At 62.0% G+C, this 57220-nt stretch carries 55 protein-coding genes and 1 pseudogene (1 of these 56 cut by a window edge); 32 read left to right on the top strand and 24 right to left on the bottom strand.

Features of this window, described 5'->3' with window-relative positions; translation table 11 throughout:
- Together E8A46_RS02425 and E8A46_RS02420 are read left to right on the top strand one after the other, a co-directional pair.
- Nucleotides 1-882: the 3' portion of an amidohydrolase family protein gene (locus E8A46_RS02425; protein ID WP_291556930.1), read on the top strand. 231 nt of this gene lie to the left of the window's left edge; the window shows 882 of its 1113 coding nt (coding positions 232-1113); its start codon lies beyond the left edge, outside the window; its stop codon occupies nt 880-882.
- Between the two features lie 9 nt (nt 883-891).
- Complete coding sequence (locus E8A46_RS02420) at nt 892-1305, top strand: Rieske (2Fe-2S) protein (RefSeq protein ID WP_291556927.1); 414 nt, start codon at nt 892-894, stop codon at nt 1303-1305.
- A 9-nt stretch (nt 1306-1314) separates the two neighbouring features.
- On the opposite strand, the gene E8A46_RS02415 is transcribed toward E8A46_RS02420, so the two are convergent.
- Nucleotides 1315-2718 (bottom strand): TAXI family TRAP transporter solute-binding subunit, encoded by a 1404-nt coding sequence (locus E8A46_RS02415; RefSeq protein ID WP_291556924.1) that lies wholly within the window; start codon nt 2716-2718, stop codon nt 1315-1317.
- A gap of 234 nt (nt 2719-2952) precedes the next feature.
- On the opposite strand from E8A46_RS02415, the gene E8A46_RS02410 reads away from it, so the two are divergent.
- The gene (locus E8A46_RS02410; RefSeq protein WP_291556921.1) at nt 2953-3159 is read left to right on the top strand and encodes a hypothetical protein; all 207 of its coding nucleotides are present in this window, start codon (nt 2953-2955) and stop codon (nt 3157-3159) included.
- Nucleotides 3160-3177: 18 nt separating this feature from the next.
- Here E8A46_RS02410 and E8A46_RS02405 read toward each other — a convergent pair whose 3' ends face one another.
- On the bottom strand, nt 3178-3744 hold the full coding sequence (locus E8A46_RS02405) for a DUF2478 domain-containing protein (protein ID WP_291556918.1): 567 nt from the start codon (nt 3742-3744) through the stop codon (nt 3178-3180).
- Nucleotides 3745-3950: 206 nt separating this feature from the next.
- Between E8A46_RS02405 and E8A46_RS02400 the strand changes: the two genes are divergently transcribed.
- On the top strand, nt 3951-4331 hold the full coding sequence (locus E8A46_RS02400) for a hypothetical protein (RefSeq protein WP_291556915.1): 381 nt from the start codon (nt 3951-3953) through the stop codon (nt 4329-4331).
- Nucleotides 4332-4623: 292 nt separating this feature from the next.
- On the opposite strand, the gene E8A46_RS02395 is transcribed toward E8A46_RS02400, so the two are convergent.
- From E8A46_RS02395 to E8A46_RS02385, 3 genes are all read right to left on the bottom strand, one after another.
- Complete coding sequence (locus E8A46_RS02395) at nt 4624-5808, bottom strand: cobalamin-independent methionine synthase II family protein (RefSeq protein WP_291556912.1); 1185 nt, start codon at nt 5806-5808, stop codon at nt 4624-4626.
- Nucleotides 5809-5852: 44 nt separating this feature from the next.
- Nucleotides 5853-7280, bottom strand: coding sequence for a sodium:solute symporter family protein (locus E8A46_RS02390; protein WP_291556909.1), 1428 nt, complete (start codon nt 7278-7280; stop codon nt 5853-5855).
- Between the two features lie 452 nt (nt 7281-7732).
- Complete coding sequence (locus tag E8A46_RS02385; RefSeq protein ID WP_291556906.1) at nt 7733-8584, bottom strand: SDR family NAD(P)-dependent oxidoreductase; 852 nt, start codon at nt 8582-8584, stop codon at nt 7733-7735.
- Between the two features lie 200 nt (nt 8585-8784).
- On the opposite strand from E8A46_RS02385, the gene E8A46_RS02380 reads away from it, so the two are divergent.
- The 4 genes from E8A46_RS02380 (at nt 8785) to E8A46_RS02365 (ending at nt 14289) form a co-directional block, all read left to right on the top strand.
- A complete protein-coding gene (locus E8A46_RS02380) occupies nt 8785-10281 on the top strand; it encodes an aldehyde dehydrogenase family protein (protein WP_291556904.1) in 1497 nt (498 codons plus the stop codon).
- Nucleotides 10282-10577: 296 nt separating this feature from the next.
- Nucleotides 10578-11708, top strand: coding sequence for an alkene reductase (locus E8A46_RS02375; RefSeq protein WP_291556901.1), 1131 nt, complete (start codon nt 10578-10580; stop codon nt 11706-11708).
- 174 nt (nt 11709-11882) lie between these two features.
- Nucleotides 11883-12365: a GFA family protein gene (locus tag E8A46_RS02370; protein WP_291556899.1), complete on the top strand. Its 483-nt coding sequence runs from the start codon at nt 11883-11885 to the stop codon at nt 12363-12365.
- A gap of 262 nt (nt 12366-12627) precedes the next feature.
- Nucleotides 12628-14289, top strand: a complete 1662-nt coding sequence (locus E8A46_RS02365; RefSeq protein WP_291556898.1) for a thiamine pyrophosphate-dependent enzyme — start codon at nt 12628-12630, stop codon at nt 14287-14289.
- Nucleotides 14290-14419: 130 nt separating this feature from the next.
- Here the strand turns inward: E8A46_RS02365 and E8A46_RS02360 are convergent, their stop codons facing one another.
- Together E8A46_RS02360 and E8A46_RS02355 are read right to left on the bottom strand one after the other, a co-directional pair.
- The gene (locus E8A46_RS02360; protein ID WP_291556896.1) at nt 14420-15799 is read right to left on the bottom strand and encodes an LLM class flavin-dependent oxidoreductase; all 1380 of its coding nucleotides are present in this window, start codon (nt 15797-15799) and stop codon (nt 14420-14422) included.
- Between the two features lie 66 nt (nt 15800-15865).
- Nucleotides 15866-16018, bottom strand: coding sequence for a hypothetical protein (locus tag E8A46_RS02355; RefSeq protein WP_291556893.1), 153 nt, complete (start codon nt 16016-16018; stop codon nt 15866-15868).
- Between the two features lie 181 nt (nt 16019-16199).
- Between E8A46_RS02355 and E8A46_RS02350 the strand changes: the two genes are divergently transcribed.
- The 5 genes from E8A46_RS02350 to E8A46_RS02330 all read left to right on the top strand — a co-directional run bounded on the left by E8A46_RS02350 (nt 16200) and on the right by E8A46_RS02330 (nt 21211).
- Complete coding sequence (locus tag E8A46_RS02350) at nt 16200-16712, top strand: GDSL-type esterase/lipase family protein (protein WP_291556890.1); 513 nt, start codon at nt 16200-16202, stop codon at nt 16710-16712.
- 109 nt (nt 16713-16821) lie between these two features.
- Nucleotides 16822-19965, top strand: coding sequence for a CHAT domain-containing protein (locus tag E8A46_RS02345; protein ID WP_291556887.1), 3144 nt, complete (start codon nt 16822-16824; stop codon nt 19963-19965).
- A gap of 34 nt (nt 19966-19999) precedes the next feature.
- Nucleotides 20000-20452, top strand: a complete 453-nt coding sequence (locus tag E8A46_RS02340) for a hypothetical protein (protein WP_291556884.1) — start codon at nt 20000-20002, stop codon at nt 20450-20452.
- A 10-nt stretch (nt 20453-20462) separates the two neighbouring features.
- Nucleotides 20463-20666 (top strand): hypothetical protein, encoded by a 204-nt coding sequence (locus tag E8A46_RS02335; RefSeq protein ID WP_291556881.1) that lies wholly within the window; start codon nt 20463-20465, stop codon nt 20664-20666.
- On the top strand, nt 20666-21211 hold the full coding sequence (locus E8A46_RS02330) for a hypothetical protein (RefSeq protein WP_291556878.1): 546 nt from the start codon (nt 20666-20668) through the stop codon (nt 21209-21211). Before E8A46_RS02335 ends, E8A46_RS02330 begins: the two co-directional genes overlap by 1 nt.
- Nucleotides 21212-21474: 263 nt before the next feature.
- Here E8A46_RS02330 and E8A46_RS02325 read toward each other — a convergent pair whose 3' ends face one another.
- Nucleotides 21475-22101 (bottom strand): carboxymuconolactone decarboxylase family protein, encoded by a 627-nt coding sequence (locus E8A46_RS02325; protein WP_291556875.1) that lies wholly within the window; start codon nt 22099-22101, stop codon nt 21475-21477.
- A 160-nt stretch (nt 22102-22261) separates the two neighbouring features.
- Between E8A46_RS02325 and E8A46_RS02320 the strand changes: the two genes are divergently transcribed.
- From E8A46_RS02320 to E8A46_RS02275, 10 genes are all read left to right on the top strand, one after another.
- Complete coding sequence (locus E8A46_RS02320) at nt 22262-23644, top strand: M20 family metallopeptidase (RefSeq protein WP_291556872.1); 1383 nt, start codon at nt 22262-22264, stop codon at nt 23642-23644.
- Between the two features lie 139 nt (nt 23645-23783).
- Entirely contained in the window at nt 23784-24200 is a 417-nt protein-coding gene (locus E8A46_RS02315; protein WP_291556984.1) for a hypothetical protein, read from the top strand.
- Nucleotides 24197-25075, top strand: a complete 879-nt coding sequence (locus tag E8A46_RS02310) for an alpha/beta hydrolase (protein WP_291556869.1) — start codon at nt 24197-24199, stop codon at nt 25073-25075. The genes E8A46_RS02315 and E8A46_RS02310 overlap by 4 nt, the downstream gene beginning before the upstream one ends.
- Nucleotides 25072-25989: an amino acid ABC transporter substrate-binding protein gene (locus tag E8A46_RS02305; protein WP_291556866.1), complete on the top strand. Its 918-nt coding sequence runs from the start codon at nt 25072-25074 to the stop codon at nt 25987-25989. Before E8A46_RS02310 ends, E8A46_RS02305 begins: the two co-directional genes overlap by 4 nt.
- Before the next feature lie 134 nt (nt 25990-26123).
- Nucleotides 26124-27044 (top strand): amino acid ABC transporter substrate-binding protein, encoded by a 921-nt coding sequence (locus tag E8A46_RS02300; protein ID WP_291556863.1) that lies wholly within the window; start codon nt 26124-26126, stop codon nt 27042-27044.
- A 150-nt stretch (nt 27045-27194) separates the two neighbouring features.
- Nucleotides 27195-28112, top strand: coding sequence for an amino acid ABC transporter substrate-binding protein (locus E8A46_RS02295; RefSeq protein ID WP_291556860.1), 918 nt, complete (start codon nt 27195-27197; stop codon nt 28110-28112).
- Nucleotides 28113-28200: 88 nt separating this feature from the next.
- Nucleotides 28201-28932, top strand: coding sequence for an amino acid ABC transporter permease (locus tag E8A46_RS02290; RefSeq protein ID WP_291556857.1), 732 nt, complete (start codon nt 28201-28203; stop codon nt 28930-28932).
- 9 nt (nt 28933-28941) lie between these two features.
- On the top strand, nt 28942-29634 hold the full coding sequence (locus E8A46_RS02285; RefSeq protein WP_291556854.1) for an ABC transporter permease subunit: 693 nt from the start codon (nt 28942-28944) through the stop codon (nt 29632-29634).
- A gap of 11 nt (nt 29635-29645) precedes the next feature.
- Complete coding sequence (locus E8A46_RS02280; protein WP_291556851.1) at nt 29646-30377, top strand: amino acid ABC transporter ATP-binding protein; 732 nt, start codon at nt 29646-29648, stop codon at nt 30375-30377.
- A 189-nt stretch (nt 30378-30566) separates the two neighbouring features.
- The gene (locus E8A46_RS02275) at nt 30567-31424 is read left to right on the top strand and encodes a D-amino-acid transaminase (RefSeq protein ID WP_291556849.1); all 858 of its coding nucleotides are present in this window, start codon (nt 30567-30569) and stop codon (nt 31422-31424) included.
- Between the two features lie 8 nt (nt 31425-31432).
- On the opposite strand, the gene E8A46_RS02270 is transcribed toward E8A46_RS02275, so the two are convergent.
- Complete coding sequence (locus E8A46_RS02270; protein ID WP_291556846.1) at nt 31433-31843, bottom strand: cupin domain-containing protein; 411 nt, start codon at nt 31841-31843, stop codon at nt 31433-31435.
- A gap of 82 nt (nt 31844-31925) precedes the next feature.
- On the bottom strand, nt 31926-32996 hold the full coding sequence (locus E8A46_RS02265; RefSeq protein WP_291556843.1) for a peptidyl-alpha-hydroxyglycine alpha-amidating lyase family protein: 1071 nt from the start codon (nt 32994-32996) through the stop codon (nt 31926-31928).
- Between the two features lie 295 nt (nt 32997-33291).
- Between E8A46_RS02265 and E8A46_RS02260 the strand changes: the two genes are divergently transcribed.
- The 5 genes and pseudogenes from E8A46_RS02260 to mctP all read left to right on the top strand — a co-directional run bounded on the left by E8A46_RS02260 (nt 33292) and on the right by mctP (nt 37499).
- Nucleotides 33292-34170 carry a tripartite tricarboxylate transporter substrate binding protein gene (locus E8A46_RS02260; protein ID WP_291556840.1) on the top strand — a complete coding sequence of 293 codons (879 nt, stop codon included), beginning with the start codon at nt 33292-33294 and terminating at the stop codon, nt 34168-34170.
- Between the two features lie 181 nt (nt 34171-34351).
- Nucleotides 34352-34966, top strand: a complete 615-nt coding sequence (locus E8A46_RS02255) for a hypothetical protein (RefSeq protein WP_291556837.1) — start codon at nt 34352-34354, stop codon at nt 34964-34966.
- Nucleotides 34967-35024: 58 nt separating this feature from the next.
- Nucleotides 35025-35576 carry a heme-binding protein gene (locus E8A46_RS02250; protein ID WP_291556834.1) on the top strand — a complete coding sequence of 184 codons (552 nt, stop codon included), beginning with the start codon at nt 35025-35027 and terminating at the stop codon, nt 35574-35576.
- A gap of 218 nt (nt 35577-35794) precedes the next feature.
- Nucleotides 35795-35974, top strand: a complete 180-nt coding sequence (locus E8A46_RS02245; protein ID WP_291556831.1) for a DUF3311 domain-containing protein — start codon at nt 35795-35797, stop codon at nt 35972-35974.
- Between the two features lie 35 nt (nt 35975-36009).
- Nucleotides 36010-37499, top strand: a pseudogene (gene mctP, locus E8A46_RS02240) (monocarboxylate uptake permease MctP).
- 9 nt (nt 37500-37508) lie between these two features.
- Here the strand turns inward: mctP and E8A46_RS02235 are convergent.
- The 7 genes from E8A46_RS02235 to E8A46_RS02205 all read right to left on the bottom strand — a co-directional run bounded on the left by E8A46_RS02235 (nt 37509) and on the right by E8A46_RS02205 (nt 45516).
- Nucleotides 37509-38309, bottom strand: coding sequence for a fumarylacetoacetate hydrolase family protein (locus tag E8A46_RS02235; protein ID WP_291556828.1), 801 nt, complete (start codon nt 38307-38309; stop codon nt 37509-37511).
- A gap of 61 nt (nt 38310-38370) precedes the next feature.
- Nucleotides 38371-38664, bottom strand: a complete 294-nt coding sequence (locus tag E8A46_RS02230; protein ID WP_291556826.1) for a hypothetical protein — start codon at nt 38662-38664, stop codon at nt 38371-38373.
- A 101-nt stretch (nt 38665-38765) separates the two neighbouring features.
- Nucleotides 38766-39233, bottom strand: coding sequence for a cupin domain-containing protein (locus E8A46_RS02225; protein ID WP_291556823.1), 468 nt, complete (start codon nt 39231-39233; stop codon nt 38766-38768).
- Nucleotides 39234-39444: 211 nt separating this feature from the next.
- Nucleotides 39445-40269, bottom strand: coding sequence for a WecB/TagA/CpsF family glycosyltransferase (locus E8A46_RS02220; protein WP_291556821.1), 825 nt, complete (start codon nt 40267-40269; stop codon nt 39445-39447).
- Complete coding sequence (locus tag E8A46_RS02215; protein WP_291556818.1) at nt 40262-42532, bottom strand: exopolysaccharide transport family protein; 2271 nt, start codon at nt 42530-42532, stop codon at nt 40262-40264. Before E8A46_RS02215 ends, E8A46_RS02220 begins: the two co-directional genes overlap by 8 nt.
- Nucleotides 42533-42937: 405 nt before the next feature.
- A complete protein-coding gene (locus E8A46_RS02210; protein ID WP_291556815.1) occupies nt 42938-44389 on the bottom strand; it encodes a polysaccharide biosynthesis C-terminal domain-containing protein in 1452 nt (483 codons plus the stop codon).
- Nucleotides 44383-45516 carry a DUF6492 family protein gene (locus tag E8A46_RS02205; RefSeq protein ID WP_291556813.1) on the bottom strand — a complete coding sequence of 378 codons (1134 nt, stop codon included), beginning with the start codon at nt 45514-45516 and terminating at the stop codon, nt 44383-44385. The genes E8A46_RS02210 and E8A46_RS02205 overlap by 7 nt, the downstream gene beginning before the upstream one ends.
- A gap of 28 nt (nt 45517-45544) precedes the next feature.
- Here E8A46_RS02205 and E8A46_RS02200 point away from each other — a divergent pair, with 28 nt between their 5' ends.
- The gene (locus E8A46_RS02200; protein ID WP_291556810.1) at nt 45545-46672 is read left to right on the top strand and encodes an endo-1,4-beta-xylanase; all 1128 of its coding nucleotides are present in this window, start codon (nt 45545-45547) and stop codon (nt 46670-46672) included.
- Between the two features lie 104 nt (nt 46673-46776).
- Nucleotides 46777-47760: a glycosyltransferase gene (locus tag E8A46_RS02195; RefSeq protein ID WP_291556807.1), complete on the top strand. Its 984-nt coding sequence runs from the start codon at nt 46777-46779 to the stop codon at nt 47758-47760.
- A 72-nt stretch (nt 47761-47832) separates the two neighbouring features.
- Here the strand turns inward: E8A46_RS02195 and E8A46_RS02190 are convergent, their stop codons facing one another.
- Nucleotides 47833-48930, bottom strand: coding sequence for a glycosyltransferase (locus E8A46_RS02190; protein ID WP_291556804.1), 1098 nt, complete (start codon nt 48928-48930; stop codon nt 47833-47835).
- Between the two features lie 375 nt (nt 48931-49305).
- Here E8A46_RS02190 and E8A46_RS02185 point away from each other — a divergent pair, with 375 nt between their 5' ends.
- Together E8A46_RS02185 and E8A46_RS02180 are read left to right on the top strand one after the other, a co-directional pair.
- Nucleotides 49306-50469: a GNAT family N-acetyltransferase gene (locus tag E8A46_RS02185; RefSeq protein ID WP_291556802.1), complete on the top strand. Its 1164-nt coding sequence runs from the start codon at nt 49306-49308 to the stop codon at nt 50467-50469.
- Nucleotides 50470-50670: 201 nt separating this feature from the next.
- On the top strand, nt 50671-52026 hold the full coding sequence (locus E8A46_RS02180; protein WP_291556799.1) for an O-antigen ligase: 1356 nt from the start codon (nt 50671-50673) through the stop codon (nt 52024-52026).
- On the opposite strand, the gene E8A46_RS02175 is transcribed toward E8A46_RS02180, so the two are convergent.
- The 6 genes from E8A46_RS02175 to E8A46_RS02150 all read right to left on the bottom strand — a co-directional run.
- A complete protein-coding gene (locus tag E8A46_RS02175; RefSeq protein WP_291556796.1) occupies nt 52023-53345 on the bottom strand; it encodes an SGNH/GDSL hydrolase family protein in 1323 nt (440 codons plus the stop codon). The genes E8A46_RS02180 and E8A46_RS02175 overlap by 4 nt on opposite strands.
- A complete protein-coding gene (locus E8A46_RS02170; RefSeq protein WP_291556793.1) occupies nt 53257-54342 on the bottom strand; it encodes an acyltransferase in 1086 nt (361 codons plus the stop codon). Before E8A46_RS02170 ends, E8A46_RS02175 begins: the two co-directional genes overlap by 89 nt.
- 219 nt (nt 54343-54561) lie before the next feature.
- Nucleotides 54562-55509 carry a DUF5996 family protein gene (locus E8A46_RS02165; protein ID WP_291556790.1) on the bottom strand — a complete coding sequence of 316 codons (948 nt, stop codon included), beginning with the start codon at nt 55507-55509 and terminating at the stop codon, nt 54562-54564.
- 111 nt (nt 55510-55620) lie between these two features.
- A complete protein-coding gene (locus E8A46_RS02160) occupies nt 55621-55878 on the bottom strand; it encodes a hypothetical protein (protein ID WP_291556787.1) in 258 nt (85 codons plus the stop codon).
- Between the two features lie 5 nt (nt 55879-55883).
- A complete protein-coding gene (gene wrbA / locus E8A46_RS02155; protein ID WP_291556784.1) occupies nt 55884-56483 on the bottom strand; it encodes an NAD(P)H:quinone oxidoreductase in 600 nt (199 codons plus the stop codon).
- Nucleotides 56484-56644: 161 nt separating this feature from the next.
- The coding region (locus E8A46_RS02150) for a pirin family protein (protein WP_291556782.1) at nt 56645-57220 on the bottom strand (576 nt) is incomplete at its 5' end.

The following is a 57220-nucleotide window of genomic DNA, read 5'->3' as shown; positions in this document are numbered from 1 at the left end:
GCATGGCCGCCGACCGGCGGCCCGCCGGGATCCGATCTCGCCTTCATGCGCCAGCAGCACCTCGATCCGCTCGACATCGAGTTCGGTATCCTGCAGGTGCTCGACCTGTTCATTTTCTCGCAGCAGAATCTCGATTTCGGCGCCGCGATCCAGCGCGCCGTCAACGAATGGCAGCTCGCGAACTGGACCAGCCGCGAGCCGCGGCTGAAAGCCTCCATTCTGGTCGGGCAGGACGACACCGAGGCGGCGCTTGCCGAGATCGAGCGCTGCGCCAGGATCGGTCAATATGTGCAGATCAACGTGTCGCCGCGCGCCAACGAGCCGCTCGGCCGCCACCGCTACTGGCCGATCTATGCCCTGGCCGAGGAACTGGACCTGCCGCTCGGCATTCATGTCGGCGGCTATGGCGGTCACGCGCCGGCCGGCGGCGGCTGGCCGTCTTATTATGCCGAGGAACACCAGTCGAATGCGCACACGATGGCCGCAACGCTGACAAGCCTGGTGGTCGAGGGCGTGCTGGAGCGTTTCCCGCGCCTGAAGATCGTGTTCATCGAGGGCGGGTTTGGCTGGATTTCATGGACCATGTGGCGAATGGACCAGCATTTCGAACGCTTCCGCAGTGAGGTTCCGCATCTCAAGCGGCGTCCGTCCGAATATGTGCGCGAGCATTTCTGGTTCACGACCCAGCCGATCGACGAGCCCGACGAGGCCAAACACCTGCGGTCCCTGATCGAATGGGTCGGGGTCGATCGGCTGCTGTTCTCGTCGGATTATCCGCATTGGGATTTCGACGATCCGCGGTTTGCGTTCCGCACACCGCTCTCCGACGCCGAACGCCAGAAGATTTTCAACGGCAATGCGCGTGCGCTTTACAGGCTCTGATCGCCGCTCATGACCCGTCACATTGTCGCCCGCACCACCGACATTCCGCCCGGCGGCAACAAGGTGGTCGCCCTGGACGGCCGCGACATCGTCGTGTTCCATGTCAACGGCGAGTTCTTCGCGCTGCTCAACCGCTGCCCGCACGCCGGTGCGCCGCTCGACAAGGCGGCCTGCGTCGCGCGCCTGACCTCGCCGGAGCCCGGAATCTATCAGCGCTCGCGGGTCGGCGAGTTGCTTCGCTGTGCCTGGCACGGCTGGGAATTCGACATGCGGACCGGGCAATCCTGGTTCGACCCCACGCGCTTCAAGGTGCGGACCTATCCTGTCGTCATCAAGGATGGCGAGACCCTGGCCAAGGGGCCTTACGTGGCGGAAACCTTCCCGGTTCACATCGAGGACAGCTACGTCATCATCGAGACGTGACCAACCAGCCTAACGCGCGCGCAAGCGGGTCTGTTCGGGCGTGCTCTCGCTCATCGCCGCGCGCCTGTCGGCGACGGCATGATCAAACAATTCGAGCACGAGGCCGAAGGCCGCCAGGTCTTCTTCGTCGATGGCGCCGTCGTCGTGGCACTCGAGCGTTTCACGGATCATGGCATCCACCTCGCGCTGCATGGCCAGCAATTCCTCGACGGATTGCGCCGTACGCACCTTGGAAATCATCGCCATGATTTGGTTGCGGAACCCGGTGGTTTCCTCCCTTTCGTCGCGCTTGACATACTGACTCAACCAGGCGCCGGCCGAACCAAGCCCCGAAAGGAGCAGCAATGCGAACCAGAAATAATCGCCGTATCGATCAAGGAACGTACGCTCGTTGCCGTCGATGTAGGCCCCCGCACCCCGATGCACCAGCAGTTCGGCGTCCTTGTCGGTGTCCGGTTTCTTGAGGTGTGCCGCACCGGGCACCTGCTTGGCCAGCGACTGACGAACGGCAAACAGTTGCCGGGCCAATGATGCGACCGTCGTTTCCGACAAGACTTTTCGGGCGACGATCAGGTGATTGACGCTGATGGTATCGACCTTGTCGTCGGGCCAGGCCGGCGACGAATTGAAAACACTGCCGGGAATTTCCTCGGATTCAAAGAGCGGGTGCTTCAGGGCGATCGCGTCCGATACGTCGATCGGGAGAAACTTTGGCTCGCCTCTGGTGCGCGCGGTCGCGGCGAGCGCCTCGGCGGTGATCTTGCTGTCCAGCGGCCCCACCGCCATGAACGCATCTAGGTTGGCGTCGTGGGAAAGTTCCTCGATCTGGTTGGTGCCGAACTGCGTGACCGCAACCTTGTCGGGCGCGACACCCGATTCAGTCAGGATCACCCTGAGCAGTGCGGCATTGGCCGGCGTTCGGCCGATAACGCCAACCCTGTGCCCTGCGAGATCGCCGATCTCCTTGATTTTCGGCGCCGGCTGTTTCTTGGCGCCCTTGGCCGGAAGGCCGGAAGGTGACCATAGCACGACGAAGTTCTTGCGCACGATGGCGACGGTTTCGGCGTCGGCCGGCATGTCGAGGTCGCCGCGAGCGACCGCCAGGTCGGCTTTGGCAGCGCCAAGAAGCGCGAGGCTTTGCACCGCGCCGTCGGTTGTGATCGGAGACAGCCTGACATGGCTACGGTCGTGTGCGAAGGTTTCGGCCATCGCCTGGATCAGCTTGTGATCGTCACTTCCCGGCGGCCCGACGGCGATCCGGAGCGTTACCGGCTGTAGCACGTAGTATAGTGCGGCTGCCGCCACACCAAAACCAAGCAACCCGGCAGCCAGCAACAGGAGTAAGGAGTTCCTCCTTTTCCGGTGCCGGCGGGGCACGTCTCTGGTTGCGCTGAAATCGTCGGATGAGGACATTGCGGCTGCCAGGTTGAAGCAAATCCGGAAGGCTTTTCGGTCTTGGGAATACCACGTTTCCCGGCCCGGGTCAGATCGGCATTGGCCCGGCCGACGTCGAGCGGGTGACAGGGTTAATCCCGAATCCGGCGCCGAGGCGGTTTCCAGAGCAATTTTTCGCGTGTGGTCTCAACAAGCGCGATGCTGGTGCTATAAGGCTGCTTCGGTGGCGATTTCCATAACGGGTGCGAGCGGATGTCGAAGCAGTCGATGCGCGAGGAGGCCGAGCGCCTGATCCGCGAAACCATGGAACGCAAGAACCTTGTCGTGAAGCAGGGCAATACCCGCATCGAGGCGGTTTGCGGAAAATGCGGCGCGCCAAACCGCATCTCGGCGGAAAAGGGCGCGACACGGGTCAAATTCGCCTGCAAGCAATGCGGCCACAAGCAAGAGACGCTGTGAAATCGTTCTGTCGGCGGCTTACTTGATAACTTCGCGGACGGTGCGGTGATCCGGTCGGGCAAGGCCTGCATTTCGCGCGATTACCGAATTCCACCACGCGTCCAATATCTTGCGGTCGCAGCGCAGCCTCACGCTCATGCCATCGGCGAACCTGATCCAGTCCGCAAAACGGTGGCTGGGCACCGCGATGACGACTGGAATATCCGCGCTCAAGGCGCGCTCGACCAGAAACGAGAGGCCTTTGCCCTCGCGCTCCTGCCGTCCGAACCGGTTGATGATCACGAGGTCGGCGCCCTGATCGATGGCGCTTGCGACCCGGGCGCCGGCATCGAGCAACTGGCCGACGTCCAGCCTGCAGCCGGTCGCGCAGGCGCCGAGATCCTGAAACAGTTGTAGCTCCTCGCCGGTATCGACCAGCATCGCGGACAGTCTTGGCGCATCGACGCAATGGTGCCCGATTTGCACCAGGCCTGCCACGCGATAGCCGCCGGCCTTGAGGTCGGACGCAAAGCCGCGCAGCATTTCGTCGGGGTCCTGATCCCCTTCGTAGACCAGGGCCGCAAGGTCGCATTGTGAGTCAAACATCGGACGCTTCCGTTGACCGTTAGCCTCGCCGCCTGGAAGTCGGAGGTGACCACGGCGGCGCCATCGACACTATATCCAATCGTATATCACGCTTTCGGATGCGAGGCCACAGCGGCAGCAGGGCAGACCGGCCAAAAACCGGGCTGGACGATTCGTTCGCCATTGCGATATATTCAATTGAATATAACGACTACCGGAGCCTGACGATGGAGATCGACACCCAGTCGCTGACCACCTGCGAAGTCGCCGCCGATGGCGGCGCTATTTCGCTTGGTTTTGTCGATGCCACCGGCAATCCCGCGACCATCCGGTTATCCCTGAACGCGGTTGGCGCGCTCGCCATGACGCTGCCGGGACTGATCGACAAGGCCCTGCAGACGCGCTTCGGCGATCGCAGCCTGCGCTATGCCTACCCGCTGGAGTCATGGGTGGTCGAGCAGTCATCCGATCCCGCCCAGGGAATGGTGACGCTGAAAACGGTCGACGGGTTCAGCGTCTGCTTCTCCATCCCGCGCCAGCAGCAGAGCGAACTCGGCGAGGCGCTGGTGGCGCAGCCTGCGACGACGGTGACGTTGAGGGCGCACTAAAGCGGGATGAATTTAGGTTGAGGTGCAGCGACGATCAGTCGCTGCTCCCTCTCCCCGCTTGCGGGGTCGAGACGAGCGAAGCTCGCTCTTAGAGGGTTGGGGTGAGGGGGACTCACGTCAAAGCCGGACTCGCGGATAGTCCCCCTCACCCGATCACTTCGTGATCGACCTCTCCCAGCAGGCGGGGAGAGGTGACCGAACTCGCACATGCGCCGATTCAACTAAAGCCATCATGATCTAGCCATCATCGGGCGCGTATTGGTGCGGACCGCTGGCGCCGATCCGAAAGGCTTCATCCCGCCTGGAACAGCCGGCGTGAGGCAATCCGGGCGCCTTCGCTCAGGGCCGCCAGTTTGGCCCACACCACGTCTTCCGCGACGCGGCCGGCGCCGGCGGAGGTATCAAACCCGCAGTCGGTGCCGGCGATGACGCGGCTGGGATCGCCAAGTGTCCTGGCGACGCGTTCGATCCGCTCGGCCACCACTTCCGGATGCTCGACGAAATTCGTCAGTGAATCGATCACGCCGGCGACGACGATCTGGTCGTCGGCGATCGCGCGCCCCTCGAGACATTGCACTTCATGGGCGTGGCGGGGATTGGCGAACGGCAGCACCAGGGCGCCAACGTTCATGCGTGCGATCAGCGGCAGGATCGTCGCCAGCGGCACGTCGCGATCGTGCGGCCCCTCATAATTGCCCCAGCACACATGCATGCGGACCCTGTCGCGCGGAATGTTGCGCAGCGCCTCGTTGATGGTCGCCACCACGCGCTCGACGAAATCGAGAAAATCGGACTCCGGGCGATCCTGAAACGAAATGTGGTGCTCGAGCGCGAGATCGGGGCAGTCAAGCTGAAGCAGAAAGCCCTGCGCCGATATCGCTTCGTATTCGACCTGCAGGGCACGGCCGACGGCGGCGAGATAGGCGTCCTCGGTGTCGTAGTACTCGTTGCGGATCGCGGCCACGACGATGCCGGGCGACGGCGCGGTGAGAAACGCCTCCATGAAACCGCTCCGGCCGGCCGCCGCGCGGGCACGCAAGACATCACGGAAGTCGGCGCACTCACGTGTCGCTTCCGCGGCGCCGGTGTAGCGGATTTCGCCGATAACCTTCGGCGGCGCGAAGCTGCTGACCATTTCCCTGGCCGCATTCTGCTGCTCCATCGCCTGCTTGAAAACCGGGTAGCGCTCGACATCGGCGCGCGGCCACCGCTTCCAGGTCCCGCCAAAGCCGGTCATTCGGTGCCTGACATGGAGGAAGAATCCCTCGCGCTGCTGCTCCCCGTTATTGCCGATATCGATTCCGGCCTCGATCTGTTTCGGCACGATCCCTTGCAGGGCGGCATGGCCGGCCTGTTCGATCTCGGCCGTGTCGACGACTTCGCCACGCGCGCGCCTGGCATAAAGCTTCGTCAACCCGGGCGGACGCGGGAGGCTTCCCGTATGCGTTGTAAGAATACGGTCGTTACTGCGTTGCATGGTCGTTCTGGCTCCCATTAAACGTTGGCGGCGCCCGGCACTGCCTAGTCCGGCGCCGATCGATCGGCTTCGACGGGGACGCCCGAGATTCCGCCGGTCCGGATTCGCTCAATCATCGAGCTCAGGCCCATGACGACGAGCGGGACCACCAGGGCCACATAGGCATTGTCGATGCCGAATGGATTGCCCATCACGAACCAGGCGATGGTCGCTACCAGCGAACCCACGATGCTGAACAATGCTCCGGTTCTGGTGCCGAACCACGGCGCGTAGAACACCAGCAGCACCAGCACCGAAAGCGATGCCCTGATCGCCTTGGCCAGGAACGTCATCTGCAGAATGTTCGGCGTATAGATCGCCAGGACGATCGGAAGCAGGCCGACGATGATCGTGGTGACGCGAATGAATTTCAGCGACCGCTGCTCATCGGTATCCCTGGTCACGAACCGGGCATAGAAATCCTTGTAGAGAAGCGTCGCGGTTGAAACGCTGATCGCGGCGATGGTGCCGAACAGCGACGCCGCCAGTCCTGCCGCGACCACGCCCGCCATCACCCCATTCATATCGGCGATCAAGGCGGAGAACGCGTTGATGGATTTGATGTTCGGGAACAGCGCCAGCGAACACATTCCGATCAGCGCGGTGGCGATGCCGAACGGCACCAGCAGCAGCGCGGTGTACAGGCTCGCGGCTTTGGCCTTTTGCCGGGTTTCAACCGTGTTGATGGCCTGAATGACGTATTGGGTGGAGAACGTGGCGCCAATGCCGGCGATGAACCAGGCAAAGATCTGGCTCCAGCCGACATTGGTCCAGGAAAACATCTCGCCGGGAAGACGGGCCTGCAATTCCCCGAAGCCGCCGACCCTTGTCAGTCCGAAGTACAATGCGACCCCGATGCCGATATATTTCATCAGCGAATGGATCACGTTGGTGTAGACCACGGACTTCATTCCGCCCATGAAGACGTAGAGAACCGCGACGACGCCGCAGATCACGGTGGCGAGCGTGCGATCCACCGCGAGCAGCGCGCTCAATATCGCGCCGCCGCCCGCATACAGCGCGACGGCGACGATCTGCAGCGCAAAGATCATCACCAGCGAGGTGGCGATCTTGGTCTGCGGCCCGTAAACCTCGGCAAACACCGCGGAGATCGTGTTGTGCCCCGACTCCTTGTATTTCCCGGCGAGGAAATAGGCATAGAACAGAAAGCCGGCGCCGAGCGCGATGATGTTCCACGACGCGGAGATGCCGAACCTGTAGGCTTCCTGGGCGGTGCCGACGCTCGCCGACGTTCCGATGAATTCGGACATCAGCATCAGGCCGACCAGAACGGCGGGGATGCCCGAATGGCCGCTGGTGCCCTGCGTAAAGGTCGTCGTCGTGGTGACGGACCGCTGGACCAGGGTCGTGAGCAGGCCAAGACCGGCCATGTATCCAACGACGATCGCCAAGGCCAGATAGTTGGTCTGCATTCCCGGTCCTTCCAGGCCGGTACCCTGATCGGGCATCCGGCGAGCGAACAGCCTCGCACATCCGCATGTCCCTGAACAAGTTGATGGGACGGCCCGCGGTGATTTGCCCGACGGGCTGTTTTGCGATTCGGCTGTCTAGTGCCGCGAGATCGCGAAGCAGCGTCCCGCCGTCATTGCCTGCGACAAACGCGAAGCGTTTACGCAAGGGAGCGCAAGCGACGAAGCAATCCACGCTTGCTTTCTTGTCGCACGATGGATTGCTTCGCTTGCGCTCGCAATGACGAATAGCGTTGAGCTCGGGCTATCGCCCGGCTTGACCGGGCAACCCAGTATTCCAGAGGCGGTACCGATCAATCGCAAGGCCGCGGCGTACTGGATACCCCGCTTGCGCGGGGTACGACGACTTCTTTTGCAGCCGACATTGTGCGTGCGCGCCCCAGCCATGACCGCCGCTAAGCACCCTTCACAAACGCGGCGAACGCTTCGGCGTAGTCCGGGTGCCAGCGCGACAGCGCGGGGCGGTTTTCGACGATGTCGCCGGCGGCCCAGAGAATGCGGCGCTCGTCCAGCTGTCGCGGCACATCGTTGTCCGGACAGAGAATGTAAAAGTCGCCGCGCGTTACCCGCTCGATCATGAAGTCGACGGTCTGTTCCGGCGTCCACGCCGCGGCCGGTTTTTCGGAGCGGCCCTTTGCGGTGAGACCGGTGAAGACAAATCCGGGGATGAACAGATGCGCGCTGATCTTGCCGCCGGCAGCGTTGCGCAACTCGTGTTGCAGGGCCTCGGTAAAGGCCTTCACGCCTGCCTTGGAAACATTATAGGCGGGATCGCCGGGCGGGGTTGTGATGCCTTGCTTGGAGCCGGTGTTGATGATGAGGCCCGGCCGCCCGCGCTCGATCATGCGAGGCGCAAAAACCTGCGAACCATGGATCACGCCCCAGAGGTTGACGCCGAGAATACGCTGCCAGTTCGGCAGCGGACCGAACATCGCGCTGCCCGGCTGGATGCCGGCGTTGTTCATCAGAATGTCGGTGCCGCCGAACCGTTCTCGCACGGCGCCTTCCAGTTCCGTCACCTCCTCGACGCGGCTGACATCGATTGCGCGCGCCAGGATATTGGCGGCGCCGCCGGGCGCTGCCGATGATAGTGCGGTTTCGGCCGCCTTGAGTCGATCGCCGCCGAGATCGGCGATACAGACTTTCATGCCGAGACGCGCAAATGTTTTCGCGGCGGCAAGGCCGAGGCCAGAGGCGCCGCCGGTGACGACGGCAACGTGGTTGGGAGACATGGCTGGATGGGGCACGGAAGGTTCCTCCCGGATGGGATCAGCTTGGCGCATCACTATGCCAAAGCCGCGCATGAAGCATGCACGAAATGGCATGGGAGCTCCTCATTCGGCGCTCTCTACAAACTGCTCACCGGCTTTACGGTTTCACACCGCCGCTATAGAATTTTACATATAACGATCGCAGAAACATCGGTCGACCCCAGGGGAGTGCAGACATGGCTGTAACGCAGGCAATTCCGATCACGCGCCATCCTTATGCGGATGGTTCCTACAAGAAGATGCTGATCGACGGCCAATGGGTCGACGCTGCATCCGGCAAACGCTTCGAGACCCACAACCCGGCGACCGGCGAATTGCTGGCGACCGTCGCCGAGGGCGACGCCGAGGACATCAATCGCGCGGTGGCCGCCGCGCGCCGTGCCTTCGAGGGGCCGTGGAGCAAGGTGAAGCCGTTCGAGCGGCAGAACCTGTTGTTGAAACTCGCCGATCTCGTGGAGAAGAATTTCGAGGAGCTTTCGCAGCTCGACACGCTCGACATGGGCGCGCCGATCAGCCGTACCCGCGGCAACAAGCTGCGCGTGCTCGGCATGCTGCGTTACTACGCGGGGCAGGCAACCGCGCTGCATGGCGAGACCATCGAGAATTCGCTGCCCGGCGAAATCTTCTCCTACACGCTGAAGGAGCCGGTCGGGGTCGTCGGCGCGATCATCCCATGGAACGGCCCGCTCGGCGCCAGCGTCTGGAAAATCGGCCCTGCGATCGCCACCGGCTGCACGGTGATCCTGAAACCCGCGGAGGAAGCGCCGCTGACCTCGCTGCGGCTCGGCGAACTTTGCATGGAAGCCGGCATCCCGCCCGGCGTCGTCAATGTGGTGGCGGGATTTGGCGAGACCGCGGGCGCGGCGCTGGCCTCGCATCCGGGCGTCGACAAGGTCGCCTTCACCGGCTCGCACGTCACCGGTCAGTCGATCGTCAGGGCGTCGGCCGGTAATCTGAAGCGGGTGTCGCTCGAGCTTGGCGGCAAATCGCCTGACATCGTGTTTGCCGACGCCGATCTCGACGCGGCGGTGCCGGGCGCGGCGATGGCGGTGTTCGCCAATTCCGGGCAGATCTGCAGCGCGGGGACGCGGCTGTTTGTCGAGAACAAGGTGTATGACGAATTCGTCGGCCGCGTCGCCGAATTCGGCAAAAAGCTGCAGGTCGGCAACGGCCTCGACCCCAATACGCAAATCGGCCCGCTGGTGTCGGAACAGCAGCTCGAACGGGTCTCGGGCTATCTCGCCATCGGCCAGAAGGAAGGCGCCAAAGCGCTCGCGGGCGGCGCCCGGCTCACCGAAGGCGCGCTGTCGAAAGGCTATTTCGTGCCGCCGACGGTGTTCGCCAACGTCCAGGACAATATGCGGATCGCGCAGGAGGAGATCTTCGGACCCGTCATTTCCGCGATCTCGTTCAAGGATCCGGACGAACTGATCCAGCGCGCCAATGCCACGACCTTCGGCCTCGGCAGCGGCGTTTGGACTAAGGACGTCGGCAAGGCGCACCGTGTCGCCAAGGCGCTTCGCGCCGGCTCGGTCTGGGTCAACTGCTATCAGGCGATGGACCCGGCGGTGCCGTTCGGCGGCTACAAGATGAGCGGCTATGGCCGCGAGTCCGGCAAGCAGCACCTGGAAGAATATCTCAACGTCAAGGCGGTCTGGATCAAGACCGCGTAGGACGTTGGAATAAGAGAGATGGCGTTGAGTTGGTTCACCTCGCCCCGCTTGCGGGGAGAGGTCGGATTGCGGAGCAATCCGGGTGAGGGGACTTTCCGCGAGTTCGAGTGCGTGGAGGGTCCCCCTCACCCCAACCCTCTAAGAGCGAGCTTCGCTCGTCTCGACCCCGCAGACGGGGAGAGGGGGAGATGGTTCATCGGGTGGCGGCGGCTTCGGCCGCCGCTTTTTCAACGGCTCGTGCTCACATATTGAGTGACTACAGAAACTTCAGTGACTAGAGAAAAAATCGGGGCAAGATGAATTTTCCTTCGTTGTTTTCGCCGCTCCGGGTCGGCCCCTACCGGCTGCAGCATCGGGTGGTGATGGCGCCGCTGACGCGGATGCGGGCGGAGCGAACGAGCTTCGCGCCGCGGGCGCTGAATGCGGAATATTACGGCCAGCGCGCCACGCCGGGCGGTCTGATCATCGCCGAAGCCTCGCCCGTGATGGCCACGGGGCGCGGCAATCCGGCCACCCCCGGCATCTATTCCGATGCGCAGATCACGGGATGGCGCGGCGTCGTCGATGCGGTTCATGCCAAGGGCGGGGTGATCTTTCTCCAGCTCTGGCATGTCGGCCGCGTCTCGCATTCCTCGTTCCAGCCCGGCGGCCTGCTGCCGGTCGCTCCCTCGGCGGTGCCGATTACCGGCAACGGCATGATGGCGATGACCGCCGACGGCAAAATGGTGCCGTATGAGACGCCGCGCGCGCTCGAAACCGCCGACGTGAAAGGAATTGTCGAAGCGTTTCGGCAGGCTGCCATCAACGCGATGAAGGCCGGGTTCGATGGCGTCGAGATTCATGGTGCCAATGGCTATCTGCTCGAGCAATTCCTGCAGTCGCACACCAATCTGCGCACCGATCAATATGGCGGCGCGATCGAGAACCGCGCGCGGCTGTTGCTGGAGATCACCAAAGCCGCGATCGAGGTATGGGGCGCCAACCGCGTGGGCGTGCGATTGTTGCCCTATGGCGTCGCCAATGGCAGCGGCGAAGCCGATCCGATGCCGCTCTACAGCCATGCGATCAAGGCGCTCGATGCGCTTGGGCTCGCTTATCTGCATTTCATCGAGCCGCGGTCGAGCGGCGCCGGCCGCGCCGAGGTCAACCATCAGAACGTGCCGTCGGCGATGGTGCTGTTCCGCCCGATCTGGCGCGGCGTCCTGATCTCGGCCGGTGGGTTCACCGGCGAGACGGCGGAAGCCGCGATCGCCGAAGGTCACGCCGACGCCATCGCGTTCGGCCGCATCTTCATTTCCAACCCCGATCTGCCGCGCCGTCTGCAACACGGTTTCCCGTTGACGCCCTATAACCGCGCGACCTTCTATGGCGGCGAGGAAGCGGGCTATACTGATTACCCCGTGTATGGCGAGTTGGAGCGGGCGTGACGACCCAATCGTCATTGCGAGCCAACGGGTCGCGCGAATGCGCGCCCGATGACAGGCTCCGCGAAGTAATCCATGAGGCCGCCAGGGAAGAATGGATTGCATCGTCGCTTTCGCTCCCTTGCGCAAACGCTTCGCGCTTGTCGCAGGCAATGACGACGGAGCCGAGAGACGCAAATGCCAAAAGCACCAAAGATGATGGGAGTTGCAACCGGCCAATGCCTGTGCGGCAGCGTCTGCTTCGAGATCGATGTTCCGGCGCGCTGGGCCTGGCACGATCATTCCGCGTCAAGCCGGCGCGCGCATGGCGCGGCCTATGCCACCTATGTCGGCAGCTGGCGCAAGCGCTTTCGCATTACAAAAGGCGAGGCGGGGATCGCGCGTTTCGACGACAAGACCGCAAAGGCCACGCGCAGCTTCTGCAAGCGCTGTGGCACGCCGCTGATTTACGAACGCGCGCGCTCGCCGCACATGGTCAACATCCCGCGCGCGCTGTTTTCGGGGCGCACCGGCCGGCAGCCGCTCTATCACGTCGCGATCGAAGAGCTGCAGGAATGGATCTATGCCGGCGAACCGCTGGTGCCGCTGAAGGGCTTTCCGGGCGTGGTCTGGCAGCGCTCGAAAAAGAAGAAACGGCCGGATCATGAAGGGATGTTCTAGCCGCGCCGTGTCACTCGTGCCCGGACGCAGTGCAGATCGAAGTGCTGCACTGCTGAGCCGGGGCCCATCAATTCGGGCGCTCGCGAGCCGCGTGGGTCCCGGCTCAGCGGTGTACCGCCAACTGCGCTGCACCGCGTCCGGGACACGATTGCTGGGATTCCGCCGCGCAGGGCAGCCATGAGCGCGCTTCCTTGATCTCATCGTCCTGGATCAGTCATGATGTCGAAAATCCCGACGGCAATGGGCGCGGGCAGGAGGAGACATGAAGAATCGCATTACCGGGCGCTCGGCGTTCCTCGCATTGCTCAAGGACGAGGGCATCACGCATCTGTTCGGCAATCCCGGCACCACCGAACTGCCGATCATGCATGCGCTGAAGGATCATCCTGACCTGACCTACGTGATGGCGATGCAGGAGAGTCTCGTGGTCGCCATCGCCGATGGCTACAGCCGGGCGTCGGGCCGCCTGGTTGCCTGCAATGTTCATGTCGCGCCGGGGCTCGGCAACGCGATGGGCTCGCTCTACAACGCGCAGTTCACCGGTACGCCGATGATCCTGACCGCCGGCCAGCAGGAGCAGGGCCACGGGTTGATGGAACCGCTGCTGTATGGCCCGCTGGTCCGGATGGCCGAGCCGCTGGTGAAATGGGCGGTCGAGGTGACGCGGCTAGAGGATCTGCCGCGGATCGTGCGCCGCGCCGCCAAGATCGCGACCACGCCGCCGACCGGGCCGGTGTTCATTTCGCTGCCGGGCGACATCCTCAACGCGGAAGCCGGCATCGAACTCGGCCGCTCGACCCGGGTCGATACCCGTGTCAGACCTTCCGACGAGGCGCTCAAGACGCTGGCGGTGCGTATCCTGAAAGCGCAGCGGCCCGCCATCATCGCCGGCGACGAGATCGTCAAGAGCGATGCGCTGCGGGAGGCCGCCGATTTGGCCGCGGCGCTCGGCTGCCCCGCGTTTCAGCAGTCGGTGCCTTATGGAGCGCATTTCCTGTCGGAGAGCCCGTGCTTCATGGGCGCGCTGTCGCGCTCGCAACCGCAGGTGCGCGAGGTGCTATCGCCCTACGACCTCCTGATCGTGCTCGGCGCCGATCCCCTGCGGATGTCGGTGCATAGCGAGGTCGATCCGTTGCCCGAGGGGCTGCCGATGGTGCAGATCGGTCTCGTCGACGGGGATCTCGCCAAAAATTACAGCGCGGAGATCGCGCTGAAGGCCGACGTCAGGGAGACCCTGCGCGCGCTGGTGCCGGCGCTGAAATCGATCGGCGGCGCAGCGCTGGAGGCCCGCGCCAGGCAGGGCGTCGCGGCGCTGGCGGCGAGCAACTGGACGGCGCGGCGCGCAACGCTGGTCGGGCAAATTTCGGGAAAAAAGGATCGCTCGCCAATCGATTGCGATTATCTGACGTTGCAGCTGGTCGAGGCGATGCCCGACAACGCCATTCTCGTCGACGAGGGACTGACCTCCTCGCGGCGGACGCTGGCGCTGCGCCCGCATCGCGATCGCTTCGGTTATCATGCGCTGGCGTCGGGCGGCATCGGCTGGGGATTGCCGGCGTCCGTCGGCGTCAGCCTGGCCAACCCCGATCGGCCGGTGGTTTGTTTCTCCGGCGACGGCAGCGCGATGTATTCGATCCAGGCGCTGTGGACCGCCGCGCATCACAAGCTGCCGCTGACGGTGGTGATCGCCAACAATGGCGGTTACCGCATCATCAAGCAAAGGCTGCTCGCGTTTCATGGCGACGACCATTACGTCGGCATGGATTTCGCCGACCCGCCGGTGGATTTTGCCGGCATGGCCAAATCGCTCGGGCTTGAGTCAACCCGGATCACCAGGCCCGAGGATTTGAAGTCGACGCTGGCGGCGGCGTTCAGGCGGCCCGGCGCCAAGCTGATCGAGGTGATGGTGGACGGCACGGTTTAGCGCTTCCCCCGTCATCCTGAGGTGCGAGCGCAGCGAGCCTCGAAGGATGAGCGGCCCGGGCCGTCGTCCTTCGAGACGGCCGCGTCGCGGCCTCCTCTGGATGACGGGGATAGCCCGAGTTTGCCGCGATTCATTCTGCCGCCGCGCGCGGCCGATACTGCGCGGCCGGATGCGGCGCGGCGAGCCGGGCGCGGCCGGCGCCGAACAGTTTTTCGCGCAAAGTCCCGGGCTGGTAGGCGGCCTTGTAACGTCCGCGCTTGACCAGCTCCGGCACCAGCATGTCGGTGATGTCCCCGAAATCGCCGGGCGAAATCGCAAACGGTACGTTCAGGCCGTCGACGTCGGTCTGGTCGAACCATGCCTCGATCGCGTCGGCGACCTGCGCGGGCGTGCCGATCGCAACCGGCCCGATGCCGCCGATGCCGACATGCTGGGCGACCTCGCGCACGGTCCAGACCCGGTCCGGATCGGCGCGGGTGATGTTGTCCATCGCGCTGCGGCCGGCGTCGTTTTCGACGTGGCGAACCTGCTGGTCGAGATCGTAGGTCGAGAAATCGACGCCGGTCCAGCCGGACATCAGGGTCAGCGCGCCTTCGGCGCTGACGTGGCTGCGATAGTCGGCGTATTTGGCTTTGGCCTCGGCCTCGGTGCGGCCGAGAATGATGGTGAACATGCTGAACATCAGGACTTCCGCCGGATTGCGCCCGGCCTTCGCGGCGAGGTCGCGAATGGCGGCGACGCGCGGCGCGATCACTTTGGCCGATGGTCCCGACATGAAGACGCATTCGGCGTGCTCGGCGGCGAACTGGCGCCCGCGCGGCGAGGTGCCGGCCTGATACAGTACCGGCGTGCGCTGCGGCGAGGGTTCGCAGAGATGAATGGCGTCGAGCCGGTAATTCTTCCCCTGGTGCTGGACGCGATGCACCTTGGAGGGGTCGGCGAAGATGCCGCGTGCGCGATCGCGCAGCGCGGCGTCGTTTTCCCAGCTTCCTTCCCAGAGCTTGTAGACCACCTCCATATATTCGTCGGCGACATCGTAACGGTCGTCATGCGCGGTCTGCTTGTCCTTGCCGGCGCCTTTGGCCGCGCTGTCGAGATAGCCGGTCACCACATTCCAGCCGACCCGTCCCTCGGTGAGATGGTCGAGCGTCGACATCCGCCGCGCGAATGTATAGGGCGGCTCGTAGGACAGATTGGACGTCACCCCGAAGCCGAGATTTTCGGTGACCGAAGCCATCACCGGGATCAGCAGCAACGGATCGTTCGCCGGCGTCTGCGCGGCGTTGCGCAGCGCCGCATCCGGGCTGCCGCCGTAGACGTCGTAGACGCCGAGCACGTCCGCCAGGAACAGGCCATCGAAGCGTCCGCGTTCCAGCGTCCTGGCCAGATCGAGCCAGTAGGGCAGGCGGTTGTAGTCGGCGGTGCGGTCGCGCGGATGGGTCCACAGCCCCGGCGATTGATGCGCGACGCAGTTCATGGCGAAGGCGTTGAGTCGGATTTCTTTTTTCATGACAACGTAACTCTGAATGGATTGTCGCGCGGCATGGCTGTCGCGCGACCATTACAGGGCAGAAAACTAGCGGCCGGCCTGCTTGAACGGCAATTCGGCATCGGCCGGCGGCGCCACGCGCGCGACGTTGAGCGTCATCGAGACGACGTCGTAGTATCCGTTCACCGCGACCAGGTCCATGATGCCCGCTTCACCGAATTTTTCCAGCGCCCTGACCATTCCAGCAGTTTCTATTGCCGTCGTCTCCGAATTTCTTACCGTCGACTAGAGACATCGGTGCAAATTCGTCGTACCGTGCCAACACGGACGAGCGTTTTGCTCTGACGGACGCCGCTCATTATGCACTGATACGTCATTAGTTGTCCAGAAAACGCATTAAGCAAACAAATTTGGAGCCAAAATGAAATTTGGGAACGTCTTGATCCTTGCGTCGACGCTCGCTACCGCAATTCTTCCGCTGACTAACGTTGCTTCGGCGCAAATTGTGGCACTGGGGGCCAGTAACGTAGAGGGCTACGGCGTTAGTTCCTCGGAAGCATGGCCAGCTCAACTGGAAAGCATACTGAGGGCCAAGGGCTCGAGCGCCCATATAACCAACGCCGGCGTTTCTGGTAATACCACCGGCGAAGTTCTTGCTCGCCTGTCGAGCGCGGTCCCGGATGGAACAAGGGTTGTTATCCTGGGCATCGGCGCGTTTAACGACGTCAGAACGGGTGGCAGTGTCGACGGTGCCCGGGCCAATATCGCTACGATCAAAAAGCAACTAACGGGTCGCGGCATCAGGGTAGTTGATGCGCTTGGGACCATGAAGTCGGTTATGCATCAGCCAGGCATGCTGCAAGCCGACCATATTCATCTCACGGCAGAGGGACACCACAGGCTCGCGATGCAATTGGCCGGGTCCGTAAGGTAACGGGGATATACCGTCGCGCGATTGCAATTCGCGCGACGGGCCTGATCTCAACTATTTGCAAATACAATTCAGAAGCTCTTACTGTCAGTCCGCCAGTCAAAGGCATGATGTGACCAGACCAGCGCGAACCAACATCTTCAGGAAAGGTTTTGCGGCCGGATTGATTTGTTGGCTGACGTCGACAAGCTTTGCTGTCGCAGAATCCACGATGTTTGCGCCGCCACCGCGCACAATTGTTGACATTACGGCTATCCTGGATCAGCAGAAGCCGGATGTCGGGCGCGCCAGCCGGACACAAGCCGCGGCTGACGCCACTCGCCCTGAAAAAGCAGATGCTCGTACGCTGGTTGCCTTCTATTTCCGTCGCGGCGACGCCCGGTCGGAGTTAGGTCGGTTGTCCGAAGCGATCGCGGACCTGCGAGAAGGAATTGCCATCGGACACGAAAATGGCGTGGACGTAACGGCGCTTCGACGCCAACTAGGATATCTTTATTCGTGGTCAGGCGACAATAAGTCCGCGCTTCAGTCCTTTCTGACAATCGCCCAGGAGAACGATCATCCTGAAACGGAATTGAGCTTGATTGTTTGCTATCGGTTTACCTCCCAAGTCTACATCTATCTCGGCGATCTGGTTCATGCCGAAGAATACGTGAAAAAAAATGACGCGCTGATCGAGAGAAAGCTTCCCGTTCTGGGAAACGACAAGTTTCGCGACGGTTACGTGCGGGAAGTCCATTTCGGACGGGGGCGACTGTTTGAGGCGCGGGGACAATATCGGGAAGCTGAGGAGGAGTATCGTATCGCGTATGACCTCAGCCAGCAGCTGATTAGCACCCTCGCAGGAGCGGTATCTGCGACGTTCCTGAGCAATCTCGAAACCGCTCGCGATAATCTGATCGCATCCGGCGGGCGTGTGAAGGCGCGCCAAGGGCGGTTTGCCGAAGGGGAGGCCGACGCAAGACAGGCACTGCTGAACCGCCTAAGTTCGGTCGGCAAGTACAATCTGACAACGACCCGGACCATACCTTATCTTTCCACAATTTTGATCGAAGAAGGCCGCTACGCCGAGGCAGAAAAGCTCACCCGCGCGGCGATCGAAATCTATCTTGCCATCGGAGCATCGAAGGACTCGCTGGCGTTCGCCTCCAATCTCAGTGAACTCGGAGCAATTTTGGGCCTGCAGGGGCACTGGGACGAAGCCGCCAAAGTGTACGGCGAACTTGAGCAGCAGATTTCGAACTGGGAAAAGGCACGTCGGGACGATCTCTTGTCTAACCCGTCGCGAATATACGCGCTGTACAGGGCCGGCCATCCCGCTACCGGGCTGACGGAAGCGAAGGCGATGGCGCGGCGATTGAAGGATCGCGTTGGCGAAAGCCATTTCGACTATGCAGTTGCGCGAGGCATGGTGGGAGTGGGTCTCGCCGCAGCGGGCCACGACAGCGAGGCTGTCGAGGAGTTTCGTGCCGCTGTTCCTGCTATCGCGGCCGGCTTGACGGCCAGCGTTGACGAAGACAGCTCCGGTGCCGCAGCGCGGAACAATTATGCCCGAATTGTCATCGAATCCTACCTCTCGGTGCTGGCGCGATCGGCCGCAAAGACCAAACAAGATGCTACAGGCGCTGCCGCAGATGCCCTGCGGCTCGCCGATTTGATCCGGGGGCAGTCCGTTCAAAATGCGATTGCCGGCTCTGCCGCCAGAGCGTCCACGAATAATCCGGAACTGGCGGAGTTGGCTCGACAGGAACAAGACCTTCAGAAGCAAATCGGCGCACAGCTGGATTCGCTTAACAGCGCATTGGCGCTTCCGCCCCAAGAGCGCAATAACGATGACCTGCGATCCATCCGCCACCGGATCGACGGACTCCGCGATCAGCGCGCGGCGGCGCGAGAGAAAATCGAAAGCCGGTTTCCGGCCTATTCGGAATTGATTCATCCCAAACCGCCCTCCGTCAGTGACATTCGAAAAGTTTTGAACGCGGATGAGGCGCTTGTTTCGATTTATCTTGGCCAAGACGAGAGTTTTGTTTGGGCAGTGCCGATGGACGGCGAGGTGGCCTTCGCCGCGATTCCGGCCACGCGCAGAGAAATCGAGAGCAAGGTGCTTAGGCTCCGCGAAGCGCTCGAGCCCAATGCGGCAATGATCTCCGATATCCCGGCCTTCGATGTTGCGCTCGGCTACGAGTTATACAGTTCACTCCTGAAGCCGGTCGAGAGTGGTTGGAAGAAAGCAAAAAACCTGATCGTCGTTACCAACGGTGCGCTCGGTCTGTTGCCGCTGTCGCTGCTGCCGACCGCGCCAGCCAAAATCGACGCGAACGACGATCCGTTGTTTGCGAGCTATCGTGCAGTGCCGTGGCTGGCGCGTAAGTACGCCGTCACGACGGTGCCATCCTCAGCGGCGCTGCGCGCCTTGCGCCAGTTGCCACCGGGCAAGCCGGGACGTAGCGAGTTGATTGCTTTCGGCGATCCATTGTTCAGTGCCGAACAAGCAGCCGAAGCTGCGGATGCGGAAACCGCCATCATGGTTGCGGACGCCGGTTTGGCCGCGACGCGCGGGATGCCGCTCAAGCGCCGGTCAAGTCCGAAGCTTGAGGGAATCGATAGCGCCGAACTTGCCATGCTGCCGCGGCTTCCGGATACCGCCGACGAACTAAAGTCGATTGCCGTGGCCTTGCGGGCGGACCCATCGAAGGTTCTTAAACTGGGAAAGAATGCCAACGAGGATGTCGTTAAGACCATGGACCTGTCGCGGATCAAGGTCGTGGCCTTTGCCACGCATGGTCTCGTGCCCGGCGAACTTAGCGGGCTGATACAGCCGGCACTGGCGCTGTCGGCGCCATCGGTCGCTGGGGTTGAGGGAGACGGACTGCTCACCATGGAGGAAATCCTCGCTTTGAAGCTCGATGCCGATTGGGTGGTGCTGTCGGCCTGCAACACCGGAGCGGGCGCCGGCGCCGGCGCGGAGGCAGCCTCGGGTCTCGGCCTTGCATTTTTTTATGCGGGCACGCGAGCGGTGCTCGTTACCAACTGGTCAGTCCATTCACAATCGGCGCGGGCGCTCGTCACGAATCTGTTCAAGCGCCAGGCCGATGATCCGAAACTGGCGCGCGGCGAGGCCCTACGGCAGGCCATGATGGCGCTGGCGGACGGACCAGGCTACATCGATGGTAACGGCAAGACCGAATTCGCGTATGCTCATCCCTTGTTTTGGGCGCCGTATTCCATCATTGGCGACGGCGGCACGCGTTAACGCTTTTATGTTTCAAGTAATAAGGAGAGTTATCGTGAGGGCTCGCCGTTTGGGATTTTTGTTAATTTGTGTTGCGAGTGTGATACCGGTAGCACTTCCTGCTTACGCCGCCGTGGTCTTGATCACGGAGGAAGAATCAAAATTGCCGCCGCTAAAGGGAGCTGTTGCAGCCGATCGACGAGGGATCACCCGGGGTCCGAAAATCGAGTTTATCGCCGACAGCGAACCGAGTCATTCGCCAATGCATTTTCAACTCAAGTTTGTATCGTATGGGGGTGCAAAAATCGACTCGGACTCCATCAAATTCACTTATCTGAAAACACCGAGCGTTGATTTGACTGACCGCGTCAGGCCTTTTGTGCAGGCGACGGGGATTGATATCCCGGATACCCAGCTGCCGGCGGGCGACCATATGTTGCGAGTCGACATTAAGGATTCGGACGGGCGCGTTGGAAGTACGATTTTTTTCCTGAAGGTTACGCCCTGAGGGAGTACCGATGATTTGTCTGTTTTGTTTGAACGACAATGCCTTGGAGGCGCTGGTTTGCGACTCTTGTGCCCGCGACATTACCGTACCGAAATCGCTAATCACCGAGCGCGACGATTTGACCCGGAAGCGCGATGCTCTGCAGGAGGAATTGCTACGGGCCAAGGGTGAGATCGAAAGGCTCAAGCGCGACAAGAAACGTCGATCATCCTGATGGAATGCCCGTTTTGCGCCGAAACCATCAAGTATGAAGCCATCGTGTGCAAGCACTGCTCGCGCGATTTACGAGTTGTGCGCCCGGTTATCCTTGAAATCCAGGAAATCGTTTCTGAACTTGACGGATTGCAGCGCGAACTTGACCGGGTTGATGCCAGCTTGGCGCGAATCCGCTTCCCGTTCCGTTACTTTACCAAACACACGATTGCATATGTGTTGGCGCCTGTCGTCCTCCTGGTAGCGGCTCACATTGTCGTCACGATCAAACTGGATGTTGCCCCGCTCTATCTGCGGCTGGCCTCGGTCATAATCCCGTTGCCGTTCGGTCTGGCACTCTATGCACGACAGAAAATCGGATTTCGCGGCGCCTTCCTGGTCGGTGTCGTGACGGCCGGAATAGCCGTAACATGCATGCTCACGGTAACCGGATTTAACGACAACGTCCCGATCGTCCCGGGGCCCTGGTCGAATGGCGTGAAGTTATCGAATATATCGCGAGTATCGCCCTTGCGTTCGAGACCGGCAACATTTTTGGTTTATTGATCTTCGATGTATTACCGAAAACAATGACTGAGGGCGGAAAGCCTAACGCGGTCGCTTACAAGATCGCGGGACTGCTTGGTCAGCATGTCGGCGAGGAGCAACTCCGCCGGCGCGCACGCTCCATCCAGCGTCTGCTTACCACCGCCGGACCGTTAGTGGGCGTGGTGGTAACGGCAGGTGGATCGATTTACACCGGCCTCAAAAGCATTTTGGGGTGGTAGCCGCGCGGCATGGCTGTCGCGCGGCCATTACAAGGCGAAAGACTAGCGGCCGGCCTGCTTGAACGGCAATTCGGCGTCGGCCGGCGGCGCCACACGCGCGACGTTGAGCGTCATCGAGACGACATCGTAATATCCGTTCACCGCGACCAGGTCCACAATGCCTTGCTCGCCGAATTTCTTCAGCGCCCGCGCATAGATCGCATCGTCGACGCCGTGATCGCGCCGCAGCTGCGTGGTGAACTCCCAGGCAACAGCCTCGTCATCCTTCATGTTGTCGGGCTTTCGCCCGGAGCCGATGGCGGCGATGGTGGCGGGATCGAGGCCGGCCTCGAGCGCCAGCGGCGCATGCGCGTACCACTCATATTGCGAGCCCCAGGCCTGCGCGGTCATCAGGATCGCCATCTCGTTGACCCGCTTGTCGAGCGAGGTGTTGAACCTGACATACTCGCTCACTTTTTGCAGTCGATCCGCCAGCTCCGGGCTGCGCAGCCAGGCATTGAACGGACCACTCATCCGCTTTCTCGGTCCGGAGATGAGGGCGTCGGCAATGCTGCGCTGGGCCGCCGACATTTTTTCGAGCGGAATTTCCGCCATCCGCTCGCCGGTCAGGGCCAGGGCGGAGCCGGCAAACAGCATGCAGACGGCCGAGACGCGAAGGATGGTTTTCAAGGAGCTCTCCCGCGAGACACCCGGTCGAGCGCCGGGCTATGGCGGAAATTGTTGCATTCCGGCAGGCTTTAGCAAAGCCAAATCCTCGCCCTTCCGGCCGGCGGCGTATCCCGGTAACCTGGCAAAATCCGGACGCCGAGTGGAACAAAAAAGAGAACAGATGACCAGAGCCGACGCCATCGCCAGGGCCCGCGATTTTCTTCACTCCGGCGAATTCCTCAGAGAACTCGACCGCAGGGTCGCTTACCAGACCGAGAGCCAGAACCCCGAAAAGCGCGACGCGCTGCGCGCCTATCTCACCGAGGACCTCGCGCCTGCGTTTTCGCAACTCGGCTTTTCGACGCGGCTGATCGAATCTCCGACCGGGAAGAATCCATACCTTCTCGCGGAATACCGCGAGAGCGGATCGGCTCCGACCGTTCTGATGTACGGACACGGCGATGTCGTCGACGGCATGGTCGGGGAGTGGCGCGATCATCTCGATCCGTGGCATACGACCATATCCGGCAATCGGGTCTACGGCCGGGGCACCGCCGACAACAAGGGCCAGCACAGCATCAATATGTCGGCGCTTCGGGCGGTGCGGGAGGCACGCGGCGGCCGGCTCGGCTTCAATGCCAAATTCATCATTGAGACCGGTGAGGAGATCGGGTCACCGGATTTGCGCCAGGTCTGCGAACAGTTGCGCGACGAGCTGAAAGCCGATCTGTTTCTTGCATCCGATGGGCCAAGGCTTTCCGCCGATCGCCCGACGCTGTTTCTCGGTTGCCGCGGCGGCATACGGATTCATCTCGACGTGAACTTGCGCGAGGGTTCGCATCATTCCGGCAACTGGGGCGGTATCCTTGCCAATCCCGCGACCATCCTTGCCAGTGCGATTGCCACGCTTGTCGACGGCAAGGGGCGTTTGCTGGTGGAGCCATTGAAGCCACCGCGCCTTTCGAACCAGATTCGCTCAGCCCTGGCCGACGTGAAGATCGAGCCGATGCCGGATGAGCCGGCGCTCGCTGAAGACTGGGGTGAGGAAGGTCTGTCGGCCGCCGAGCGGCTTTACGCGTGGAACACGCTCGAAGTGCTGGCGATGTCTTCCGGCAACATCGAGAAGCCGGCCAATGCCATCCCCGGACAGGCCTCGGCCGTCCTGCAACTGCGCTTTGTTGTCGGCACCAGGGTCGACAACATTGCCGACGTGATCCGGGCGCATTTGCACGATCGCGGCTTTCCGATGGTCGGGGTCGAGGCGACGCAGAGGTTCGCCGCGTCGCGAACCGATTTCGACAGCCCCTGGGTCAACTGGACCGCGGAATCGATCCGCAAGACGACGGGAAAGCCGCCCGCGGTGCTGCCGAATTTTGGCGGCTCGCTGCCGAATGACGTGTTTTCCGATATGCTCGGCCTGCCCACGATGTGGGTGCCGCACTCCTATCCCGGCTGCTCGCAGCACGCGCCGGACGAGCACATTCTGCTCTCCGTCACCGAAGAGGCGCTGGGCATCATGGCGGGCCTGTTCTGGGATTTGGGCGAAATGCCGCGCGCTTTATGAGGCGCAGCCGTCGGCTGCCGCCAAAGGCGCCTTGCGACGGCCCGACGTTCGGATCATAAAGACAGCTGGATCCGATCGGAAACCCTGTTTCATTCGGTCGCCAAATCTCGGTATTGCGGGAAATGCCTGCTTGAAGCGTATGACGCCACCTTCGAACCCAAGCGACGCTGCAGTGATGGGGGCGTTCGCGGGCATTCCCGCGCTGCTCGATCAAGCCCCTGCCTTGATCCTTCGCGGCCGTACCCTCGACTGTGAATGTCTGCTTGGACCGATCGATCACCCGTTTCATGCCTCGATCCGCGGCGGCAGGATCATCGACCTGACCCCGGCGCCGGTGTTGATGCGGTACTGGCGCTTTTCGTATCGCGCCTCTGCGGTGGCTTGGGCCGAATACTGGAAACCCGTGCCGCGGCCGGGCTGGCACGATCTGCTCGCCCTGACCAAGCGCGAAGAAGCGGTGCTGGAAGGCGACCTGCATCCGTTCATGGCGCATCTGCAATACTTCAAGGATGTGCTGGCGCTGCCCCGGTCGCACCGTCCCACGGTGCCATCATGACCGGCATGATCGAGCCGATGATCGGCCGCTACGTTCATGTCGAGATCGATGGCGATCCGCATCGCATCTATTTCGAGGAAAACGGCGCCGGCGTCCCGCTGGTCTGCCTGCACACGGCGGGGTCGGATGGACGCCAGTGGCGGCATCTGCTTGCAGACGAAGCGTTGGCTAAGAAATTTCGAATCATTGCCTTCGATATGCCATGGCACGGCAAATCGAATCCACCAGCAAGCTGGACCGGCGAGGAATATTGCCTTACGACCGCGCGTTACACGCAGACTATCCGCGCCTTCTGCCAGGCGCTCGCACTGGAGAAGCCCGTCGTGATGGGTTGTTCGATCGGCGGCCGTATCGTTCTCAACCTTGCGATCGAGCACGCCAGGGAATTTCATGCCTTGATCGGTCTGGAAGCCGCCGATTTTCAGGCGCCGTGGTACGATACCAGCTGGCTGCACCGTCCCGACGTTCACGGCGGCGAGGTCTGCGCGGCGCTGGTATCGGGTTTGATCGCGCCGCAAAGTCCTGACGCTTCGCGCCGCGAAACCCTGTGGTGCTACATGCAAAGCGGGCCGGGTGTGTTCAAGGGCGATCTGTACTTCTACCGGGTCGATGGCGATCTGCGTGGCCGCGTCGAGGGCATCGACACCGGCGCCTGTCCGCTTTACCTGCTTACCGGCGAGTACGATTTTTCCTGCACCCCAGACGACACGCGGCGGACGGCCGCGGCAATCAAGGGCGCCAGCCTCACCATCATGGAGCAACTCGGTCATTTTCCGATGAGCGAGAATCCAGAACAGTTTCGTCGCTACATCGCGCCGGTCCTCAATCAGATCCTCGAACAATCCATATCCGACAAACAAGGAGAACACTTATGAAACGCATGAATATCTTGGGCTACGCGCTCGCCGTTGCGTTCTGTGGGAGCCAGGCGAATGCCGAGGAACTCACGGGAACGCTGAAGAACATCAAGGAGACCGGAGCGATCACCCTGGGTTATCGCGACTCGTCGATTCCGTTTTCCTACCTGGACGACAGCCAGAAGCCGGTCGGCTATGCCATGGACATTTGCTACAAGATTGTGGATGCCGTGAAGAAGGAGCTCAAGCTCGACAAGCTTGAGGTCAAGCTCAATCCGGTCACCTCGGCGACACGTATCCCGCTGATGGCCAATGGCACCGTCGACCTCGAATGCGGTTCGACCACCAATAATGCCGAACGACAGAAACAGGTCTGGTTCACCAATACTCATTTCCTGACCGCAAGCCGCTTCGTTTCGAAGAAATCCAGCAACATCAAATCGATCGACGACCTCAAGGGCAAATCGGTGGTCTCGACCTCGGGCACCACCAACATCAAGCAGCTCAACGAGGCCAACGCCGCCCGCAATCTCGGCATCAACATCATTCCGGCCAAGGATCATGCCGAGTCATTCCTGATGGTCGAGACCGATCGCGCGGTGGCGTTCGTGATGGACGATATCCTGCTGGCAAGCCTCGTGGCCGGATCGAAGGAGCCGGGGGCCTATGTCATCTCAACTGATGCATTTTCGAAGCCCGAGCCCTACGGCATCATGGTGCGCAAGGACGATGTCGCCTTCAAGAAGGTGGTCGATGCCGCCACTGCGGCGCTTTACCAGAGCCCGGAGGGCGCGAAAGTGTACGAAAAGTGGTTCATGCAGAAGATTCCGCCCAAGGGGTTGAATCTCAACGTGCCGATCAGCGCGGAGCTGAAGCATGAATTCGCCAAGCCGTCGGATTCCCCCGACCCCGATTCCTACAAGGCGATGTAGGGTTAATCGGTTGAGGTGACGGCCCGGTCCTTGTGCGCAGTCCTTGCGTCAGGATCGGGTCGGGCGGGCCGCATTGTCCTTCCGGATTGAGCGATGCAAGCGTGGCCGCAGTCATCCAGGCGAGGAGAGGGCGAATGATGCGACGGCGCATGATCGGCCTTGCGGTCGCCGCGGCAGCTATTTGTGCCGCACAGGCCAAGGCCGAAGAGCTGACCGGGACGCTGAAGAAAATCAAGGAAACCGGCACGATCACGATCGGCTATCGCGATTCGTCGATTCCATTTTCCTACCTGGACGATAACCAGAAGCCGATCGGTTTTGCGATGGACATCTGTTACAAAATCGTCGACGCCGTGCAGAAGGAGCTCAAGCTTGACAGGCTCGCGGTCGCACTCAATCCGGTGACGTCGTCGACCCGCATCCCGTTGCTCGCCAATGGCACCATCGACCTCGAATGCGGATCGACCACCAACAACCCTGACCGTCTGAAGCAGGTTGCCTTCGCCAACACCCACTTTCTGACCGCGACCCGCTTCGTCTCGAAGAAATCCAATAAGCTCAACACGGTCGAGGACCTCAGGGGCAAATCGGTAACCGCGACCTCCGGCACCACCAACATCAAGCAGCTCACCGAAACGAATGCCGTCCGCAATCTTGGTATCAACATCCTCCCGGCCAAGGACCACGCCGAGGCGTTCCTGATGGTCGAGACCGACCGGGCGGTGGCATTTGTGATGGACGATATCCTGCTGGCTGCCTTCGTCACCGGATCGAAGGATCCGGATGCCTACATCATTTCCACCGACGCGTTCTCCAGGCCGGAGCCCTGCGGCATTATGCTTCGCAAGGACGATCCGGCGTTCAAGAAGGTGGTCGACGGCGCCACCGCGGCGCTCTACCAGAGCCCGGAAGGCCAAAGGCTGTACGACAAGTGGTTCATGCAGAAAATCCCGCCCAAGGGATTGAATCTTAACGTGCCAATCGGTGCGGAACTGAAGAAGGCGTTTGCCAGGCCTTCCGATTCACCCGATCCCGATTCCTATAAGGCGATGTAGGGCTTATCGGTTCAGGTGACGGCCCGGTCCTTGCATGAGTGGTCCCTGCTTGAGGATCGGGTCGCAGGATCGGGTTGGCCGAAGGCCACATTTTCTTCCGGACCGAACTATGCCAGCATTGCCGCGGTCATCGAAGCGAGGAGAGTACGAATGAAACGCCTGCGTATCATGGGCCTTGTGCTCGCCGCTGCCTTTTGTGCCGCGCAGGCCGGCGCCGAGGAACTGGCCGGGACGCTCAAGAAGGTCAAGGAGACCGGCGTCATCACGATCGGCTACCGCGACTCCTCGATTCCGTTTTCCTACCTCGACGACAACCAGAAGCCGATCGGCTTTGCAATTGATATCTGCCTCAAGATCGTGGACGCCGTGAAGAAGGAGCTCAAGCTCGACAAGCTCGCGGTCGAATTCAATCCGGTGACCTCATCGACCCGCATTCCGTTGCTGGCCAACGGGACCATCGACATGGAATGCGGATCGACCACCAACAACCCCGACCGCCTGAAGCAGGTGGCCTTCACCAACACCCACTTTCTGACCGCGACCCGCTTCGTCTCGAAGAAATCCAGCAAGCTCAACTCGATCGAGGATCTCAGGGGCAAGTCGGTGGCCTCCACCTCCGGCACCACCAATATCAGGCAGCTCACCGAAGCCAATGCCGCCCGCAACCTCGGCATCAACATCATCCCGGCCAAGGAGCATGCCGAATCGTTCCTGATGGTCGAGACCGATCGCGCGGTCGCGGCCGTGCTGGACGATATCCTGCTCGCAAGCTTCGCCGCCGGGTCAAAGGATCCGGATGCCTACGTCATTTCCGCGGATGCGTTTTCCAAGCCGGAGCCCTACGGCATCATGCTGCGCAAGGACGATCCGGCTTTCAAGAAGGTAGCCGACGATGCCACCGCCGCGCTCTACCAGAGCCCGGAAGGCCAAAAGCTGTACGACAAATGGTTCATGCAGAAAATCCCGCCCAAGGGATTGAACCTCAATGTGCCAATCGGTGCCGAGCTGAAGAAGGCGTTTGCCAAGCCGTCTGATTCACCCGATCCTGATTCCTACAAGACAATGTGAGGCCTGTGAGCCTTATGATGATCCGAATATTGCCTAAAGGAGCTGCGGAAGCGCCGGGTCCATCTGGTGCGGTGTGGGGACTGCCGTTGTGAACTATCATTGGAACTGGCACGTCTTCTGGGAGCCGGCCCCGAATGGGACCGGCACCTATCTCGATATGCTGTTGTCCGGGCTGGTGCTGACGATCGAGACCGCGATCTGCGCCTGGATCATTGCGCTGATATTCGGAGCGGTCATTGGTGTGCTGCGCACGCTGCCGTCGAAGGCCGGGTCCTGGGTCGGCTTTGCCTATGTCGAATTCTTCCGCAACATGCCGCTCTTGGTGCAGCTGTTTCTGTGGTTCTTCGTCTTGCCGGAAATCCTGCCGCATTCGTGGGGGCTTTGGATGAAGCAGATGTCCAATGCGCCATTCTACACGGCGGCGATCGGGATCGGCTTGTTCATGTCCGCACGGGTGGCTGAACAGACACGCGCAGGCATCACCTCGCTGCCGCGCGGTCAGAAACTCGCCGCGACCGCGCTTGGATTGACGACGGCGCAAACCTATCGCTACGTGCTGTTGCCGATGACATTCCGCATCATGCTGCCGCCGCTGACCTCCGAATTCCTCTCCACCATCAAGAATACCTCGGTGGCCATCACCATCGGCCTGATCGAACTGACGGCGGAGGCGCGTGCGATGCAGGAATTCTCCTTTCAGGTATTCGAAGCCTTCACCGCCGCGACGATCCTCTACCTCCTGGTCAACATCGTCGTGGTCATCGCCATGCGCTTCGTCGAGCGCGGATTGGCGATCCCCGGCTACATCACCGGGAAATGAGCCGCCGCCATGTTCGCCAATTTCGATTTCGATGTCATCCGCCGCTCGCTCAGCTATCTGTTTCTCGATGGCATGACATTCACGCTGACGCTGACGGGCCTTGCCACTTTCGGGGGCATCGTGTTCGGAACGCTGATTGCGTTGATGCGGTTGTCCGGCTATTGGCTGCTCGGACGCATCGCCGGCCTCTATGTCGACCTGATGCGGTCGCTGCCGCTGGTGCTGGTGATCTTCTGGTTCTATTTCCTGGTGCCCTACATCGGGCAGTGGTTGACCGGGTCGTCGCGGCCAGTGCGCGTCGGCGCGTTCGCCTCCTCGCTCGTCACCTTCACCCTGTTCGAGGCGGCCTATTTTGCCGAAATCATGCGTGCGGGCATCCAGTCGATCTCGAAGGGGCAACCCGCCGCGGCCCAGGCGCTCGGCCTGACCTACAGCCAGACCATGCGGTACGTCGTGCTGCCGCAGGCATTCCGTAACATGCTCCCGGTGCTGCTGACGCAAACCATCGTGCTGTTTCAGGACACCTCGCTGGTCTACGTGCTGTCGATCCCCGATTTCCTCGGCGCCGCCAGCAAGGTCGCGCAACGCGACGGGCGGCTGGTCGAGATGTATCTGTTCGCGGCCGTCGTCTATTTCGCGATCTCCTGTGTCGCTTCATTCGGCGTCAGGCGCCTTCAGGCGCGCATTGCCTTCGTCCACTAGCAGGATATTCGATGATCGAGATCAACCACGTCGACAAATGGTACGGGCCGCACTTCCAGGCCTTAAAGGATTGCACCACCAGCGTCGCCAAGGGCGAGGTGGTGGTGGTATGCGGTCCGTCGGGTTCGGGCAAATCGACGTTGATAAAATGCGTCAACGCGCTGGAGCCGTTCCAGAGCGGCGAAATCATCCTTGACGGCATCAGGGTGAACGATCCCAAGACAAACTTGCCGAAACTGCGTGCCCGGGTCGGCATGGTGTTTCAGCATTTCGAACTCTTCCCGCATTTGAAAATCCTCGAGAATCTCTGCCTGGCGCAGCAAAAGGTGCTGGGACGCTCGCATGACGAGGCGGTCGCAAAGGGCTCAAAACTGCTCGACCGCGTCGGCCTCAAGGATCACGCGACAAAATACCCGGCCGAATTGTCCGGCGGACAGCAGCAGCGCGTCGCGATCGCTCGCGCGCTGGCGATGGACCCGATCGCCATGCTGTTCGACGAGCCTACCTCGGCGCTCGATCCCGAGATGATCAGCGAGGTGCTTGACGTGATGGTCGACCTTGCGCGCGAAGGCATGACCATGATGGTCGTCACCCACGAGATGGGGTTTGCCAGCAAGGTCGCGCATCGGGTCATCTTCATGGACCAGGGCGAAATCGTCGAAGACGCGCCCAAGGATGATTTCTTCGGCAAGCCCCGCAGCGACCGCGCGCAGAAATTTTTGTCGAAGATTTTGTCGCATTAGGCTCTGCTGTCATTCCGGGATGGTCCGAAGGACCAGACCTCAGATGTGCAATTGCACATCGGGGAATCTCGGGGTTCCGGGTTCGCGCTGCGCGCGCCCCCGGAATGACCGGCGCGAGGGTTTATCGGCAGACACAATTTGCGTATATGATGCGGTGAACCCGTTTCGCTGCCCGACAGGAGACTTCGTTTGGACCCGATCGCTTACGTCAATGGCTCTTTCGTGCCGCTCGCTGAGGCCAAGGTCTCGATTCTGGACCGCGGCTTTCTGTTCGCCGACGGTATCTATGAGGTGTCCGCCGTGCTGGATGGCAAGCTGGTCGACAATGCCTCGCATCTGGCCCGGCTGGAGCGCTCGGTCGGGGAAATATCGCTGGCTCTGCCGGAAACGCTGTCACGCATCGTGGAAATCCAGCGCGAGCTGATCGCGCGCAACCAACTCGTGAGCGGCCTGGTCTATATCGAGGTTACCCGCGGCGCCGATGTCGGACGAGACTTTGCGTTCCCAAAGGGCGTCAAGCCGACGCTGGTCATGTTCACTTCGGTCAAGGACATCATCAACGCGCCGTCGGCGAGCACCGGCATCGGCGTGATCACGGTGCCTGATATCCGCTGGGCGCGGCGCGACATCAAGAGCGTGGCGCTGCTGGCGCAGGTTCTGGCCAAACAGGCCGCCGCGGAAGCCGGCGCCGGCGAGGCCTGGATGATCGAGGACGGCAAGGTGACAGAAGGCGGGTCGTCGTCGGCTTTCATTCTGACTCAGGACGACGTGCTGATAACGCGGCAGAACTCATCGGCGATTTTGCCGGGTTGCACGCGCAAGGCGGTGGTCGCGCTCGCCGAGGAGCGTCAGCTGCGGGTCGAGGAGCGGCCGTTTACGGTTGAAGAGGCGCTGGCAGCGAAGGAAGCCTTCATCACCAGCGCTTCCTCATTCGTGCAGGCGGTAGTGGCCATCGACGGCAAGAGCGTCGCCAATGGCAGGCCGGGCCCGATGGCCGCGCGCCTGCGCGAGATCTATATCGAATTCGCCCGCGCCACCGCGCAGTAGTTCGGGCCTTATTTGCCGAAGGTCGTCAGCTTTGCGCCATCATCGGCGACAAACACGGCAAGCAGGCTCGCGGGTTCCGTCGCGCTGGCGTTCTCGCTGACGAGGTGTTCGCTGCCGGGTGGCTCGAAGAAGCTTTCGCCTGCTTTGTAAACCCTGGCCGGGCCAGTGGCGGAATTCTCCGACCGTATTGCACCGGACAGCACATAGGCGAATACGCTTCCGGCGTGGTGATGACTGGGCGACTTCCCACCGGGTGCATAGTTGACGACGACGGCGGTCAGGCTCTTGCCGGGCACGTTGGGGAGTTTCTCGCTCAGAATGGCATTCACCTGATCGCCCTCGGCGCGCGCCGAGGGACAAAACCAGGCCGTGCCGGAAACGGCGAGGGCGACGATTGCCGCCAATGCTTTTCTGGTCATGATCTTCTCCTGTTCGCCGGGCCCCGGCCGCCTCGATTTTCTGTTGAGGGGAGCGGACTGATCTGATCAGGCGCGCTTTGCATCAAGGCTTCAGGATCAGCTTCTGCACCCGCCAGTTCAGCAATTCCGCCGCGTAGATCACGTTCTCCGACGGACACGCCATCGCGTGGATCCAGCCGAACTGTTTCAATTGCTTGCCGGATTGTCCGAGCACGCCGAGCACTTTGCCCTCAAGGCTGAGCTTGTAGATGCGGCCGGGCCATGAGTCCGAACTGTAGAGCACCTGATGGGGCGGCGGCGTGATGCAGATCGACCATGGCGAGCCCGGCGCGAAGGTACCCCGGGCGATCATCGCCTCGTCGGGAATCTTGCCGATCGCCGGCTTTGCGTCCGGCGGTATCGGGACGTCGATGGTGAACTGGCGCAGGAATTTCCCGTCCTTGTCGAACACCTGAATGCGCCGGTTGCCACGATCGGCGACGTAGACATTGTCGTTGGCGTCGGTCGCGATCGAGTGCGGGGTATTGAACTGACCGGGCTCCTTGCCGCGGTCGCCCCATGACTTCACCCAGTTGCCGTCCTTGTCGACCTTGGCGACGCGCGAGTTGATATAGCCATCGCTGATGAAGGTGTCGCCGGCCTTGTCCCATGCCACGTCGGTGACCTGGCGGAACCGGCCGTCCTCGGCGGGCAGCGGCGGGTTGGGATGTTTCAGCGGCGCGGTATCTTCGTCGGACGCCTCCTGCTTGCGGCCGAACACCATGACGACGCGACCCTCGGGATCGAACTTGATCACCATGTCGGAGCCCTTGTCGGTGACCCAGATGTTGTCGGCGGGATCGATCTTGACGGTATGGCCGAACGACCAGGCATAGAGGTTCTTGCCGATCTCGCGGATGAACTGGCCCTTGGCATCGAATTCCAGCAGCTGGGTCGCCGCCGCGGCGTAAGCCGGGCCTGAGGTGTTGCCGCGCGACAGCACGAAAACGTGTCCCTTGGAATTGACCGAGACGCCGGATACCTCGCCGAAATACACGTTGGCGGGCAGCCGCAGCGGGTTGGGCACCGAGTCAAAGGCGATGGAGGGCACCGCCTGCTGCGCGAGGGCCGGTGGCCCGATCAACAACAGCAGTCCGATCAGCCAGTGCCGCATGGTATCCTCCCGAAAGCGTTCGTATTGTTGGTGTGTTTCGAAGTGATGCTAGTCCATGGCAGGTGCCGCCGTCCATGTTGGCGCGCGCCTTCCACGTCATGTCCGCCATCGCCCAGCGCATGGCCGTATCCGGAAACAAAATCTGCTACTGTATTTCGACAACGCCGGTCGCAAGCGGATGCCTATGCTGTTTGAACGAAAAATAAGAATATCGCCATCGCTGTTTGCAGTAGCGGCATGGCTGCTTGTCGGGTTTTCGGCCGGCGATGCCATAGCCTTGTACCCGGAAAGGGCGGTGCGGATCGTCGTCCCCTTTGCGCCGGGTGGCGGGACGGACGTGGTCGCGCGCACACTTGCGCAGGAGATGGCCAGGGATCTGGGGGTCTCGGTCGTCATCGAGAACAAACCCGGGGCGGGGACCATCATCGGCACCCAGGCCGTCGCCGCCAGCACGCCGGACGGCTATACGCTGCTGATGGGGACTTTCTCGCACGCGGTCAATTCCAGCCTCAGCGCCAACTTGCCCTATGATCCGCACAGGGATTTCGCCGCCGTCGCCCTGATCGCTCGCTCCTTCAATATTGTGGTGGTCAATCCGAAATCCCCGTTTCAATCGGTTGCGGACCTGATCGCGGCCGCGAAAGCCAATCCCGACAAACTGACTTATGGGACGTTCGGCGTTGGCACCTCGGCCCATCTCGCGGGTGAGCTGTTCAAGGACATGGCCAGGGTCAATCTGATTGCGGTGCCCTACAAGGGCGCCGCGCCCGCCATCACCGACCTGATCGGCGGCCAGATCCAGGTGATGTTCACCACGGTTGCGAGCGCGGCTTCGCTGGTCGAAAGCGGACAGCTGCGGGCGATTGCGGTGACGTCGGCGGAGCGTTCGCCGGCATTTCCGCAATTGCCGACGGTGGCGGAAGCCGGCGTGCCCGGCTATGCCGCCGAGAGCTGGTATGGCCTGTTCGCGCCGGCCGGGACACCGGCCGGGGTGATCGACCGGCTCAACAAATCGGCGGCCCTCGCGGTCCGATCCGAGGCCTTCAAGAGGCTCGGCGCGAACGAGGGTCTGGTCATGATCACGCGTCCGCCGGAGGAGCTTGACCGATATGTCCGCGGCGAGGAGGAGCGCTGGCGCCGCGTGATCCAGGACGCCGGGATCAAGGTCGAGTAAGATGACATTCCTGTTGCAGTGCGGTGGCGAAGTATGCCGCCATCTTGAGCGGGAATATTCGCGGACCGGTGGGGTTGCAGAGACGACGCCATTCAGGCACTTGGCGAGACGGCTTTCGGCCCAGCAATTAATCCGGTAATTAGTCACGCCAGCCGGCAATCCAGACCCATGGAGGATTACAATGTCCCATACGCTCCAGCGCATGCTCGCGGCTGCGGGTTTCGCCCTGATCTGTACCGCGGTGCCCGCGTCGGCGCAGGAAACCGTCCGCATCCGTGGCACCATCGAAAAGGTCGAGGGCCCTGTTTACGTGGTCAAAAATCGCGACGGCGCCGAGCTGAAGCTGACGATTAGCGATCCCGGCCTGTATGTGGCGATCGTGAAGTCGACGATGGCCGACATCAAGCCTGGCATGTTCGTCGGCGCGACCGGAATGACGCAGCCCGACGGCAGCCAGAAGGCCATTGAGGTCCATATCTTCCCGGAATCGATGCGCGGCACGGGCGAAGGCCATTACGATTGGGATCTCAAGCCCAACACCAAAATGACCAACGCCAATGTCGAGCAGACGGTCGCAGGCGTCGATGGGCCGGTCCTGACGGTCAAATACAAGGATGGCGAGAAGAAGGTTCTGGTCACTCCGGAGACCGCGGTCGTTACCTACGTCATGGGCGACAAGAACGACCTCAAGCCCGGCACCAAGATTTTCGTCGGTGCGGGGAAGAAACAGGCCGACGGCACGGTGCAAACCCCGCGCGTCACCTATGGCAAGGACGGGTTGACGCCGCCGATGTGACGCGGCGTCGACTTTCAACGGCACTACCATGAAAACAAACTTCAACTGGGAGACTACTATGCGTTCAGTAATTTCGATGACACTGGCGGCGTGCGCCGTTGCGGCGATGGGTTCGCTGGCCCTGGCACAAACCCCGGCACCGGCGCCGGCCACGCCACCCGCGCCCCCGGCCGCGGGCGGGACGCCCGACAAGATGCCGTTCGATATTCCCTACGGCATGTCGATCGGGCTAGAGCAGGCCAAGCAGGTGATGGCCGCGGCCGAAGCCGAAGCCAAGAAGCGGAATTGGAAGATGAATATCGCCGTCGTCGATACCAACGGTGAACTCGTGCAGTTCGAGCGGATGGAGGGCGCCCAGATTGCCTCCGGCTCGATCTCCATCGGCAAGGCGCGCACCGCGGCGCGCTTCCGCCGTGAAACTCGTTTGTTCTACAATGCCTATGAAACCGGCCACAGCTATCCGGGCACGCTCGATCCGACGCTGACGGCAAGCCCCGGCGGATTTCCGCTGGTCGAAAACGGCAAGCTGATCGGTGCGGTTGGTTGCAGCGGTGGCACCGGCGATCAGGACGCGGCCATCTGCAAGGTCGGCGCCGACATCGTGAAATAAGCGCGTTCGCAACCCCGGCGCCGCCAGGTGTCGGGGCTCATTGCAACGGAAGCTCGACGGCGCCGCAGCGGGAAACCGCCTGCGGCGTCTTTGCGATCACGTGAACGCGTTTCGATTACCGCGGTGCGGCAGCGCAAATTTGCTGGACGGCACAGCGGTCTAATCGTAATAGCCGGCCCAATAATCATTCCCGAGCCGCCAGGCTGTGGAGTCCCGCCATGTGGGTCCTGTTGCTAGTGCCGTTTGTCGGCCTGTTGTGGGTGCCGTTCTATAATTTCCAGGAACCGGCGCTGTTCGGGTTTCCGTTCTTCTATTGGTACCAGCTGGCATGGGTGCCGATCAGCTCGCTGCTGAACTGGCTGGTGTACCGCTCGCGCACGCCCGACGAAACCCGCTAAATTCCGGCACGGCCGGTTCGCAACGAGGCACGATCATGTCCGACCAGATCGACTGGGTAGCGCTCGCGGTCTTCGTCTTCTTCTTCGCCCTTGTCACGGTGATGGGATTCTTCGCCGCGCGCTGGAAAGCCGGCCCGGTCGGCGCCCATCTCGACGAATGGGGGCTTGGCGGGCGGCAATTCGGGACCTGGATCACCTGGTTCCTGGTCGGCGGCGATTTCTATACCGCCTACACCGTGATCGCGGTGCCGGCGCTGGTCTACGCGGTCGGCGCCTATGGCTTCTTCGCGCTGCCCTATACCGTGATCGTCTATCCCTTCGTATTCGCTGTCATGCCACTGCTGTGGAAGGTGGCGCACGCCAATGGCCACGTCACCGCGGCCGATGTGGTCCACGGCACCTACAATTCACGCGGCCTCGAGCTTGCGGTGGCGATCACCGGCATGATCGCGACCATGCCCTATATCGCCCTGCAACTGATCGGGATGGGCGTGGTGATCAAGGCGATCGGCTTGACCGGCGAGTTGCCGCTCGTCGCCGCCTTCGTCATTCTTGCCGTGTATACCTATAGCTCCGGCCTGCGCGCGCCGGCCTTGATCGCCTTCGTCAAGGACATCATGATCTATATCGTGGTGCTGGTGGCGGTGGTGGTGGTGCCGGAGAAGCTCGGCGGATATGGCGCGGTGTTCGCCGCCGCCAACGATGCCTTCGCGGCAAAAGGCGCCGCGACCGGTCTGATCCTGAAGCCGTCGCAGATGCTGCCCTATGCGACGCTGGCGCTGGGTTCGGCGCTCGCCGCGTTCATGTATCCGCATACCTGACTGGAATCTTCGCCTCCAGGTCGGCGGATACGATTCGCAAGAATGCGATCCTGCTGCCGGCCTATACGCTGCTGCTCGGGCTGATCGCGCTGCTCGGCTACATGGCCTATGCGGCCAACATCAAGGCAACGTCGAACAACGACGTGGTGCCGATGCTGTTCAAGGTGCTGTTCCCGTCCTGGTTCGCCGGTTTTGCGTTTTCGGCGATCGCGATCGGGGCGCTGGTACCGGCCGCGGTGATGAGCATCGGGGCGGCCAACCTGTTCACCCGCAACGTCTGGAAATCCTACATCGACCCTGGCATCAGCCATGCCGGCGAGGCGTCGGTCGCCAAGATCGCCTCCCTCGTGGTCAAGCTAGGCGCGCTGATCTTCACGATCTTCCTGCCGACGCAATATGCGCTCGATCTGCAGTTGCTCGGCGGCTTGTGGATCCTGCAAACCTTCCCGGCGCTGGTATTCGGATTGTTCACGCGCTGGTTCCGCGCCGAGGGCCTCTTGCTCGGCTGGGCCGCGGGAATTCTGTGGGGATCGTGGACGGCGTGGAGCAACGGGCTGAAGCCGCTCGCGACCATCGATCTCGGCGGCACCAGTTATGTGTTTTATGTCGGGCTCGGGGCGCTGATCCTCAACGTTGCCATCGCCGTGATCGCAACGGCGATCGTCGGTCGGGTCTCGCCGCGCAGCGCCACGGCTCCACGGTAGAGTGGCGGCTCATAACCTCGTTCCCGGCGCCGTCTCCGCAACAAATCTGTTGCGCAAGGTGCCGATCCCGGTGATCTCGATCTCGACCACATCACCCGCTTTGATGTCCGGCGAGGCGCCGTCGGTTCCCATCCAGATCACGTCGCCCGGCCACAACGTGAAATATTTCGTCATTTCGACGATGAAGGCCTTGATGCCGAAGATCATGTCATTGGTGCGGAAGCGATTGCTCTCCTTGCCGTTGACCCGCACGATGGTTTCCATCGCGTCGAGATCGACCGCGGTTTCGATCCACGGGCCCATCGGCTTGAAGGTGTCGGTGTTCTTGGCCCGCCACAGCCCGCGGTCGGCCTTCTGCCAGGTGCGCTCGCTGACATCGTTGCCGATGGTGTAGCCAAATACGCAGGACATCGCGTCATGTTCGCTGAGGTGCTTTGCCTTCTTGCCGATGACGACGACCAGTTCACCCTCGTAGTGGATCTTTTCGGTGGCCGTGGCGGGAATGACGACGTCCTCGTCATGCGCGATCAGCGCGTTCTGCGCGCGGTAGCCGATCTCGGGCCGGTCGGGAACGTTGGGCACCTCGCCGCGCTTGTCAGCGGCCTCGTTGAGATGCCTGAGATAATTCAGTCCGACGCAATAGAACGTGCGCGGCACCAGCGGCAGCTCGATCTTCACACCGCCCAACGAGTGCGTACGCGGTGTGCGTTGCCATTCACCGAGGGGATCGCCGCTGACCTCGATCACGCGATCGCCTTCGACGAGGCCCCAGGATGTCCGATCGTTTGCGGTAAACCTAAGCCAGCGCACGCATCACCCTCCTATCCCGCCCGCGGCAGAGTTTCCCATGCGGCCGGCACTATCATATCCACTAAGCGGATTTCGGCTGCTCCAGATGCCCCGGAAAATCGCCGGGCCACGGCAGCGACGTCTGGTCGGCAAGGAATGTAAGAAAAACCTGAGCCCCATCGGCGAACGTCGCCCCATCGGGCAATTCCAGGCTGGCGCACCACGCCTGCGGCATCGGCTGCCGCATGTCGCGTAGCTCAAAAGCCGTGCCCCACCACCACGCCGGGGCCGGCGATCTCGCCTGCTCGGGGACCGCGCGCCAGCGGACGAATTCGCGCACGGCGCGCTCGAATGGCACATCCGCTGCCTGATGCATTGAATCCTCCAGACGACTAAGCCTTCAAACGGCTGATGATCAGGCTTTCGATGGGTCTCGCCGCTTTCTTGATTTGCGGGAATGGATCTGTGGCGTCCGGGCTATTTCTCTTCGGCTGCGGTCGCGGTCGCCGGGCCCTCTCCCATGATCAGCAGAACGGCATCCTCGTCCTTGGCGCCGTCCCAATGGACCTGTTTGCCGAAATGCGTGACAAAACTTCCGGCAGGCATCGGGGTGGTGTTGGCGGGATCGAATTTCGGCCCGGAGCCTACCCACCAGGTACCCTGCAACACGACGATGTAACGGTCGTTGGGATGAAAGTGGGGCCGGCTGAAATGATTGCCCTTGGTCCATTTGGTGTAGACCATATAGAAGCCGGGCTTCGCAGGATCGCCAACAACGACGGCATTTTGTCCCCCGCGGGCATCAACCGGACTCCACGGAATCTGATCCGGCAGTTTGTAGATGACCGCGGCGGGATTGAGTTCGGCGGCCGAGCTTATGCTCAACATGCCGGCCAGCGATATCGGCATCAAGAGATATCGCCAAAACCGTTTGGTGGCCTTCATGGTCTCCTCCATCGGATTCCGCGGGCTGAATGCCGCCGCGTGTTTCATCTTTGCTGTCGATTTCATGCTAGCCGGTTCGGCTCCGGCGGTGCAAGGGGCGAACCCGCATACGCGGCAGGCGAGATTTCACATCAGGAAATGTGGCGCCGGGAATGCGCGCGCCCCGCGCCGAGCGGGTTTTCGCCGGTGCAGGAACCTGAAGCCGGCGCAATTAGTTGCGCGGCGTCCGTTCGGTCCTTGAGGACTGGCTCTTGTTGAACAGCAGATAGAGCGCGCGGGGGTTGGTGGTCAGATAGCGCCAGAACAGCCGGCGCGGCTCGAGCCAGATTCGCCAGGCCCATTCGAGGCCCACCTTCTGCATCCATAGCGGTGCGCGGGGCCGGCTGCCGGACAGGAAGTTGAACAATCCGCCGGCGGTTTTGATGACGCCGACATTGGACAGGCGCGGGTTGAACTCAGCGACAAACGCCTGCTCGTAGGGAACGCCGAGCGCGACCCACAGATAATCCGGCGCCAGCCGGTTGATTTCGTCGACCTTGGCCCGCAGCGCGTCGCCTCGGAGATAGCCGTGGCAATGCCCGACGATCCGCAGACCGGGATACATTCTCCGGACATTGGCGACGGCGGCGGCATTTTCGTCTTCGTCGGCGCCGAACATGTAGAAGGTGAGCCCCGCCGCCTCCGCCTTGCGCGCCACGACGCTGAACAGGTCGGTGGTAGCGACCCGTTCCGGCAGCGGCGTCCGCGAATTCAGCCGCGACACCGTGACCAGCGGCTGGCCGTCAGCGTTGATGAGATCGGCGGCGCGAAACAGCCGGTCGGTCATTGGCTCGGTCGAACAACGCGCCAGCACTTCGCCATTGGCGGAAGTCAGATAAAGCGGACGACCGAGCCGGCGTTTGGGGAACACCATGTCGATCATGAAATTGGCGGTCTGTTCGAGGTCGAGCACGGCGAGCCGCAGCCCGCCCAGCGAGATTCTGGGCACGCTGGCGGTAGCGGTCCTGCCTAGCGGATTTGCGCGGCGCTCAAGCATATTGTTTGTCCCGTTGCGAGACCTTGGCCGCTGGATGAAGTTCGTTGAGGATGACACCGATCAGCTTGCGCTCGGTGCCGCCGAGGGCGGCGATGATGTCTTCCATGCAATCGTTGATGTCGAGACTGGCCGGCAGGATCGCGGCCAGGCCGTCCGCGGCATCGAGCAGCTTGCGATCGTCCGCGCTCCAGGGCATCGCAGGCCCGTCGAAAATCACAAGATCGTAGCCACCCGCTGAGCGGGCCTGCGCAATCGCCTTGCGGATGGCGTTGCTGGTTCCGGCGGGCCCGATCGAGGGCAGGATCGAAATGCCGTTCGCGGTCTTGATGGCGCGCGAAGCCCTGGTGCCCATGCTGAGCCAGCCGAGGCGGCTGGCCTCGCGCTTGCCCGGCCCGGCTACCTTGTTCGAAAGCGTGCGCGTCGCGGGATCGGCGTCGATCAGCAGCACGTTGGCGCCGTCGCGGGCGGCCGCCAGCGCGACGTTCAGCGCGGCGATGGTACGATCCTGGCTGGCACCCGCGCCGATCACGCCCAGCACCGGGGCCACGTTCGCGGCGGAACGCTTGGCCAGCGTCTCCCGCATCTCGCGCAGGGCGTTGAGGAAGGTCGTCAATGGAAAGCCCGCCCGCACCGTCGGCCAGCCCATCCGCGTGACGTCGGGAATACCGCCGATGGCCAGGATTCCACCCAGCGTCCGCATCACGTCGGATTCCAGCAGCCGTGCGATCCGCGGCTTCTCGACCAGCGTGGCCGGGGCAGGCTGTCGCTCCGGCGGCTGCGACGGCGGGGCTTCGGCCTTCGGCTCCGGCAACGCCGGTATCTTCGGGCTGGTTTCGGCAGTGTCGAATGACAGCTGGTCGGCCGCGACAAACCAGGTCGCCGCGGCGAGCGCACCAAGCACGAAACCGACGATCGCGAGCAGGCTCATGGCGGGCGGGAATGCGCGTCGTTGCGGCACGGAGGCTTCGCCGATGATGCGCGCGCTCGAGGTGTTGAGGCTTTCCTGTTCCTCGGTCTCGCGCGAGCGCTTGAGGAACGATTGATAGACGTCGCGGCTGGCTTCGACGTCGCGCTCAAGCTCGCGGAGCCGCACCGAAGCCTGGCTGAGCTGGACGCTCTGGCGCTTTTGCGCCTCAAGCGACTTGTTCAGCGAGGCCTCGTAGTCGCGGGCGCGGGTCAGGTCATTTTTCGCCGACTGGGCAAAGCGCTCGACTTCCTCGTTGACGGTGCGGCGCAGGTCTTCGACCTGCTTTTCCATCTGACGCAGCGAGGGATGCAGCGGCCCCAATTCGCTGGCCAGTTCGGCATAGCGCTTGCGGGCTTCGGCGTATTGCGAACGCAAATTGGCGATGGTGGGAGACTGAAGGGCCTCCGGAATGGCGCCGGCATCGGTCGACGCGCGGCGGCTGGCCTCGATCTGGTCGTATTTCGCCTGCGCGTCGAGCGTCATCGCCCGTGCGGCGGCAAGCCGCTGGTTGCTCGCCGAAAGCTGCTGATCGCTGATCAGCGTATCCTGGGTGCCGACGAAATTGTTCTGTGCCTTGTAGACCGCAAGCGCGTTCTCCGCGGTGCGAAGCCGCTCCTGCAATTCCTTGAGCCGGCCCGACAGATCGGTCGTCGCCCGTCGCGCGGCGGTGGCTTGCGAATTTCTGGATTCCGCCAGATAGGCGTTGGAAATCGCATTGGCGAGCATCGCCGCCTTCGCCGGGTCATACGACCAGACATCGATATCGACGATGAAGGTACGATCGGTCTTCTTCACGCTGATGTGACGGTTCAAGGCTTCCAGCGCCGCCATCTGGCCGACCTTGGCCTCGCCGGCGGAACGCGCGTCGAGCCCGAACAGGCCGAGCAACGCCGCCGTGACGCCGCCGGAATTGCCGCCGAACTCCGGATCCTTGTCGAGATGGGCATCCTGGACCACCTGCAGCAGGACGTTGTTCGAAGTGATCAGGCGAGCCTGGCTTTCCACCACCATCGCCAGGCCGGAAACGTCCTGGGAGCGCGGCGTGAGTTCGCGGTCGACCAGTTGCAGCTCCCGGGGATCGACATAGAGCTGCGCGGTCGCCAGATATTTTGGCGTCAGGCTCTTGCCGATGCCGACGGCAGCACAGGCGCAGATCAGCCCGGCCATCGCGATCGCGGTCTTCCGCTGCCACAGCAACCGGGTTAGCTGCAGCACGCTGAAGCCGGCAGGCGCTGGCGCGGGCTTTTGCCCGGTCTCCGGGTTGGAGCGATTGATGGGTTGGTCATACGACAGCATGGGCCCCAGCTTCCATTCGAATGGCCGAACGCGTCGGCTGAGGGGCTACTCTTCGGGTCACGCTACGCGCGCAGGGCTTGGGCGCAGAACCAACGCAACAGGAAAAATTAACCATACTCACTGAGGGACTATTCACGGAAAAGGCAAAAAAAGCGTTTAAGCGCCCGCGCCCGGCCGTCTCTCTGCCAGGGTTGCCCGGCCCATTGCGAGCCTCGCTGCTTCGGGAAATTAACGATTTGTTATCGGTTGGCGTCTCGTCGAGGCGCGTTGGCTGACCGTTGAGCGCGCGCACCCGGCGGCTATCGACGTTCGCGGCTAAATTGCGCAGCGGGATGCAACCGGTGCGCAGATGCCGCGCCAGCCCGTGGCTGCCTCTCGCTTCGGTTTGGGGCCAGGCTGCGTTCATCAGGTTGCCGATCCGGTGCCGATGTTTGCAAATCTGGTCCGGAAGAACGCCAGGCAGACGTTCAGCCGCCTGCGCGTGTAGGAGATGTCGAACAGCCAGCACGCCGCCAGGTAGCTGACCAGGCCGGCGCCGACCAGGACAATGCACGCGACCAGGTCCGAGACGTGCAGGCTCGTGTCGATCGTGATCACCGTCAGCGCCATGATCAATCCGGCGATCATCGTCAGTGCCAATCGGCCGGGCGGCATCGGAATTGGGAAGGCCCGGCGGCTGAGGATCAGCGCGCAGAAAAATCCCAGAACATCGGCGCCGAGCCGTGCCCATGCCGCACCCATGGTGCCGTATTGGCTGACGAATGCGTACGACAGGATCACATTGGCTGCGATGATCGACGCGGTATTGATCAGATAGAACGAATTTCGTCCCGACAGCAAAAAGCTGGCATGCAGGTACTGCTGTGTCAGGATCTGGAAAATCACGGCGACGGCCAGGATCGGCATCGTTTGCGCGGCCATCTCGCGAAAGTCGGCGCCCAGAACGACGTTGGCGATGTGGAGGGAAATGACGGCGAATCCAAGACATGCCGGCAGCGTAATGCTGAGCAGCAGCTCCACGCACTCGCCAAGATGCGAACGCACGGCAGCGCGCCCCTGATTGGCATGGATCTTTATCGCGAGCGGGAAAAACGCGGCGGCGACGCTCATCGCCGGCATCATGAGAGTTTGCCGGACGAGGTCGAGACCCGCGATGTATCTGCCAGTGTCTGCGGAGCCTATGAGGTTGGCGATCACGAAACGATCGGTAACGCTGGAGATGGCGAGCAAGGTGAGCGACAATGTCAGCGGCAGGCCCTGCTTGGCCGCGGCCAGCAGACCGGCGCCGTCAAATTTGACGATCGTGCCCCGCCAGGCAGCGCGTGACTGGACCAGCACCGCAAGCAGGCAGGCCAGCGCTGACGATACCAGCAGCAGGAATCCGTGAGGGGCGAAGATCGCAACCGAAACGCCCAGGCAAACCGCGGATACGGCGCGAACCAGCGTGGCCTTCATCGCCGTGATGGCCCGAAGCCGCGCGCGAACCAGATCCTGGGTCAATTCAAACAGGCCGACCGCGACCGCGAGCAGCACCGCCGCCACTGCGGCGATGGCGTCCAACCCGACCAGACGGCCCAATTCGTATGCGGCAGGGGCGGTGAGACAGCAGACAAGATACCCGGAGAGAACGAGGCCCCGAACATCGCTACCATCATTTCGAGCGTGCCTGCTCAGAATCAGATTGCGAAACCATCCGGCCAGAAAGGTGCTGACCACGGAAGCGAATCCGACGCCGAGCAGATAGATGCCATAATCATGAGGTGAAAAAAGCCTCGTGAAGATGAAGACGCTCAATAGCCCCAGCAGCGCGGAGAGGATATTGGCGAACAGGTTGATGCTGGCTTGTCCTATCAGCATGCGCCAAGCCCGGCAGTTTGCTTTGTCGCGGCACGGGGCCGGAGCTGCGCGCGCGTTTCCTCGATGGCCGCGCGGATCATCTGCACCGGCGTTCCCGAAAAGGACGCGGCCGAGAATGCGACGTCGTCCTGATCCGCACCGCGAAGCAGACGGTTCAGCTCCGCCTTGTCGAGCCTCGGCGGATCCCAATAACTGACGCATCCCGTGCGCAAGCTGGGTGTGTGCCGCCCGGCGAAGCTCGCGTCGTTCTGCACGAAATAGCCGTACAGCATGTATTCGGAGAACTCTCGAGTCCTGCAAAGTGCATCGATCCAATCAAGATTGGAGGCGGCCTCGAGTTTCGCGGCCATGGCGCGGGTGGCCTGCTGATCCCAAAATATGATGTGGCCGATGTAATCGGCTGCCGGAAGGGTTGGCGCTGGAAGCCCGAGAAGCCGGTGGCTGGTCTCAACCCAGCGCGCGTGCCCGGGCTGGTTCGCTGTCACCTTGCCGGGAATGCTGAGAAGCGGAATCGAGCCCGGATATTCATAGCGCGACAGATCGAAATCCCGAAAGAACACGACATCGGAATCGAGAATGCAATACCGCCGGTGCGGCAGCGCGATGGTTGCGGCTATCTTGAGGATTTGCTGCACATGCCAGCCACTCACCGGCATGGCGCGAAACGACCACCAATATTGGCGCCGCTTGCGCTGGACGATGGGGGGCAGCGGCCGGAGCCATCCCGGCAGGAACCGGGATGCCGGAAGGACGCTTCTGCGCTCGCTCTCGAAGCGAGAAAAAAGCAGCAAGTCGCAGTCGGGAACCAGCAGATAGTGCTTAGAAAATGCACCGACGTGACGGTCGACGCTCTCGCAAAGCAGAGCACACAATTCCACGTCCCGCGCGTAGGTTGGGGTTAACAACGCTACGGCGTTCGTCTCAGGACCAGCTTTGGCGACGTTCAGAGGCATGATTTCGGATGCGGCTTTTTCATTGCAGTTACCGGAGAGCAAAATCGATGCCGGGCAGGTCTGCCGCCGCCGCAGGCTCTCGAAGTTGGTTAATCCGCCGCACGATAACCATGTTGGAGACATTCGTTGCCGCTGCACGACTCTGGACCGGATATTGCAGCGACGGACGCGCAACGCTTGATCCTGATGATCGTGTACACCGATGACGGCAACGGCAAACTCCCGGCGTGATTTTCTCCTTCACGCCACCAAGGCCATGGCGCTGGGCGCGTCCGGCATAGCCGGCCTGTCCGGCGCTGCTCTTGCGACGCCGCAAACCCCGACTTCTGCCGCTGGCGCAAGCGCAAATTCCATTCGAGTTCCAATTCCGTATGGCGCCGCCGTACGGGTCGATGCGTTGACATCGGATGCCTCCTATCGCGCGGCCGTCATTGCGAATTGTCAGATCGTCGTCCCTGAAGGCGAGATGAAGTGGCCGGACATTCACCCGGCGCGGGGCGAATATCGGTTCGAAAAAGCCGACGTGCTGATGGATTTTGCCAGGCAGAACAATATCGAGGTGCGCGGCCATACGCTGGCTTGGTATGGCGGGATGCCTGCGTGGACCGCCGCTATCGGCAGCCGCGCCGAGGCCGAGCGGGAACTGGTCGGCCATATTGAAACGGTTGTGTCCCGATATCGTGGCGCCATCCCTTCCTGGGACGTGGTTAACGAGCCGCTGGTGGATTGGCCGGAAGACGAATCTTCGCTCCGTCCTTCGATCTGGACGAGCCGGCTCGGTCCGGACTATCTGCCCATCGCATTGCGCGCGGCGGCGGCAGCGGATCCCGACACCCGGCTTGTGCTCAACGAATATGATGTCGAGTTCAGGGGCGCGCGGTTCGCCGCACGGCGCAAGGCGCTGGTTCGGCTGCTGCGCTCGCTGCGCGACCGCGATGTGCCGCTGCATGCCGTCGGATTGCAGGCGCATTTGTTCGCGGACCGTGCCATCGACCGGGACGGCTTGCAGGAATTGCTGGTGGAGATTGCGACGCTCAAGCTCGACGTGCTGATCACCGAACTCGACGTGATCGACTACGGACTTCCCGGCAAGGTCGGTGAGCGTGATGCGCTGGTCGCCGATATGGCCGGCCAATTTCTCGGGGCGGTCTGCGATGTCGTCCGTCCGAGGGCCATCCTGACCTGGGGCCTGAGCGACCGGTACACCTGGGTGCCAACCTATTTTAAACGCATCGATGGTATGCCAAATCGGCCGCTGCCGCTCGATGCCGAACTCAAGCGCAAGCCTCTGTTCGATGTCATAGAGCAATACCGGCGCAACACAGTCTAGATCAAACCCGCAAGGAGACCCAGTTGGGGGCTTTAACCACGGATCAAGCTGCATCATGAGCCGCATTGCGGCCGGATTGCCATTGAAGAAGGATCTCTAGCGTCATGCCGCAAGGCTCTCGCGCAATCGTGGCGACGTCGTCCGCGCTCGATCTTTCGATCGGGATCGTCGTCTGCGTTCCCTGCTTCCGCCGTCCGCAGCATCTGCGGCGAACCTTGGAATCGCTTGCCGATCAGCGCACCGATCGGCGCTTTGCCGTCGTCATGGTCGAAAACGACGCGTCGGGGTGCGGCAGCGTGCCGGTCGCCAGCGAGTTCCTGCGCGCCGGCAGATTTCCCGGACTTTGTGTGGTCGAGCCGCGGCAGGGAAACTGCCACGCCATCAATGCCGCGTTTGAAACCGCCCAGGCGACGTTTCCTGCCGCAACGCATTTTCTGATGATCGACGACGACGAGATCGCCTCGAGGGACTGGCTTGAACTGATGGTGCGCGCCGCCGAGGGCACCGGCGCGGACATCGTCGGTGGGCCGGTGCTGCAGAGTTTCGATGACGACACCAAGCGCGGACTGCAGCGCCATCCCGCATTTCTTCCCGCCTACGATTCAAGCGGACCGGTGCCGATCATCTACGGCTGCGGCAATTGCCTGATCAGGCGGCCGGTATTTGAAAGACTTGCCGGGCCGGCCTTCGATCTGCGCTTCAATTTTCTTGGCGGCGGTGACGTCGATTTCTTTACCCGATCGCGGCGGGAGGGAATGAAATTCCACTGGGTTGCGGAGGCGGTCATCGTCGAAACCGTGCCGAATGCCCGCACCAATCCGGGCTGGCTTGCATTGCGGGGCCTGCGCATCGGTGCGATCAACTATCACGTCCAGCGCAAGGCGGCGCGAACGCCGTGGTTGCGCGCCAGGCTGCTCGCCAAGATTTTGGCGCTTCTGCCATTGTCGGTGCTTCGCGCCGGCCGCCTGTTCCTGACCGAACACAAAGCCCTCATTGCCCTGCATCCCATGATCGTCGCAGCCGGCGGCGTGCTGGCGGCGATCGGGATCGAACCGCAGCCTTACAAGGCCCAAAAGGTCGCGTCCTGAGCCGGCGGGGGCGTCGCGCCGGGACGCCGCATAATGCTGCGCAACTCCGGGCAGCGCTGCTGTTTGCCGAGTTTAACCGTCGATGTGTTGCCGTATCGCCCGACCGACATCCTGCCACCAGCCGTCAAAATCGAACGACGCCTGCACCGCCGGCGCTTTCAGCGACGCGACGATCTTGTCGGCGTAGATCTCGTCATTCGATCCCCGCCCAACCGGCACGATCGCGCCGCGGTCGATCAGCGCCTTGAAACGCGGATGGTGGTCGAACTCGTCCGGTTCCGCCGGAGCGGTAACGACGACGGGTCGGCCCGACTGCACGCTGGCGAGAATACTGGCGCGCCGTGCCGTCAGGCCTTCTTCGAGAGGATAACAGAATACGTCGATCTCGCTGAAGAGTCCGAATAGCTCGTGGTCGGAGGCGACATAGCCGCTGACCACGATCTCATCCGAGAGGCCAAGCTCGCTCGCGCGGGCATAGAAATCCTGCTCGACCGTATCGACGGCCTTGATAAATGATCCGACATAGACCGTCAGCGGCTTGAGCCCGCGATCCCTCAGGATTGCGGATATGTCGAGAAGCGCATTTGGCTGTTTGCCCGGATAGATCGATCCGAAATGGCCGATCATTAGCCGGCCGCCCTTTCGCGCGGCAACGAGCCGCTGGCGCAATTCGGAATCGCTGATTTTCGCCGGGGCTTCGATGTTCGGCGGCAATGGCGCCAGCACGCATTTTTGCGCGGCCCAGCCGACCAGCGGATCGTTGGCGAGTTCGCGCCGCACCAGGGGCGAGAACATGACGATCGCATCGGCGAGCACCAGTGCCGGAACATAGGTGATCCGGCGCAGCCAATGCAGGCTGGCCCATTCATGCTGGATAAGAACGACACGGCGCCGGCGCAGCCGCGCGATCGCCAGCGCCAGCAGCGGCCGAAATATGACGCGCTTCCAGGCCACAAGCGGGAAGTTGCAGACCACGCTGCGTGCCGATCCCGTCGCACGCCAGATGCCGGCCGGCGAGCCTTCCGATGGCGTCAAGGTTAACGTGGTGCAGCTGCCCGGATCGAGCCTCTCGATGGTCTCGCACAATAGCCGGGTAAATTGTCCGACGCCGCACTGCATCTGCGTGCCCGCGCCGAGAAACAGCGCCTTGTATTCGGGTTCTGAAGTCATCGTGCGGCCGCTGGAGCCTTCATGAGGCGCTTTCGAGCGAAGCGGGATATCGGTTCGCATAAGGAAGGCACTGAAAGAGACCTCGCAGCTTACTCGATTCTGATTCAGCCAGAACCGAACAGACGTCGAAAACGTCCGCGTTAGCCATACAAACCGTACATTATCTTAACGCACGCGGCCGCGGTTGCCTTGGGCACCCTTCTTGCCAGATAACGAGCAAGGATCGGACCGACGTCTCATGACGGGACAGTGCAATTAGCTGGCCCGCACAAGGTGGCAACGGACTTGCGGCGGAACGCGAACGAGTCCTCAAAACGGAATGATGCGACCCTCAGGGCGTTCGGCTCGAGGCAGGCCCAGGGAAGCTGACTGACGATGGCGATTTTGGAAGTCGGGCGGTTGAACGGGCGGGTGATCGCGGCTGCGCCCGGTTACCATGTCGACATCGTGCGCGACTGGAAGCAGGCGGCGTCGCGCTGGAACGGCGGTGGCCACGGAACCATCTTCCAGCATTTCCATTGGCTCGACGGCTGGTATCGCGCCTTCGGTACGGCCGTTCCGCTGGTCGCGATCATTTCCGATGCCGCGACCGACCGTCAGGTTGCCCTGGTGCCGTTGATCCGCCATCTCAAGGGCGGCATCCGTATTGTCGAATTCGCCGACCTCGGTGTCACCGACTACAATGCCCCCATACTGGGATTTGCGGCTCCGTGCGACGAAATCGAAGCGCGCGCCCTGTGCCGGGCCTTGCTGGCCGCGCTGCGCAGATTGCCTGACGGTGCCGATCTCCTGCGCTTGCGAAAGATGCCAGCAAATATCGGCGGGACGCCAAATCCGCTCGCATCGCTGGGGCGTATCGGTTCCTGTTCGCTGAATGGCAATCTTGTCGTGGTCGGCGATGACTTTGACGCCTACCGCGCCTCTCTCAAGCGGATGGAGCTGCCGCGGAGCTGGCGTGTCTTCAATCGCTATCCGGGTGCGAAATTTCGCATCGTCGCGGATAGCGACGAGGCGCTGGCGCTGCTCGACACCATGGATGCGCAGCAGCACGATCGCATGAAGCAGCTTGGATTGAAATTCGTGCTGGACGACGATTGCCACGCAACATTCTACCGCGATATCGTCAGGCGAGGCGTCAGTGAGGGATATGCGGTCGTATCGGCGTTGACGTGCGATGACGAGGTGGTCGCCACGACGCTGGGCATCAGACGGGGATCCGACTACATCCTGTTGCGCATCAGCAATGCAGGAAAGCGACGGTCAAACTGTTCGCCGGGTCTGCTCGTTATCGAAAGAACGATGGCCGCCTTGCACAAGGAAGGCGTTCGGCAGTTCGACCTGAGCATCGGCAACTATGCCTACAAGCGCCGCTTCGGCGCGGTGCAACTTCCCTTGGTGGATGTGAGTATCGCACTTGGCTGGCGGGGGCTCCCCTATGTCGTGCGCGATCTTGCCGCGCAGCGGTTGCGGCGGTATCCCCGACTGTATGATCGGGTGCTTCGCGCACTCGGCAGACCGCCAACGGGAGAGGAAAAATAACTCCGTCAACCCGCTGCCTGAGCGGGGACGGTGCGACGCCGATTTGTCCTGCTATCGGGCAGGGAGCAATAGTTAGAAAAGTATTAACTGGGAAACGGTAATAGTCGATCGCGGCGCTGGCCGGCACCACATTTTGCGGCGGTGGGCACCGCCGAAAGCTGGATCGCAGCAATCCGGGTTGACCGGCCTTGAAAGGCCAACGTGAACAAGCAGCTGTCATTTCCGCAATTGCCGGCCATCGCTCGCATCTTCGGGTATCTCGATGTGTTGCACGTGGCGCGCTGCGTGGCCTTTGTCGCGACGGTCCTGCTCATTTGGATATCACTCCGGCCGTTCCCCGACCTCAGCGACCCCGGTGTCGCCGATCTCGACCGGGGCAAGCTGGCTTCGACCTACATCACGCTCGGAATATTTTCCGTTGCAGCCCTGGCGCTGACCGTGTTCCGGCATGCGCGCGCCCTCCGCAGCCTGATGACGCCAATGTTCATGGTGCTGTGTTGCTGGATCTGCATCAACACCGTTTTCTCGCACGACTTCGGATTGTCGTTTCAGCGCGTGATCCTGACTTGCAGTGTTCTGGCGATGGCCGCATGCCTGCTGCTGCTGCCCGACACCCAGGAGGAACTGGATCTCTGGTTGAGCGCCGCGGCGCTGATCTTCCTGGCCCTGTGTTACCTCGGCGTGATGCTGGCGCCGTCGCTGTCGATACATACCGCGCGCGACACGCTCGAACCCCATCTCGCCGGCGATTGGCGCGGTCCGTTCGGGCACAAGAACGTCGCTGCACCGATCATGGCCATGCTGGTCTTCGTCGGAATTTATCTGGCGGGCAGGCGAGCGATCATTCCCGGCGTTGCGATCGCATGTCTTTCCGGGCTGTTTTTGATCATGGCCGGCGGAAAGAGCGCGATAGCGCTTTGCGCCTTGGCTTTGCTGCTCAGCATTCTGGTCGTGGCGGTCGAAAGCTTCGCATTTCGCGCCTGCCTGGTTTTCCTGCCGCTGCTCGGTTTGAATCTGCTGACGGTCGGTTCGGTTTTCAGCGAGCGCCTCGCCGCCCTGGTCAAATTATTGCCGTTGGACACCACCTTCACCGGCCGCACCGATATCTGGGAATTCGCGATATCGTCGCTCGGTCTCCATCCCTGGCTCGGCTACGGCTTCGCCGCGTTTTGGGGAACCGACTCGATCCAGAACCTGGTTCAAGACGACCAGATCGAGTGGGCCATTACTGCCGCCCACAGTCACAACGGATACCTCGACAACGCCCTGACCATGGGAATTCCGGGTCTGGCGTTGATCGTTGCGATTTTCGTCATTGCGCCGCTGCGGAATTTCTCCGTGGCGACACGATCCGGCAATGACGATCCGCTGGCGAAGCTGTTTCTTCGGATATGGCTGTTCGGAATCTATCTGTCTTCGATGGAGAGCTTCTTGCTGGATCGCGCCGACCCCATCTGGTTCACGTTTTTGGTCGGCGTTTTTGGTCTGCACTACATCGCGCGTTTTCGATTGATGTCGGAGCCGGCGACCGCCGACAATCGCGCGCAGCCCTGCTAACGCTGATCCGATGGCGCGCCGATGCCTGCGATGCCGAGCAGGCGAACCGGTCCCGCTGTGCTGCCCGTATTTCCATGATTGGCGCATGCCAGCTCGACGGTATGGCGCCCGGGCGCGAGATTGTGGGCGAGCACGAAGAGCTGTCGTTTGGGCTGCTTCAAGGCGTCAAGCGTTTGAGAAATGCCGCCATCGATGCGAAATTGAATATCGCGAAGATCGCCCGGAGGTTCGGCAAAAACCGCGACAACGCCAGAACCGCTCCAATCAAACGAGATGCGGCCGGCAGTGCTGGGGGCGTCCCAGCCTGCCATATTGGTTTCGTTGAAACCCCGGCTCCAGCCTTCGTTGTCGATCGGGTCAAGCGTGGCGGCCTCGCGCCAGCTGACGTGTTGGAACGCATCTGTATATAGCGGGGCCGGCAAGGGGCCTGGCGGGCCGGCTTTGCCGATGCGGGCCGTGTTCAACGCGGTGTCGCACATGGCCGTTATGAAGCGCGCCGCCGCGGCATGGCCAGAATCTGTCGGATGCACCGTGTCGACGATGTAGTCGGACCACTTGAGACGGCCGGCCTCGAGTTCCGGCCAAATGGCGTCGCGAAAGCTGACCATCGGCAAGCGATAATGCGCGCCGACCTTTGACTGCATCTCCTGATCATTGCCGCCCTTCTCCCACATCATGAACAGCAGCAGAACGGCCGGAGAGTTGGGCTGGGCAAGGATCTGGCGCACGAGGCCCTCGAAGGCCTCGCCGTCGGTCCAGTTGTCGTTGACGGCGAATTCGACCACGACGAAGTCCGGCAGACTTGAAAACAGGTCTCTTCCCGCGCGTAACGCGCCGTACATCGAACCTGAGCCGCCGAGGCCGGCGTTGATCATGCGAATGTCGCAGCGTGGAAACCGCTTCTGCCACCAGGCGAGCAGGCGACCTGCGTAACTGGTTTCCGGGGTCGTGGCAAAAGCTCCGACCGTTATCGATCCGCCGATGACGCCAAGCGTGATCGGCTCACCCCGATCCGCCTTGGCAAGAACGCTGCCGAGACGCCCCAAATCGCCAGTCGACAGCTGCGACCGCGCGACGAGCTGGCTTGTCAAAGGGTTGTTTGAAGCGAAAACCCTGGCGGGGCCGGCCAGGCAAGACCCCAACAGAAATGCCGCCGTGCGGCGGGAAAACATAGTTCTTTGGTCGGTCGCGGGAATCTCCAGACCGGGCTTCATCCGGGCACCATTACGCTTATGTCGCCGGCACCGCGCGGCTTCGTTTCGGGCCACCGGCGAGGAACGGCTTTTCAATGAAGTGATGGCACACCAGACCGGTCGCAAGGCCCGCCAAAACTGCCAATGTGGCAAAGCTCAAATACACAAGCGGCTGATGGACGTCGAACAGCCGCTTCGATATCGCCCAGATCGCTCCGACGGCAAACAGGTGGAATAGATAAACCGAATAGGAAATGTCGCCGATATATTTCAGCGATTTGACGTGGGTCACTTCGCCCGCGGCTTCGTGATTGAGCCCGAGCAAAACAATGCTCAGCGCGGTCGACGACATCAGAACATGCTTCCACAAAGCGATCTCCTCCGAGCCGTTCCAGTCGACCACGTAAAACGCGATCAACAGAACGCATGGCGCGGCGATCGTCGCCCATCGCAGCTGGGCGCAAAAACGCGCGAACAACCCGTGTCGATAGGCCTGCGCCAGAATTGTTCCAAGGCTGAATCCGATCAGGCTTGGGCTGGTATAGATCGCCTCGACATGACTGAGGCCGGTGGCGAATTGACCAATTCCGACCAATAGAGTGAAGATCCCGAGCAGCACCAGCGTTCGCGCTTCGGATCTCAGGAAGAACAGGCTGGCGAACAGCAAATAGAAGAACACCTCAAAATTCAGGCTCCAGCCCAGCAGCAGCAACGGCGCCTTTGGTTCAAGCGAAGGGATGAACAGCAGCGATTTTATCAAACCCTCGGTCGTGGGAATGGTGGTCCTGAACTGCGCCGGTATGGCAATGGCGAGAATGGTGATCAAAAAGGTTGCCGCCCAATAGGCCGGCAATATCCGGAAGCCGCGCCGGACCAGAAATTCCTTCGGATTGAACTGGCCGTCGCCGGCAATGGTCGTAATGATAAAACCGCTGATGACAAAGAACACATCGACGCCGAGCCTGCCGGTTTTCAGCAGAACCATGTTCATTTCGGCGAGAGGCCACTGCAGCGCATGGGTAACCAGCACGCTCAGGGCCGCCAGACCTCGCAAATACTGAATTGACAGAAGCTGCGTCCGTGGCGTCCCGGAGTGAGCTAGCGACCGCGCAATCTGCGCCATAGTGAGACACCCTCTGTGGTGAAGTTCGGCCCGTACGGCATTTCAGCAAGACCCGCGCCAGCCCCTTGATCGCGCAGGCATGACCGCCGCACGTCCTTCAGGGCGTGACTTTTCGGCTCCGGGCCGCTTCTCACGGAGAAAAACAGTGGCAAGGCCGGCTTGTGCGAGGGCAAACGCGTTAGCGTTAACGATGAAAGCGCGGGCCCCGGGCGCGGAAAACTAGATCACCCGCACCATGCCCGGTTTGCCCAGCGGGCATTCCAGCACATCGCGATCCCATTTGGCGGCGTCGGCTGCGGCCTCATAGGTGCTTTGCAGGAATTCGAGCAACGCCTGGTCCGGCTGGGCGGCGGTGCGCACGGCGTCATAGGGCAGGATGAATTCGCCGAGCGTCTCACTGAAAAATGCCGCGTCCGGGCGTACCCGCGTGGACCGGAAGCCGGGCGGTTCAGGATAGGCATAGGAATAGAACGCGGGATAGTCGATCGCGTCGGAGCCCGGCCAGAAGCCGGCGCTGCTCACCTCGTGAGAATAGGCCTCGCATGCAACCTCGTCGGATAGATAGGGCACGCCGCCGGGATGGCGCGGCGCCCGGCGTCCGGAAAAGCGGGTGACGGCGAGATCGAAACTGCCCCAGAAGAAATGCACCGGGCTCGCCTTGCCGAGGAAGCCGGTGCGGAATTGCTTGAATACGCGGTCGGCACTGACAAGAATTTGCAGAAAGCGCCGCACCGCGTCCGGGTCGTAGGTGGCATGCTTGTCGTCGTCCGAAAAGCGGACCGGGTCGGGCAGTTCATTCGGCATGTCGTCGATCGCGATGTGGATGCCGAGCTCGCCAAGCGCGGTCATCAAGGCCGTGTAGAAACTCGCAACGGAGTGTCCGGCCAGCGCCAGCCGCCGCGTTGCGCCATTGCTGGTGGAAATCCGCACATCATGATTGATGAAATCGAAGTCGATCTGGAAAGTGCCGGTGCCGTCGGGGATCGGCGAGGTGGTCAGGCCATAAGTGGTGACGTACAGCGCGACGTGCCAGGAATGGTTCAGCCAGGGCGAACGCGCCAGGCGAATCTTGCCGACGATCTGGGTCCACAGATGCAGCGTCGCATAGGTCTCGCGCCACGCTGCGGTCGGTAATTGCGGCCAGGGATCTGGCAGTGTGTTGCTCATGCGTCACCAATTTGCGGTCATCGGCGTCCCGCCGCACGACAAGAGCCGGGCGCGACCTCGCCCGGCTCTTGTATCGTACGCGAATTCGCGGCGGTTGAGGACGGGCGCGTGTTAGTTTTTCTTCGCCCCCTTGGCGAAGGCAGTGTCCACGTCATCTTTCTTGATGCGCGCGGCGGGGTCGCCGCGTTGACCGAGATTTTGTTCCTCCGTGCCGTCGCCCATCATGCCGGGATGCGGTGTAGCAGGGTGCTTCTTGGAATCCTTGGGATCGGGTTTGCTGGTCATTTTGAAATCTCCAGGCGCGGATGCGCGCGGCTCAACTTCCCGAATGTCATCCGGTTCCTCTGCCGCCCGCATCGCATCAGCCATGCCGTTCAGCCATGTAGTTTCCTGGCGGTCTCCGCGATCACGCGGCCTTGATAACGCGCGCCGGCGAGTTCGTTCTCGGTTGGCTGGCGGCTGCCGTCGCCGCCGGTAATCGTGGTCGCGCCATAGGGCGATCCGCCGGTGACGTCATTGAGTTCCATCTGGCCGGCAAAGCCGTAATTCAGGCCGATGATGGTCATGCCGAAATGCAGGAGGTTGGTGATGATCGAGAATAGCGTGGTCTCCTGGCCGCCATGCTGGGTCGCGGTCGAGGTGAAGGCGCCGCCGACCTTGCCGTGCAGCGCGCCCTTGGCCCAGAGGCCGCCGGCCTGATCGAGGAAGTTCGCCATCTGCGACGCCATGCGGCCGAAGCGGGTGCCGGTGCCGACGATGATGGCGTCGTAATTGGCGAGATCGTCGATTTTTGCCACCGGTGCTGCCTGATCGAGCTTGTAATAGGATGCCTTCGCGACCTCCGGCGGCACCAGTTCGGGCACCCGCTTGATATCGACGGTGGCGCCGGCTTCGCGGGCGCCTTCGGCGACCGCGTTCGCCATCTTCTCGATATGACCGTAGGCGGAATAGTACAGCACAAGAACTTTCGTCATGGTTGGTCTCCGTGAGGGTTTAGGGTGTTTTGATTGTTTGAAGCCGTCATTGCCGGGCTTAATCCGGCAATCCGTCATTTCCGCAAGAATGTTCCGCAGAGAGATGGGATGCGCGGGTCAAGCCCGCGCATGACGTTTCCGTGTTGTGGTGGTCGTTGGCCTTACGCCGCGTCGACCAGCACCAGTTCGGAATCTTCCAGCGCGGTGATCTTCAGCTGCGCCTCGTCGCGGATCGCAACGCCGTCGCGCGCATTGACGCGAACGCCGTTGATCTCGACGCTGCCGGCCGCCGGCACCAGATAGAGGTTGCGCGTTTTGCCCGCGGCATATTGCGCGCTCTCGCCGGCTTTCAGCGTGGTGGCAAGCACCCTTGCGTCGGCGCGGATCGGCAGCGCGTCCTTGTCATCGGCAAACCCGCTGGCGATGGTGACGAAATTGCCGGAGCGGTCCGACTTCGGGAACGGCTTCGCACCCCAGGTCGGCTGGCCGCCTTCGGTGGTCGGTTCGATCCAGATCTGGAAGATTCGTGTCGGCTTCGGCTCCAGATTATATTCGGAGTGACGTATGCCCGAGCCGGCGCTCATCACCTGAACGTCGCCCGCTTCGGTGCGGCCCTTGTTGCCGAGGCTGTCCTGATGGGTAATCGCGCCTTCGCGGACGTAGGTGATGATTTCCATGTTGGCATGGGGATGGGCGGGAAAGCCGGTGTTCGGGGCGATCTCGTCGTCGTTCCACAC

The sequence above is a fragment of the Bradyrhizobium sp. genome (assembly GCF_004799445.1).
Taxonomy (GTDB): domain Bacteria; phylum Pseudomonadota; class Alphaproteobacteria; order Rhizobiales; family Xanthobacteraceae; genus Bradyrhizobium.
This window is presented reverse-complemented; position numbering and strand designations above follow the sequence as displayed.

Bases quoted from the DNA above. Each gene is read 5' to 3' on its own strand.
- E8A46_RS02420 (WP_291556927.1), top strand. From the start codon at position 892: ATGACCCGTCACATTGTCGCCCGCACCACCGACATTCCGCCCGGCGGC.
- E8A46_RS02415 (WP_291556924.1), bottom strand. From the start codon at position 2,718: ATGTCCTCATCCGACGATTTCAGCGCAACCAGAGACGTGCCCCGCCGG.
- E8A46_RS02410 (WP_291556921.1), top strand. From the start codon at position 2,953: ATGTCGAAGCAGTCGATGCGCGAGGAGGCCGAGCGCCTGATCCGCGAA.
- E8A46_RS02405 (WP_291556918.1), bottom strand. From the start codon at position 3,744: ATGTTTGACTCACAATGCGACCTTGCGGCCCTGGTCTACGAAGGGGAT.
- E8A46_RS02400 (WP_291556915.1), top strand. From the start codon at position 3,951: ATGGAGATCGACACCCAGTCGCTGACCACCTGCGAAGTCGCCGCCGAT.
- E8A46_RS02395 (WP_291556912.1), bottom strand. From the start codon at position 5,808: ATGCAACGCAGTAACGACCGTATTCTTACAACGCATACGGGAAGCCTC.
- E8A46_RS02390 (WP_291556909.1), bottom strand. From the start codon at position 7,280: ATGCAGACCAACTATCTGGCCTTGGCGATCGTCGTTGGATACATGGCC.
- E8A46_RS02380 (WP_291556904.1), top strand. From the start codon at position 8,785: ATGGCTGTAACGCAGGCAATTCCGATCACGCGCCATCCTTATGCGGAT.
- E8A46_RS02375 (WP_291556901.1), top strand. From the start codon at position 10,578: ATGAATTTTCCTTCGTTGTTTTCGCCGCTCCGGGTCGGCCCCTACCGG.
- E8A46_RS02370 (WP_291556899.1), top strand. From the start codon at position 11,883: ATGCCAAAAGCACCAAAGATGATGGGAGTTGCAACCGGCCAATGCCTG.
- E8A46_RS02365 (WP_291556898.1), top strand. From the start codon at position 12,628: ATGAAGAATCGCATTACCGGGCGCTCGGCGTTCCTCGCATTGCTCAAG.
- E8A46_RS02360 (WP_291556896.1), bottom strand. From the start codon at position 15,799: ATGAAAAAAGAAATCCGACTCAACGCCTTCGCCATGAACTGCGTCGCG.
- E8A46_RS02355 (WP_291556893.1), bottom strand. From the start codon at position 16,018: ATGGTCAGGGCGCTGGAAAAATTCGGTGAAGCGGGCATCATGGACCTG.
- E8A46_RS02350 (WP_291556890.1), top strand. From the start codon at position 16,200: ATGAAATTTGGGAACGTCTTGATCCTTGCGTCGACGCTCGCTACCGCA.
- E8A46_RS02335 (WP_291556881.1), top strand. From the start codon at position 20,463: ATGATTTGTCTGTTTTGTTTGAACGACAATGCCTTGGAGGCGCTGGTT.
- E8A46_RS02330 (WP_291556878.1), top strand. From the start codon at position 20,666: ATGGAATGCCCGTTTTGCGCCGAAACCATCAAGTATGAAGCCATCGTG.
- E8A46_RS02320 (WP_291556872.1), top strand. From the start codon at position 22,262: ATGACCAGAGCCGACGCCATCGCCAGGGCCCGCGATTTTCTTCACTCC.
- E8A46_RS02315 (WP_291556984.1), top strand. From the start codon at position 23,784: ATGACGCCACCTTCGAACCCAAGCGACGCTGCAGTGATGGGGGCGTTC.
- E8A46_RS02310 (WP_291556869.1), top strand. From the start codon at position 24,197: ATGACCGGCATGATCGAGCCGATGATCGGCCGCTACGTTCATGTCGAG.
- E8A46_RS02305 (WP_291556866.1), top strand. From the start codon at position 25,072: ATGAAACGCATGAATATCTTGGGCTACGCGCTCGCCGTTGCGTTCTGT.
- E8A46_RS02300 (WP_291556863.1), top strand. From the start codon at position 26,124: ATGATGCGACGGCGCATGATCGGCCTTGCGGTCGCCGCGGCAGCTATT.
- E8A46_RS02295 (WP_291556860.1), top strand. From the start codon at position 27,195: ATGAAACGCCTGCGTATCATGGGCCTTGTGCTCGCCGCTGCCTTTTGT.
- E8A46_RS02285 (WP_291556854.1), top strand. From the start codon at position 28,942: ATGTTCGCCAATTTCGATTTCGATGTCATCCGCCGCTCGCTCAGCTAT.
- E8A46_RS02280 (WP_291556851.1), top strand. From the start codon at position 29,646: ATGATCGAGATCAACCACGTCGACAAATGGTACGGGCCGCACTTCCAG.
- E8A46_RS02270 (WP_291556846.1), bottom strand. From the start codon at position 31,843: ATGACCAGAAAAGCATTGGCGGCAATCGTCGCCCTCGCCGTTTCCGGC.
- E8A46_RS02265 (WP_291556843.1), bottom strand. From the start codon at position 32,996: ATGCGGCACTGGCTGATCGGACTGCTGTTGTTGATCGGGCCACCGGCC.
- E8A46_RS02255 (WP_291556837.1), top strand. From the start codon at position 34,352: ATGTCCCATACGCTCCAGCGCATGCTCGCGGCTGCGGGTTTCGCCCTG.
- E8A46_RS02250 (WP_291556834.1), top strand. From the start codon at position 35,025: ATGCGTTCAGTAATTTCGATGACACTGGCGGCGTGCGCCGTTGCGGCG.
- E8A46_RS02245 (WP_291556831.1), top strand. From the start codon at position 35,795: ATGTGGGTCCTGTTGCTAGTGCCGTTTGTCGGCCTGTTGTGGGTGCCG.
- E8A46_RS02230 (WP_291556826.1), bottom strand. From the start codon at position 38,664: ATGCATCAGGCAGCGGATGTGCCATTCGAGCGCGCCGTGCGCGAATTC.
- E8A46_RS02225 (WP_291556823.1), bottom strand. From the start codon at position 39,233: ATGAAGGCCACCAAACGGTTTTGGCGATATCTCTTGATGCCGATATCG.
- E8A46_RS02220 (WP_291556821.1), bottom strand. From the start codon at position 40,269: ATGCTTGAGCGCCGCGCAAATCCGCTAGGCAGGACCGCTACCGCCAGC.
- E8A46_RS02215 (WP_291556818.1), bottom strand. From the start codon at position 42,532: ATGCTGTCGTATGACCAACCCATCAATCGCTCCAACCCGGAGACCGGG.
- E8A46_RS02210 (WP_291556815.1), bottom strand. From the start codon at position 44,389: ATGCTGATAGGACAAGCCAGCATCAACCTGTTCGCCAATATCCTCTCC.
- E8A46_RS02200 (WP_291556810.1), top strand. From the start codon at position 45,545: ATGACGGCAACGGCAAACTCCCGGCGTGATTTTCTCCTTCACGCCACC.
- E8A46_RS02195 (WP_291556807.1), top strand. From the start codon at position 46,777: ATGCCGCAAGGCTCTCGCGCAATCGTGGCGACGTCGTCCGCGCTCGAT.
- E8A46_RS02190 (WP_291556804.1), bottom strand. From the start codon at position 48,930: ATGACTTCAGAACCCGAATACAAGGCGCTGTTTCTCGGCGCGGGCACG.
- E8A46_RS02185 (WP_291556802.1), top strand. From the start codon at position 49,306: ATGGCGATTTTGGAAGTCGGGCGGTTGAACGGGCGGGTGATCGCGGCT.
- E8A46_RS02170 (WP_291556793.1), bottom strand. From the start codon at position 54,342: ATGGCGCAGATTGCGCGGTCGCTAGCTCACTCCGGGACGCCACGGACG.
- E8A46_RS02165 (WP_291556790.1), bottom strand. From the start codon at position 55,509: ATGAGCAACACACTGCCAGATCCCTGGCCGCAATTACCGACCGCAGCG.
- E8A46_RS02160 (WP_291556787.1), bottom strand. From the start codon at position 55,878: ATGGCTGATGCGATGCGGGCGGCAGAGGAACCGGATGACATTCGGGAA.
- wrbA (WP_291556784.1), bottom strand. From the start codon at position 56,483: ATGACGAAAGTTCTTGTGCTGTACTATTCCGCCTACGGTCATATCGAG.